This window comes from Hyphomicrobium sp. 802 (assembly GCF_000526135.1).
In the GTDB taxonomy this organism is placed as follows: Bacteria; Pseudomonadota; Alphaproteobacteria; order Rhizobiales; family Hyphomicrobiaceae; genus Hyphomicrobium_B.
In genome coordinates, this window is the sequence record NZ_JAFM01000001.1 from 3242979 (window position 1) to 3300649 (window position 57671).

Sequence of the window (57671 nt, forward strand, 5' to 3'; positions counted from 1 at the left end):
GTGTAGCCGCCCATCACCTGCGCGATCTGAATGACCTGCTCCTGGTAGATGATGACGCCGTAGGTCTCTTTTAGAATACCTTCGAGCATCGGATGCAGGTAGTCGACCGGCTCCTCGCCGTGCTTGCGGTTGATGTAGGTCGGGATGTTATCCATCGGGCCGGGGCGATAGAGCGCCACCATGGCGATGATGTCCTCGAAGCGGTCGGGCTTCAGCCGCTTCAAGCTTTCGCGCATGCCCGTACTTTCAAGCTGGAACACGCCGGCCGTATCGGCCTTGGCCAGCATTTCATAAGCGGGCTTGTCGTCGAGCGGCAAACTCGGCAAGTCGACGGTGATGCCGCGCACGCGCTTGATCAACTGCACGGCTTTTTCGAGCACGGTGAGCGTCTTGAGACCCAAGAAGTCGAACTTCACGAGACCCGCCGCTTCAACCATTTTCCAGTTGTATTGCGTGATGGGGAAGTTCGATTTCGGATCGCGGTAGAGCGGCACCAACTCTTCGAGCGGACGGTCGCCGATAACCATACCGGCGGCGTGCGTCGAGGCGTGGCGATAAAGGCCTTCGAGCTTTTCGGCGATTTCGAGTAAGCGCGCGACGATCGGTTCGCTGTCGCGCTCTTCCTGCAATTTCGGTTCGCCGTCGATGGCTTCGCGCAACGTGACGGGATTGGCTGGGTTGTTCGGCACGAGCTTGCAGAGCCGATCGACCTGGCCATACGGCATCTGTAGCACGCGGCCAACGTCGCGCAGCACGGCGCGCGCCTGCAGCTTACCGTGTGTGATGATCTGGGCGACGCGGTCGTCGCCGTATTTCTTCTGCACGTAGTCGATGACGCGGTCGCGCTTTTCCTGGCAGAAGTCGACGTCGAAGTCCGGCATCGAAATACGTTCGGGATTGAGAAAACGCTCGAACAGCAAGCCGAAGCGCAACGGATCCAGATCGGTGATCGTCAGCGCATAAGCGACGAGAGAACCCGCGCCCGAACCGCGGCCCGGTCCGACCGGCACGCCGTTGGCTTTCGACCATTTGATGAAGTCGGCCACGATGAGAAAGTAGCCGGGAAACTTCATCTGCGTGATGACGTCGACCTCGTAAGCGAGGCGCTTTTCGTAGTCTTCGACCGTGAAGCCTGGCGATGGCCCGTGCGCTTCGAGGCGACGTTTCAAGCCTTCGATGGCTTGCCGTTTCATTTCCGCGGCTTCGAGACGGAAATTCTCGATTTCGCTCTGGCTGTCGTCGCCCGCAACGAAACGCGGAAGGATCGGCTTTTTGCCCTCGGGCCGGAATGCGCAGCGGATGGCGATTTCAACTGTATTCGCCAACGCTTCGGGGAGATCTGCGAACAGAGACGCCATCTCTTCTTCGGTCTTGAGATAGTGCTCGGGGCTGGCGCGGCGTCGATCGTCTTCGACCACGTAGCGACCGTCGGCGATGCACAGCAGCGCGTCATGCGCTTCGTAATCGGCGCGGGCGGCGAAATAGCATTCGTTGGTCGCGACAATCGGCAAGCGCCGCGCATACGCGAGTTCGAGTAGTTGTGGCTCGACTTCGACTTCTTCGGCAAGACCGTGCCGCTGAATTTCGACGTAGAGGCGATCGCCGAATATCTTCTCAAGCGTCGCGAGCCTCTCGGCGGCGTGATCGGGCTGAGCGTTGCGCAAAGCGGTGTCGATCGGACCTTGCGGACCACCTGTCAGCGCGATCAATCCGGCGGACAATTCTTCGAGCCGCGCGATCTTCACATGCGCAGGCTCGTCCGGCGCCGCTTCAAAATTCAGTGCCTTCGACAGCTTCATGAGGTTCGCAAAGCCGTCGGCGTTCATGGCCAGCAGCGCGAGCTTGCCCGCAGGCTTCACGCGCGGCTCGTTGCTCATGGCTCGCAATGCCATCGGGCCGTTGTCGCGGTTATCGCCGAAATCAATATCGAGCGTCGTGCCGACGATGGGCTGCACACCGGCGCCCCAGATTTTCTCGGAGAACTCAAGCGCGCCGAAAAGATTGTTCGTATCGGTGAGGCCGATCGCGGGAAGGTTCATCGCCGTCGCGAGCTTGGCGAGCTTGGTAATCGGCAACGCGCCTTCGAGCAGCGAATAAGCCGAATGGACCTTCAGGTGAATGAATTTGGGCGCGTGCGGAGCGGGGCGAATCGGAGCGTTCATAAGCCTATTTTGCGCGCTTCAAACGCGGCTGTCTCGACGCAAAAATACTGGGCAAAAACAACCCGTTTGGCTCGCATCGAAGGCCATTTAGCGCCTTAACGCGTTTTGGACAGCGAAATTTCGATCAGCTGGCCTTCCTGGACTTGCAACACGCGGTCCATGCGCGCCGCCAGTTCCATATTGTGGGTCGCGATCAAGGCTGCAACGCCCTGGCGGCGGATGACGTCAACGAGTTGCACGAAAACGTGGTCGGAGGTGTGCGGATCGAGATTACCGGTCGGCTCGTCGGCCAGCAGAAGGCGGGGGCTATTCGCCAAGCCACGGCAGATGGCAGTGCGCTGCTGCTCACCGCCGGACAACTCGGCCGGACGATGCTCCGCACGCTGCGCAAGTCCGACGCCCGCAAGAAGTTCATTTGCATGGGCTTCGGCGGCCTTGCGGCTTTTGCCAAGAATGAGCTGCGGAATGACGACGTTTTCCAGCGCGCTGAACTCGGGAAGCAACTGGTGGAACTGATAGACGAAGCCGATTTCCTTGCGGCGCAGACGTGTGCGCTCGGCTTCTGTCATCGTGGCGCAGTCGCGTCCGTTGATGACGACCCGACCGCTCGACGGCGATTCAAGTAGGCCCGTGATGTGCAGCAGCGTCGACTTGCCCGCGCCGGAGGGCCCGACGAGCGCCACGGCCTGACCCGGCCAAAGCACGGCATCGACGCCGCGCAAGACGACGACTTCCTTCTCGCCTTGGCGGAAAGAACGCGTGACGCCCTCAAGCTGCAGAATTGGTGCGATCGGTTTGTTTTCCATGCGCCCTACTCATACCGCAAGGCTTCGACGGGATCGAGCTTCGATGCCTTCCACGACGGATAGAGCGTCGCGATGACCGAGAGTACGAGCGCCATCACGACGATACCGCCGGTTTCATGGAAATCGATCTCAGCTGGAAGCTTCGTCAGATAATAGACGCTCGGGTCGAATACGGTCGTGCCTGAAACCCACGAGACGAAGTTCTTGATGCTCTCGATATTCCAGCAGAAGAGCACACCGATGATGAGACCGGCGAGCGTGCCGACGATGCCGATCGATGCGCCGGTTATCAGGAATATGCGCATCACTGCGCCTTTGGTGGCGCCCATCGTTCTTAGAATGGCGATGTCACGGCCCTTGTCTTTCACGAGCATCATCAGGCCGGAGATGATGTTCAACGCCGCAACCAGCACGATCAGCGACAGGATAATGAACATGACGTTGCGCTCAACCGAGAGCACGTTGAAGAACGTCTCGTTGCGCTGACGCCAGTCATTTACAGCGATCGTCGGACCGCCCGCGTTCTTGATCAGATCGTCGTAGTGATCGACGTCCTCAGGATTGTCGACAACCACTTCGACGACGTCGGTCTCGCCCGTCTTTGAGAAATACTTCTGCGCTTCGGCCAGCGGCATGAAAATCATCATGCGGTCGTATTCCGACATGCCGAGTTCGAAGATCGAGGTGATTTGATAGGCTTTAGATCGCGGCGCGGTGCCGAAGGGAGTCGAGGCGCCACGCGGCGACACGAGCGTGACCATATCGCCCAGGCCAACGTGAAGCTGGTTGGCAAGGCGCACGCCCATTGCGATGCCGTGCTGGCTGTCGAAGCCATCGAGCGTTCCGGCGCGCATATTGCCGGAAACGAGCTTCAAGGATTTGAGGTCGCTTTCGCGCAGACCGCGCACGAGTCCGCCAAGCGCCTGGGTGCTGGAGGAAACCATGACCTGGCCTTCGATCACCGGCATTGCGATTTTGACGCCAGGCACTTTGCTGATCCGCTCAGCGACTGCGTCATAATCGGTGAAGCGCTCGCCGATCTTCTGCACGATGACGTGGCCGTTCAGGCCCATGATCTTGGAGAACAGGTCGTGTCGGAAGCCGTTCATCACCGCCATCACGATAATCAGCGTGGCGACGCCGAGCATGATGCCGAGAAAGGAGAACCCGGCGATGACCGAGATGAAGCCCTCCTTGCGGCGCGCGCGGAGGTAGCGGCCCGCGATCATCCACTCGAAAGCGGAAAACGGCGCCGTCCCGCTTATGGCCCCTTGGTCGGCGGGCACTCCAGCGGACACCCCACCGTGCGCTGAAACTGTCATCGTGCCCTCACTGTCGTTGCCCCATTGCGCGCCGCATCGCAGCTCCCTGTGTCGCAGTTAAGGCCATCTCACCGCATTGCGGCCGTTTTAGTATGCGCGGGCGATAAGCACATACTCTTTCGCCGGTTCTCCCGTGAAGAAACATTTACTTGCGGGCGCGTCTTGAACCAGAGGCGCATTGCGAATCGTAAGCTTCAGAGCCTTCAGGCGATCTGCAATTCCTTCCAGGATCTCGCCATCAGGGCGCGACCACGGGACACGGACCCAGCCTTTGAAGGCGCCCGCCTCGTCTTCGCCCTCGCCAGGCCCGAAATAGTCAGCCAGCTCGTCGAACGTCGTCATGTTGGTGATGATGTTGCCGTCGAGCCGCGCCTTGGCTTCGGCAAACAGAGTGCCTTGAATATCCTTGAGAAGTGCCGAGGCCCCGGCGACGAACTCGTCGCGCGACATGGTGGTCGAGATGACCTTGTCGCCATCGCGCAGGCGATCGCGGCGCATGAACGTGACGTTGCCGCCGCTGGCGTCACGGCCGCCGACCTCGACGATGACTGGGGCGCCGCGGCGGACCCAGTTCCAACGCTTCTCGGCCGACTTGATGGGCTTCAGATCGACAAGGGTGCGGATGCCGGCAGCCTTCAGGTCTTTCTCAATTGAAGCGCAATATTCGATGAGCGCGGCGTCTTCCGGCTTTTCGCGTAGCATCGGGACAATGATGATCTGGCGCGGCGCGATCATCGGCGGTAAGCGAAGGCCATCGTCGTCGCCGTGGGTCATGATCACACCACCGATGAGACGGGTCGACACGCCCCAGCTCGTCGTATGGCAATAGGTCAGTTGGCCTTGCGCATTCTGGAACTGGATGTTCTGCGCTTCGGCGAAGTGCGTACCGAGATAATGCGACGTACCGGCTTGCAGCGCCTTGCCGTCCTGCATCATGGCTTCGATGGAATAGGTGTTGTCGGCGCCGGGAAAACGCTCATTCGGCGGTTTTTCGCCAGCCACAACCGGCATCGCGAGAACGTCTTCGGCGAAGGTGCGATAGACCTCCAACATCTTCAGCGTTTCAGTAACGGCATCGTCGCGGTCGGCGTGAGCGGTATGACCTTCCTGCCAGAGGAATTCTGCCGTGCGTAGGAACAGACGCGTGCGCATTTCCCAGCGGACGACGTTGGCCCATTGATTGATCAGTAGCGGAAGATCGCGATAGCTTTTCACCCAGCGCTGAAACGCGTCGCCGATGATGGTTTCCGACGTCGGACGGACGATCAGCGGTTCTTCCAGCTTGGCGTCGGGATCGACGACGAGCTTGCCGTCTTCGTTCTTCAGGCGGTGATGGGTGACAACCGCCATTTCCTTGGCAAAGCCTTCGACGTGCTCGGCTTCCTTGGCGATGAAGCTCATCGGGATGAAGAGCGGGAAATAGCAGTTGTCGTGCCCCGTCTCTTTGATGCGAGCATCGAGATCGGCCTGGATACGCTCCCACACGCCCCAGCCCCATGGCTTGATGATCATGCAGCCGCGGACAGGGCTCGTCTCGGCCATGTCGCCGTCACGGACAACGGCTTGATACCACTCGGGGAAGTTCTCCTCGCGGGAAATGGGAAGCGCGCGCTTGCTCATCGTATCGACTTTATGCTTCTGGCGGACCCATAGCCGCGGGCCCCGCCTATTCTAGGGATCAGCGCGCATAGCCGCTTGGAATGCCGCTTGCAACACGTCGCGCAGGTGCAGGCCCCAAATTGGTGGAATTATGTGCGAAATTTGCGCTTGAGGGCCGCCGGACGGGTTCGCCGCCTAGTTGCCGACGCGAATGAGGCCTGTTGAGATCTGCAAAAGGTCGACCTTTGCAGCGACCACGTAAACGATCGCGAATACCACGCACGTCACGACCGTATTCACGAGGAAGACCCGTAACGGGTTGATTCTGTGGGGCGCGCTTTCGGGTGTGCCGGGCACGACGTCGCCCGCTTCACCCTGTGTTTTTGCGAAGAACGGCAGGACCGTAAAAAGCGTGATGAACCACAGGCAAAAGAACGTGGCGACGGCGATCGAGGTTCGCATAACGAGACCCTTCGAACTAGAGCCAGAGGCTCGGTTTACACCTGTTCCAGCTCGACGAGGGTGCCGCAGAAGTCCTTCGGATGCAGGAACAGCACGGGCTTGCCGTGCGCGCCGATCTTCGGAGTTCCGTCGCCGAGCACGCGCGCACCCTGGGCCTTCAACTGGTCACGCGCGGCAATGATGTCGTCCACTTCATAGCACACATGGTGGATACCGCCGTCAGGAGATTTTTCGAGAAATTTCGCGATAGGCGAAGCTTCACCGAGCGGCTCCAAAAGCTCAATCTTGGTGTTCGGAAGCTCGATAAACACGACTTTGACGCCGTGCTCAGGCTGCTCCATTGGCGCGCCGACTTTGGCTCCCAGAGCGTTCTTATAGACGCCCGAGGCCTTTTCGAGGTCCTTGACCGCGATGGCAACGTGGTTCAGGCGTCCGATCATGCTCCGTTCTCCGATGTGGGATTGAGATTTGGCGAAGTTTCGAGACTTCAGCCCCTGCCATCCACCACGGAGAGGAGCACTTTGACAACAGGCTTCTTGCCCCAGGCTTCGTTAATGGCCGAGCGCACAGCCCTTTGAACGGCTTCCTGGACCATGCCGTGGTCAGCCCGCCGCTTTGGCGGAATGGAGCGGAGCGTGCCATCGATGGCATCGAGCACGATCTCGCGCATCGAGTCACCGTCTCGGTCCGCGGCCGGAATGCCTTCGAGCACGACGCCGGGTTCACTCAGAATTTCGCCACGGCGGGACAACGCCATCGCAACGACGGCGATGCCAACGAACGATAGCTTGCGACGCGCCTTCACCGGCCCTTCGACGTCCGGCACGATGAGATTGCCGTCGCGATAGAGCCGGCCGACAGGCGCCTCGTCGATGACAGAAACCGGCTCCGGCCAAAGCTTCAGGATTTCGCCATCAACAATGGTAAACGTCTGCTCGGCGCCGCAAGCGCGCGCGAGCTTGGCGTGTTCCCTGAGATGCCGCGCTTCGCCGTGCATCGGGACGGCAATCTTCGGGCGAAGCCAGGAATACATATCTCTCAGTTCGTCGCGACGGGGATGGCCGGTGACGTGCACGAGCGCTTCGGCGTCGGTGACGATTTCGGTACCGAGTCGCGCCAAAGCATTCTGCACGCGCGAGACGGCGCGTTCGTTGCCCGGAATGGTGCGCGACGAGAAGATGACGAGATCGCCCTTATCCAGTGAAATGTCCGGATGCTCGTCCTCGGCGATACGCGCGATGGCGGCGCGCGGCTCACCCTGGCTGCCGGTACACAGCACGACGACTTTATTGCGCGACAGGTCCGAAAAGCGCTGCTGGTCCAGATACGTGAAGTTCGGCGGCAAGTAGCCGGTCTCAATCGCAACTTCGATGATCCGATGCAAAGCGCGCCCTGCGACAACCAGCGAGCGCCCGGCTGCTTGAGCCGCGGCCGCAATCGAAGCAACGCGGGCGACATTCGAGGCAAAGAGCGTGACGGCGACACAGCGCGGCGCATCGGCGATCAGCTTTTTCAGCGTTTTGGCGACGTCCTCTTCCGAGGCCGAGCGCCCTTCGCGCATAGCATTCGTGGAATCGCCGACAAGTGCGAGCACGCCTTCATCGCCCAGGGATTGCAGCTTAGCGGCATCGTGTGGACGGCCGACGACGGGCGTCGGATCGAGCTTCCAGTCGCCGGTATGGAATACGAGGCCCGCAGGCGTCCGGATCGCGAGCCCGTTGGGCTCAGGGATCGAATGCGTGAGGCTTACGAGTTCGATATCGAAAGCGCCCGCCTTGAACCTGCCGCCGAGCGGCACCTCTTTGATCGGAAGCGAAACGGAGCCGCCGAACTCGCCGGCTTTCGTCTTCAGCATTCCTGCCGTGAACGGTGTTGCGAAGATTGGGCATTCCAGCGAAGGCCACAGGTCGATGACGGCGCCGATGTGATCTTCGTGCGCGTGGGTCAGCACGAGACCGGCGATATTCTTCCGTTCAGGGACGATAAAGCGGAGATCAGGCAATATGACGTCGGCGCCGGGTTCGCCCTCGTGCGGGAACGTCACGCCGAGATCGACCATCAGCCACGAGCGCGCGCGCGGTGGACCGAAGCCGTACAGATAGACGTTCATGCCGATCTCACCGAGACCGCCAAGCGCCATGAATACGAGTTCGTCTGAATTAAACTTTCCGGAGGATGGGGATGACGTCGGACGTTCGCTCATGAATCCCCATCGCGCGCGACTTCGCCGACCAAGGCAACGTCACCGTAGTTGACTTCCCTGACGGCGCCGCCGACCTCGGCCAGCAGAGCACCGGTTTCCGCCAGTCCCTGATATGTCCCGGAGACGGGACCCTGGGTTGTATTGATCGTGATCAGCTCGCCGAGCGGACCGGCGCGTTCGATCCAGGCCTCCCGGATCGCAGCAAAATTCGATCCGGCGTTCCAGCGATCCAACCAATAGAAAACGCGTTCCGACAGGACGTCGAGCAAGGCACGCGGTTCAGGTGGTCGACCGAAATGGCCGAGTGCAGTAGCAGCGCGCCCAAGCGCGTCCGGAAAAGTCACAAGATTCAATCCAAAACCCAAAATAGCTAAAAAGCCGGAGCCTTCCCGTAACGACGTGCTCTCGACCAGAATTCCACCGGCTTTGGCAAACCCAATCAAAATGTCGTTCGGCCATTTGAGGCGAAGTTCGGCCTCCGAAGCAAGATCCATTGTCGCTCGAATGGCGTCTATGACTGAAATTCCTGCCAGAAGTGACAATTGGCCCGCTTTTTCCATCGGCGCAGTGCAACGAAAGGCCAAGCTGGCGTGAAGATTGCCCGTCTGGGAGACCCACTGTCGCCCGGAACGCCCCCTACCCCCAGTCTGGACGTCGGCGATGACCCAGAGGGGCAGCGGTTCACCCGCCAGCCCTAAGCGCGTAGCGTCGGCGTTCGTCGAGCCGGTCTCGGCGACGTGGACGATTCGCGGCGGTGGGACTTCATCCATCAGTCGTTAAAGCGGATGCGCCGACACCAGGACTGAGGCGGCGGCCGTGGCAGCGTCAACGATGGAACCACCGACGAACGGCAGCACGAACGCCGCCGCGAAAACAGCCGACAGCGCCATGACAGCGGAGGTTCGACCTTCGCGCGGTGAGAAGGCCTCGGCCGGTTCGTCGAAGAACATGACCTTCACGATGCGCAGGTAATAGTAGGCGCTGATAACGCTCGAAACCATGCCGATGACCGAGAGCGGATAGAGCCCTGCCTTGATGGCCGGAAGGAACACGTACCACTTCGCCCAGAAGCCCGCGAGCGGCGGAATGCCTGCGAACGAGAACATCAAAATCGCCAAGATCGTCGCGAACGTCAGATCAGAGCGCGCGAGACCGGCCAGATCTGAAATGCTTTCGACGTAGCGGTCGCCACGGCGCATCGACAGGACGCAGGCGAAGGCGCCGAGCGTCATGGCGACGTAGATCGCGAGATAGATCAGTACGCCGCTCGTTCCCTCGGGGCTGTTGGCGGCGAGGCCCACCAGCGAGAAGCCGACATGGCCGATCGACGAATAGGCGAGGAGCCGCTTGATGTTGGTCTGACCGATGGCTGCGAACGCGCCAAGCGCCATAGACGCTATCGACAGGAAGATGACGATCTGCTGCCATTGCGGCGCGGCTGCGGGCATTGCGGCTTGCGTGAAGCGCAGCAGGAGTGCCATTGCAGCGATTTTCGGCGCGCCGGCGAAGAAGGCGGTCACCGGCGTCGGGGAGCCCTGATAGACGTCGGGTGTCCACATATGGAAGGGCACGGCAGCGATTTTGAAAGCGATGCCGACAAGCACAAAAACGAGGCCGAACGTCAGGCCGACGTTCGTCGCCATTTCCGGCAAGCCAGCAGCGGATGCAATCGACGCGTAGCTCGTCGAGCCAGTGACGCCGTACAGGATCGAAGCGCCATAGAGCAGCATGCCTGACGACAGCGCGCCGAGCACGAAATACTTCAGACCCGCCTCGCTCGACCGGACATCGTCGCGGTTGAAGGCGGCCACGACGTAAAGCGCCAGCGATTGCAATTCGAGTCCAAGATAGAGCGCGATGAGGTCATTCGCCGAAACCATCATCAGCATGCCGAGCGTCGCCAGCAGCACCAGCACCGGATATTCAAACAACAGCAGCTTCGCGCGCGTGAAGTTGTCGAATGTCATCAGCAGCGTCAGCGCCGCGCCGACGAGAATGACGATCTTCAGGAAGCGCGTGAAGCTGTCGGAAACGAACGCTCCGTTGAATACCGTTGCGGAGCCGCCTTGCTCGAAGACAGCGATGGCGACGACGACCAGCAGGCCGATGGCCAGCCACGAGACGACGCGGCCAGCCGCTTCGCCGTTCTTCATGAAAACGCCGACCATCAGCAGCGCGATGGCGCCAAGCGCGAGGATGAGCTCGGGCAGGACGACTTGCAGGACCGTACTATCGATCATTGGTATCCTCGCGTCGTCAGCGATGCAGCCGCCGTTGCCTGGGCCGACTGATAATTCTCGACTAGGTTCTTCACCGACGTCGCCGTCACGTCCAGGACCGGCGACGGATACACGCCATAGAAAATGGTGAGCAGGATGAGCGGCGCCAGGATCGCAACCTCACGCGGCGACAAATCGAGGATGCTCTTGAGATTGGCCTTCTCCAGCGCTCCGAAGATCACGCGGCGATAGAGATAAAGCGCATAGGCCGCCGACAAGATCATGCCTGTCGCGCCGATGATCGCCACCCAAGTGTTGGCGCGGAAGGCGGCGAGCAGCGTCAGGAATTCACCAATGAAGCCGCTGGTGCCGGGCAGGCCGATATTCGCCATCGTGAAAACCATGAAGGCGAAGGCGTATTTCGGCATGCGCTCAACGAGGCCACCATAGGCTGCGATCTCGCGGGTGTGCATGCGGTCGTAGATGACGCCGACGCACAGGAAGAGAGCCGACGAGACGATGCCATGCGAGAGCATCTGGAAGATGGCGCCGTCAACGCCCTGCTGGGTCGCCGAGAAGATGCCCATCGTCACGTAGCCCATGTGCGCGACCGACGAATAGGCGATCAGCTTTTTCATATCTTCCTGAACGAGCGCGACGAGCGAGGTGTAGACAATCGCCACGATCGAGAGCGTGAAGACGAAGGGCGCGAGATCGGCAGATGCGTTCGGGAACATCGGCAGCGAGAAGCGCAGGAAGCCGTAGCCGCCCATCTTCAAAAGAATGCCAGCGAGAATGACGGAGCCTGCCGTTGGTGCTTCGACGTGAGCATCGGGAAGCCACGTGTGGACCGGCCACATCGGCATCTTGACGGCGAACGACGCAAAAAACGCGATCCACAGCCACCACTGCATTTCAGGCGGGAACTTCGTCTGCAGCAGCGTCGGGATGTCGGTCGTACCGGCGTGCCAGTACATCGCCATCATGGCGAGCAGCATCAGCACCGAGCCGAGCAGCGTATACAGAAAGAACTTGAAGCTCGCGTACACGCGGCGCTTACCGCCCCAGACGCCGATGATGACGAACATCGGGATGAGGCCGCCCTCGAAGAAGAGATAGAAGAGGACGAGATCGAGCGCGCAGAACACTCCGAGCATCATCGTTTCAAGGATGAGAAACGCGATCATGTATTCTTTGACGCGGACCTGAACCGATTGCCAGCTCGCCAGGATGCAGAGCGGCATCAGGAAGGTCGTCAGGATCACGAACAGCATCGAGATGCCGTCGACGCCCATCTTGTATTTCAGCGGGCCGAGCCAGTTGTATTCCTCAACGAATTGAAAGCCGGCCGACGAGCTGTCGAAGTTGATCCAAATGAGCAGCGACACGGCGAAGGTGACGAGCGTCGTCCAAAGCGCGATCCAGCGCGCATTTCCCTTCGCTTCAGCGTTTTGCGTCGCGATCAGCACCGCGCCGATGAGCGGTAGGAAAATCGTGACCGAGAGAATGTTGCTCATTTGAGCACCCCGCCGAAGAGCCCGTTGTACGTCAGCCATGTCAGGATGGCGGCGACACCGATCAGCATCGCGAAGGCGTAGTGATACATGTAGCCGGTCTGCAGTTTGACGACCCGGTCGGTGACGCGGACGACGCCTTCCGCCGTACCGTCGATCGCGCCGTCAATGATCGTTCCGTCGCCGCCTTTCCAGAGCAAGCGGCCGAGCGCGAAGGCCGGCTTCACGAAGATGAAGTTGTAGAGCTCGTCGAAGTACCACTTGTTCAACAGGAACAGGTAGAGCGGCTTGAACATGCGCGCCGACGCCGCCGGCAACCATGGGGCGCCGATGTAATAAACCCAGGCAACGACGAAGCCGAAGATCATCGCGATAAACGACGAGTAGCTGACCCATTCCGGCACGTCGTGCATCTCGTGCAGGATGTGGTTGTGCTCGCCGGTAAAGATCGCAGCGCCCCAGAACTCTTTCTGATCATGACCGATGAAATACGATGTGAAGACGATGCCGGCGAATGCCGCGCCGATCGACAGCACAGCGAGCGGGATCATCATCACGGGTGGGCTTTCGTGGGCGTGGTCATAGGTATGGTGATCGGCGCGGGTGTCGCCGTAGAAAGTCATGAAGACGAGCCGCCAAGAATAGAATGACGTGAACACCGCCGCGATGACGAGCGCCCAGAAGGCGTAGTTGTTCGGTGTCGCCGCAGCGTAGGACGCTTCGATGATAGCGTCTTTGGAATAGAAGCCTGCAAAGCCGGTGAGATGCGGAATGCCGACGCCCGTCAACGCAAAGGTGCCGATCAGCATGGCGGCAAATGTCCACGGGATCTTCTTGCGAAGACCACCCATCACGCGCATGTCCTGCTCGTGGTGCATGGCGTGGATGACGGAGCCTGCCCCGAGGAACAACAACGCCTTGAAGAAGGCGTGCGTGAAGAGATGGAAGATGCCGGCGCCATACGCGCCAATGCCGCACGCCACGAACATGTAGCCGAGCTGCGAACACGTCGAATAGGCGATGACGCGCTTGATGTCGTTCTGTACGAGGCCGACGGTCGCCGCGAAGAACGCCGTGATCGAACCGATAAGCGTAACGAATGCCAGGGCGTCGGGCGCGTGCTCGAAGACCGGCGACAGGCGCGCGACCATGAAGACGCCCGCGGTCACCATCGTCGCGGCGTGGATGAGAGCAGACACCGGCGTTGGGCCTTCCATGGCATCCGGCAGCCATGTGTGCAGCAGGAACTGCGCTGACTTGCCCATCGCGCCCATGAACAGCAGCAGCGAAATCGTCGTCAGGATGTCGACGTCGTGGCCCGCAAAGTTGAACGTCTTGCCGACCGCCGTCGGCACAGCGCTGAAGAGCGTATCGAAGTTGACCGTATGGAAGACGAAGAACAGGGCAAAGATGCCGAGCGAGAACCCGAAGTCGCCGACACGGTTGACGACGAAGGCTTTGATGGCCGCAGCACACGCCGACGGTTTCGTGTACCAGAAGCCAATGAGCAGATAAGACGCGAGGCCGACGCCTTCCCAGCCGAAGAACATCTGCACGAGGTTGTTGCTCGTCACCAGCATCAGCATCGCGAAGGTGAAGAGCGACAGATACGCGAAGAAGCGAGGGCGCGCGTCATCTTCGTGCATATAGCCGATCGAATAGAGATGCACGAGAGACGAGACGGTCGTCACGACGACGAGCATGACAGCCGTCAGCGTATCGATCTTCAAAGCCCACGAGATGTCGAGTTCGCCGGATGTGATCCAGCGCATCAGCGTGATCTCGCCCGTCTGATGGCCTAGCGCGATCTGGAAGAAGACAATCCACGAGAGCACGGCGGCGATCATCAGGAACGAGGTTGTGATGATCTCGCACGGCCGTGGGCCAATAGCGCGACCGAAAAAGCCCGCAATGAGCGCGCCTGCGAGCGGCAGGAATACGATGGCGGCGTAGATCATCCCGCCTCACCCCTTCATCATGTTGATGTCTTCGACCGCGATCGAACCGCGGTTGCGGAAGTAGACGACCATGATCGCAAGACCGATGGCAGATTCAGCGGCGGCGACCGTCAGCACGAAGAGCGCAAAGACCTGGCCGACGAGGTCGCCGTTGAAGTGAGAAAACGCCACAAGGTTGATGTTGACCGCCAGCAGCATCAACTCGATCGACAGCAAGATCACGATGACGTTCTTGCGGTTGAGGAAGATGCCGAAGATGCCGAGCGTAAACAAGCACGCGGCAACGACGAGGTAATGTCCAAGACCGATGGTCATTCGGCTGCCTCCGGATGCTTTGCAGCGGGCGGGATGACGGAGCCGCCGCTCGGAACCTTGATGACTTCAAGCCCTGTTTTGGGTCCGCGCGCGACCTGGGCGGCGATCGATTGGCGCTTCACGGCAACGCGATGCTTCAAGGTCAGCACGATGGCGCCGATCATTGCTACAAACAGGATCAAGCTCGCGCCCTCGAAGAAGTAGACGTACTTCGTGTAGAGGATCTCGCCGAGCGCCTGCGTGTTGGTGATGCCGGAATTTGCGGCGGGGACCGGCGAAGCGATGTTCAGAGACGATGCAGCCGTCAAACCGCGATAGCCGACGAGCGCCAGAATTTCAGCGAGAACGATGCCGCCGACGACCGCACCGACGCCGGCGTTCTTGATGAAGCCGGCTTTCAGTTCCGCAAAGTCGACGTCGAGCATCATCACAACGAAGAGGAACAGCACCGACACTGCGCCGACGTAGACGATGACGAGCAGCATCGCCAGAAACTCGGCATTCAGGAGAACAAAGAGCCCGGCGGCATTGAAGAAGGCGAGGATCAGGAACAACACGGCATGAACCGGGTTCTTTGTCAGGATGACCATCGCGCCCGATGCTACGGCGAGAACCGCGAAGATATAAAAGAAGAGAGCCGATGCCATTTCTCTTCCCTCACCGATATTTCGCGTCGAGCGCGATGTTCTTGGCGATCTCGCGTTCCCAGCGGTCGCCGTTCGAGAGCAGCCTTTCCTTGTCGTAGAAAAGCTCCTCACGCGTCTCTGTCGCGAACTCGAAGTTCGGGCCTTCGACGATAGCATCGACTGGGCAGGCTTCCTGGCAGAGGCCGCAGTAGATGCACTTGGTCATGTCGATGTCGTAGCGCGTCGTGCGGCGCGTGCCGTCGTTGCGGCGGGGGCCGGCTTCGATGGTGATTGCCTGCGCCGGGCAGATCGCTTCGCAGAGCTTGCAGGCAATGCAGCGTTCCTCGCCGTTCGGATAGCGGCGGAGCGCGTGCTCGCCGCGAAAGCGGGGCGACAGCGGGCCTTTCTCATAAGGGTAGTTCAGCGTCTTCTTCGGCGAGAAGAAGTAGCGCATCGTCAGGAAGAACGCCGAGACGAACTCGGTCAGGAACAGAGACTTTACGCCTTGCGCCATGTTCATGAGAGGAAGCCTCCGAATTGCAGCACGGCGGCCGTGAGGATGACCATGACGAGCGACAGCGGCAGGAACACTTTCCAGCCGAGGCGCATCAACTGGTCATAGCGGTACCGCGGCACCATTGCCTTCACCATGGCGAACATGAAGAAGACCAGCACGACTTTGATCAGAAACCAGAGGATACCGGGCACAGCATTAAGCGGCCAGATATCGAGCGGTGGCAGCCAACCACCGAGGAACAGGATCGTCGTCAGCGCACACATGGTGGTGATCGCGACGTACTCGCCGAGCATATAGAGAAGATAGGGCGTCGAGGAATATTCGACCATAAAGCCCGCGACGAGTTCCGATTCCGCTTCGACGAGGTCGAAAGGCGGCCGGTTCGTTTCAGCCAGCGCCGAGATGAAGAAGACGACGAACATCGGGAACAGCGGCAACCAGTGCCAGTCGAGGAACGAATTGGTCAGGCCAAGGCGCGTGCCGATACCGGCCTTCTGCGCATTGACGATATCGGTGACGTTGAGCGAGCCGACACAAAGGATCACGCAGACGATCACGAAGCCGATCGAAACTTCATACGAGACCATCTGCGCTGCCGAGCGCAAGCTGCCCATGAAGGGATACTTCGAGTTCGACGCCCAGCCGCCCATGATGATGCCGTAGACACCGAGCGACGAGATGGCCGTGAGGTAGAGAATTCCGACGTTCATGTCGGAAATTACCCACCTGCCGGAGGCAAGTCCGAAAAAGCTGCCCTCGTTCACGGGGATGACGGCCCAAGACGCGAGTGCGAACACAGCTGTCGCCAGCGGCGCGAGCAGGAACACGCCTTTGTCGGAACCGGCAGGAATGATCGGTTCTTTCAGGACGAATTTCAGAAGATCGGCGAACGACTGCAACAAGCCGAAGGGGCCGACGACGTTCGGCCCGCGCCGCATCTGCACGGCGGCCCAGACCTTGCGATCCATGAGCAACAGGAATGCGATGATGACCAGCAGGACCACGAGCATGAGCAGCGAGAAGCCGATCAGCGCCAGAATGTTCCAGCCGTAGTCCGTCATGAAGGTCTGCAGCGATTCGAGCATCCGTCCCTACTCCGCTGCCTTGAGTTGCTGCGTCTTCGAAGCTTTAAGCGCGCTCATTCCTGCCATCACGGCCGAGGCACGTGCGATCGGGTTCGTGAGATAGAAATCAGCTATCGCTGGAGCGAACGGCTCGGAAGATGCTTGGCCGGTCAGCTTGGCGAGCGTCTCCAAACCTGAGACGGCGCGCGTCTCGACCGTGTCGAGGGCGGCAAGTTGCGGGCTCGCGCGGTACATGGCGGCGCGCAGCTCCTTGATGTTGTCATAGGGAAGCGTGGCGCCGGCGCGCTGCGACAGGGCGCGGAGGATTGTCCAATCCTCCTTGGCGTTGCCCGGCGGGAAGACAGCTTTTGCCGTCTGCTGCACGCGGCCTTCGGTGTTGACGTAGGTCGCGTTCTTTTCCGTGTACGCCGCGCCCGGCAGAATGACGTCAGCGCGCTCTGCGCCTTTGTCCCCGTGTGTGCCCTGATAGACGACAAAGGCTTTCGGGCTGAGCTTGGAAAGATCGCACTCGTCGGCGCCGAGAAGATAGAGAAACTCGGTCTCCGATCCGAGAATGCCTGCGGTGTCCTTGCCGCCCTTGGCGGGCACGAAGCCCAAGTCGAGGCCGGCGACACGCGCCGCGGCGGTGTGCAGGACATTGAAGCCGTTCCAGCTCGCTTCTTTTCCGGCCGAAGCGGCAAGGAGAATGCGTGCTGCAAGCGACAGCACTGCAAGCCCCTCGGGCCGCGCGAATGCGCCTTCGCCAACGATGACCATCGGCTTGGTGGCGGCTTTCAAAACATCGGCGAACGGATGCTTGCCGCTGGCGATATCCGCCAAGGTATCCGGACCGGCGCCAAGATAGTCGTAGCCGTAGGCTAGATCGACCTTCGGGCCAACGACGCCAATTTTTGTCGGCGCGGACCGCCAGCGCTTGCGAATGCGGGCATTGAGCACCGTCGCTTCGATGCGCGGATTGGCGCCGATCAGCAGAATGGCATCGGTCTGCTCGATGCCTTCGATCGAAGAATTGAAGAGATAGCTGGCGCGGCCGAGCTTGGGATCGAGCTTGTCACCCGACTGGCGGCAATCGAGCGATTTTGCGCCGAAGCGGGCGAGAAGATCTTTGAGTGCGAACATTTCTTCGGCACCGGAAAGATCGCCAGCAATGGCGCCGATCTTGTCGGCAGGAGCGGCTTTCAATTTCTCTGCGACCAAGCTCAGCGCTTCATCCCAGCTCGCCGGCATGAAGCGACCGTTCTTCTTGATGTACGGCTGATCGAGACGCTGCGTTTTCAGGCCGTCCGAGACGTGCCGCGTCTTGTCGGAAATCCATTCCTCGTTCACGGCGTCGTTGTTGCGCGGAAGGATGCGCATGACCGCAGCACCGCGCACGTCCGCCGCGATGGCGGAGCCGACGGCATCCATGACGTCGATTGTCTCGACGGCTTCCATTTCCCAGGGCCGCGCGGCAAACGCCCACGGACGGTGGGTCAGCGCGCCGACAGGACAGAGATCGACGGCGTTCGCGCTCATCTCCGACATGATGCCGTGTTCGAGATAGGTCGTGATCTCGGCATCCTCGCCACGGCCGATGAGGCCAAGCTCTTCGACGCCCGCGACTTCCGTCATGTAGCGGACGCAGCGCGTGCAGTGGATGCAGCGCGTCATCATCGTCTTGATCAGCGGACCGATATGCTTTTCTTCGACTGCGCGCTTGTTTTCGTGGTAGCGCGAGCCACCCATGCCGAAGGCCATCGCCTGATCTTGCAGATCGCATTCGCCACCCTGGTCGCAGATGGGGCAATCAAGCGGATGGTTGATGAGAAGAAATTCCATCACCCCTTCCCGCGCTTTCTTGACCATTGGGGACGAAGTGTTGACGACTTTCGGCGAGCCGTCCTTGTTCGGCGGCAGATCGTTGACGAGCATCGCGCATGAAGCGACGGGCTTGGGAGAGCCTTGCACTTCGACGAGACACATGCGGCAGTTACCGGCAATCGACAAGCGTTCGTGATAGCAAAAGCGCGGAATGACAGAACCCGCCATTTCGCAGGCGTGCATCAAGGTCGTGCCGTCCTCGACCTCGATCGGTGTGCCGTCGACAATCAGTTGCTTTGGCATCTTGCTTTATCCGCCGCTTATTCCGCCGCCACACGGGCATGTTTGGCTTTATAGTCATCGATCCGCTGCTCGATCACGGGGCGGAAATTGTTGATGAGACCCTGGATAGGCCATGCCGCCGCGTCTCCCAGTGCGCAAATCGTATGCCCTTCGATCTGCTTGGAGACTTCAAACAGCAAATCGATTTCGCGCTTTTCTGCTTCGCCACGCTCCATGCGTTCCATGACGCGCCACATCCAGCCGGTGCCTTCGCGGCACGGCGTGCACTGGCCGCAGCTCTCATGCTTATAGAAGTAGGCGATGCGCCGGATGGCGGCGATGATGTCGGTCGACTTGTCCATTACGATCACGGCGGCGGTGCCGAGACCGGAGCCGAGCTTGCCGAGCGCGTCGAAGTCCATTGTCACGGCTTCGGCTTGCTCGGCAGTGATACAGCGTACCGACGAGCCGCCAGGAATAACTGCCAGCAGATTATCCCAGCCGCCGCGAATGCCGCCGCAGTGACGGTCGATGAGTTCCTTCAACGGAATGCCCATCTCCTCCTCGACGACGCACGGGCGTTCGACGTGGCCGGAGATCTGGAAGAGCTTGGTCCCGGTATTATTCGGCTTGCCGAGAGCCGCAAACCACGCCGATCCGCGGCGCAGGATTTCGCCGGTCACCGCGATGCTTTCGACGTTGTTGATCGTCGTCGGTGCGCCGTAGAGGCCGACGTTCGCCGGGAACGGCGGCTTCAGGCGCGGCTGGCCCTTCTTGCCTTCGAGGCTTTCCAGCATCGCCGTTTCTTCGCCGCAGATATAAGCGCCGGCGCCGTGATGGACGTAGAGATCGAAATCCCAGCCGTGAATGTTGTTCTTGCCGATGAACTTCGCCGCATAGGCTTCATCGATGGCGCGCTGGAGCGCCTCGCGCTCGCGGATGTATTCGCCGCGCACGTAGACGTAGCAAGCATGCGCGCGCATCGCGAAGGATGCGAGAAGAGCACCTTCGACAAGCAGATGCGCGTCATGGCGGAGGATCTCGCGGTCTTTGCAAGAGCCGGGCTCCGACTCGTCGGCGTTGATGACGAGATAGCTCGGGCGCGCATCCGCCTTCGGCATGAACGACCACTTGAGGCCGGTCGGGAAGCCTGCGCCGCCGCGTCCGCGCAGACCCGACTTCTTCACCTCGTCGATGATGTAGTCATGGCCTTTGTCGATGAAGAACTTGGTGCCATCCCACACGCCACGGCTCTGCGCGCCTTTAAGGCTCACATCGTGGAAGCCGTAGATGTTGCGGAAAATCCGGTCGCGATCATGCAGCATGCGCGCTACCCCTTCGGCTTTTCGCCGGCTTTGCTTTCGGGACGCCACCCGGAAGCAAGCTTCTGAGCCTGCTCAATCCACTTGTCACGGGTAACGCGGCCCTTGAACCCGTCAAGTTGACTTTCGAACCAAGCGACGTTCTCGGGCGTCCACTTGGCAATCTGGTCGAAGTGCCAAATTCCCATGGCGTGCAGCTTATCCGCCATTATATCGGCGACGCCCCAGATCAAGGACAAATCGTCGGGCGCGCTACCTTCGCGCGGCTCCTTGAGAAGCTCGGGCTGGACGCCAGTGGTTGCCGTAGCGGCCTGCGCAGCAGCAGCCGCGATCGCCCGGTCGCGGATCATGTCGGACTTAATCTTATCGAGCTCGCCGGCGCTCAATGCCTTGCCGCCGCCGCGCGCTTCAAGCTCCTTGACGAGACCGGCGTTCGCCATTGCGGTCAGGGCCGCGGGATGCAGCTGCGCGGTGCCCGATGGCGTGTTGGCGGGCGATGCCGGAGACGTTCCGGTCGCAACCTGTTCCTTGTGTGCCGGTGACGCCAGAGCTGATGGCGGCGTCGTTTCTTTCGGCTGGTCTTCGGCGCCGTCTGAGGTTTCCTCGAAACGCTTCTTCCAGGCGCCGATGGTCGAGCCGTCGTAGAGCGTCGCGTCGGTCAGCGAGGTCGGTCCCGACGAGGGGCAGGATGCGGTACGTCCGGTCTGAGAGCCGGGCTTCGGCTTATGATCGGCGAGGAAGGCATCCAGGAGCTTGTCCAGCTGCTCAGCCGTCAGATCCTCGTAGGTATCCTTGTGGACCTGGACGACAGGGGCGTTGGCGCACACGCCGATGCATTCGACCTCTTCCCACGACAGCGTTCCGTCGGCGTTCGTTTCGTGGGCGTGCTCGTTGATACGCTTCTTACAAACGGAGACGAGATCACCGGAGCCTCGCAGCATGCAGGGCGTGGTGCCGCAGACCTGGATGTGCGCCTTGCTGCCAACGGGCGACAGCTGGAACATCGTGTAGAAGGTCGCGATTTCCATACCGCGTATGTGGGCCATGCCCAGCATATCGCAAACGAGCCTGATTGCAGGTTCAGGGAGCCAACCGCCCGCCTGTTCCTGCGCCCGCCACATCAGCGGAATGATCGCGGAAGCCTGCTTGCCTTCGGGATACTTCGCGATTGTCTCGCGCGCCCATGCAAGATTCTCAGCCGTGAAAGCGAACTGGGCAGGTTGCTCAGGATTCAGTCGGCGAACGGCCATTCACGGCTCCCTCGAACGTCAATCCTAATGTCGCTGGAGCATAATGAGCGTACGTCGCGGGACGATTTGCCCGTTATGCTTCACGTCTAGTCACTCAGCGACATTAACTCTCACTTCGTTACGCGGTCCAGTACGAGGATCGCGGACTCAAAGCAAGCATTTGTCTATCTGTCACATGTGACAAGTGATGATCGTCATCAGTGTTCAGGTGCGACGATACGCGCGCAAGATTACGGTGTCGCAGATGGAGGCGGCGTTGCCGATTCCGACGGCAGAAGTCCGCGCCGTTGCAATGTCTCCGCCGGCTTCTCGGTCGCCCATCTGCGTTCGGAGAATCCGAGCGGCACGGCAAGCCAGCCGAGTAACAACAGGAACGTCGCGACTGGCGCCAGGAAGAGCGCGACTTGCGATCCCACGCGCAGGAAGCCCGTCCATATGGCCGCGAAGAGAAGCCCCAGCACGATGATCACCCACCCGCCGTCGTCAGCGCCGCGCGCGGTCGCGAACAGCAGTGCCGAGAAGAGCCCGACGAGACCGATCAGAACAGGGATGAACGGAAGATCGGCTTGCAGCGCGCCCATCGGCCAGCCACGCGAACGGGCAAAAAGCCGATAGGTCGCGAGGCTCAAGCCCCATCCAAGCGACGCGACGGCAAGCAAGAAGAGGTTGTCGACCATGGGTGCTGCACCGGGAAGCATACGCGGCTCCTTCTTTCCTGCTTTAAAAGCCGTCACCAATTTGGCAGGGCTTTGTGTCAGATGCCAGCCGTACCTTTGCGGCCTTGCAATTATCGATTTTCGACTTGGGCCTTTAGCTCTGCGTTCATGGCGCCGAACCCACGCTCGGTCGCGACAAGGATTCCGCCAACAAACGGCACCAATAGCCCGGAAAACGCCTCCGATTGCGTGAAGCGCGTGTTTGCTCCCTCCGCGCTAAGCACGAACCGGTGCTCACCCGTGAAGAGCCCCGGAATGGGAAGCGATCCCCGCCAGCAGAAGCGTCGTTCGGGAACGAATTCGGTAACGACCGGCCGAAACGTCTGCGGTTTTCCGCCCGGCAGCGCGATAACCACCTCGAGCTTGCCGCCGACACGCTTTTCGCCCGCGATGCTGCGAATAAAAGGGTTCCAGCTCGGGTAGGCGTCGAAGGCCATCAGGACGGACCAGACGCGCGACGGCACAGCCTGGATCAGCACGGCCGTTTCGATCATGCGTGCCATGGCGAATCAGCGGTCGATTTCGCCGAAGACGATATCGAGAGAGCCGAGGATCGCCGAGACGTCGGCGAGCATGTGGCCGCGATTGATGTGATCCATCGCCGCCAGATGCGGGAAGCCGGGCGCGCGGATCTTGCAGCGGTAGGGTTTGTTCGAACCATCGGCGACAAGGTAGACGCCGAATTCGCCCTTCGGCGCTTCGACGGCCGCGTAGACTTCACCGGGCGGCACGTGGATGCCTTCGGTGTAGAGCTTGAAGTGATGAATGAGCGCTTCCATCGAACGCTTCATCTCCGCGCGCTTGGGCGGCACGACCTTCTTGTTCTGCGCAACGTGCGGGCCTTGGCCGCTGGCCGACTTCAAAAGCTCGCAGCACTGCTTCATCAGCTTGGTGGACTCACGCATTTCCTGCATGCGGATGAGGTAGCGATCGTAGCAATCGCCGTTCTTGCCGATGGGGATATCGAAATCGAGTTCAGCATAGCATTCGTAGGGCTGCGCCTTGCGCAGGTCCCAGGCGGCGCCGGACCCGCGGACCATGACGCCAGAAAATCCCCACGCAAACGCTTCATCGAGCGGGACGACGCCGATATCGACATTGCGCTGCTTGAAAATCCGGTTCTCGGTCAGCAGACCATCGATGTCGTCCAGAACCTTCAGAAACGGATCGCAGAAAGCGTAGATATCGTCGATCAACTGATCGGGCAAATCCTGATGGACGCCACCGATGCGGAAGTACTTGGCGTGCATGCGCGAGCCTGATGCGCGCTCATAGAACACCATCAGCTTTTCGCGTTCTTCGAAACCCCAGAGCGGCGGGGTCAACGCGCCGACGTCCATCGCCTGGGTGGTGACGTTCAAGAGATGGGACAAGAGGCGCCCGATCTCGGAATAAAGCACGCGAATGAGCTGCGCGCGGCGCGGAACTTCCAACCCTAGAAGCTTTTCGGCTGCGAGGCAGAACGAATGTTCCTGGTTCATCGGCGCGACGTAATCGAGGCGATCGAAGTAGCCGATTGCCTGCATATACGTCTTGTGCTCGATCAGCTTTTCGGTGCCGCGATGGAGAAGCCCGATGTGCGGATCGACCCGCTCGACCACCTCGCCATCGAGTTCGAGCACCAAGCGCAGCACGCCATGTGCTGCCGGGTGCTGCGGCCCGAAGTTGATGTTGAAATTGCGGATCTCAGTCTCGGCCATGTTCAAACGGTCCCGCGCGTGATGGGTGCAAGCCTGGCGATCTTCGCCTTTTCGTTCACCCGCTGCTCGAACTTTTCCCAGTTGACGACCATACGCTGATGCTCGCCCTCGCCAATTAGGTCAATGCCGTCGTGGGCTTTGACATGAAAATATAGGCGGCGGCCAGCAACTTTCGTGCATTCGGCGTCGACCGTCACCGTTTGTCCGGGGACTGTGGCGGCGAGGTGCGAAACATTGATGTGGACGCCAAGCGAACCCTCTCCTTTATCGAGGTGGGGTGCAATGATGTGCAGGCACGTCCATTCCATCAGGCCGACCATGTAGCCTGTCGCGAACACCGTCGGCATGAGCTGGAACTCATGCGCCTCGGGGTAGAGATGCGGCACGGTCTTCGTCGCGGGAACACGATACGTGAATTGCGTCTTGGCACCGGGATGAAGCGTATCTTTCATTGCGCGCCGCTCACACCCGGTCTTTCAAATTGCGTATCGTGATGTAGAGGCTCGAAGCCGTCCCTGCGACTGCGAACAAGCCGACGAAGAACCCCCAAAAGTGGGGACCTGTCGTGCGTCCAAACCAGGGATAGAGCAGCTCAAAAAGCGCAGAAACAAATACCACGCCTAAGGGCACGACAATGGTGCCGTAGGGCAAAAAGCGGCATACGGCACCAAGAACCAAGCCTGCCACAGCGCGCGGCCAGTCGATGATAAAGGCCATGGTCATGAAGGCCGCCGCGATTGCGACGCTGACTTCCAGTTGCATTGCGATCCGGGTCCTGTGCATCACCGCCATTTCGCACCTCCGACAACCTCGTTGTTATCGGCGACCGCGAAAAGGCGCACCTCGCGCCGACCTCTGAATTCGAGAGCATGCCCCTGCTTCGGCGCCTCGGGCAACGCAGCTGAACAACTGGATGGCAAGACTAAACGAACGAACATTTAAAGCGGAACGCCAGATTGCGGGCTTTAAGATTTCGGACCGGCTTTCTCGTCGCCCGGCAGAACGTGACTGGGACCTTCCCACGGGCTCTCGAAATCGAAATCGCGGAACTCCTGGGTGAGCTTCACCGGCTCGTAGACGACGCGTTTCTTCTCGTCATCATAGCGAACTTCGACATAGCCAGTGAGCGGGAAGTCTTTCCGCAGCGGGTGGCCCTGGAAACCGTAGTCCGTCAGGATGCGGCGCAGATCGGGATGACCGATGAAGCGGATCCCGTAAAGATCGTAGGCCTCGCGCTCGTACCAGTTGGCAGCAGGAAACACGTCGTTGACGCTCGCGACGGGAGTTACCTCGTCGGTTGCGATCTTGACCCTGATGCGCTGGTTCAGGCGTGGCGACAGCAGATGATAGACGATATCGAAGCGTTCGGCCCGTTCAGGATAATCGACACCGCAGATGTCGATCAGAACTTCAAACAGGCACTTGGGATCGTCGCGGAGCTTGGTCAGCACGCCGACAATATCTTCACGAGCAACGGTGATCGTCAATTCGTCGTAAGCGATGGCCGACCGCTGCAAAGCAGCGCCCGCAATCGAATTTGCGGCATCCTGCAATACGGACAATTCGGTCATCGGCCGGCGATCTCCCAGCGCGGCCGACAGCATGAGCCGGCCATGGTGATTTTTTGCTTTTGCCTAACGTTCGATCGTGCCAGTGCGGCGTATCTTCCGTTGCAGCAAAAGAATTCCGTAGAGCAGTGCTTCCGCGGTCGGCGGGCAACCCGGCACGTAAACATCGACCGGAACGATGCGATCGCAGCCGCGGACGACGGCATAGGAATAATGATAGTAGCCGCCGCCGTTGGCGCAGCTCCCCATCGAAATGACGTACCGCGGCTCGGGCATCTGGTCATAGACCTTCCGCAGCGCGGGCGCCATTTTGTTGGTCAACGTACCGGCGACGATCATCACGTCGGACTGCCGGGGCGAAGCACGGGGCGCAAAGCCGAAGCGCTCGACGTCATAGCGCGGCATCGAGACCTGCATCATCTCGACGGCGCAGCAGGCAAGGCCGAACGTCATCCACATCAACGAGCCGGTTCGCGCCCAATTGATGAGATCGTCGACGGTCGTGACGACAAAACCCTTATCGGCCAACTCGTTCGAGACGTCGGTAAAAAACGGATCGGCAGCCGGAGCGCCGGTCACAGCCGCGCCTTCGCGGACGCGGTCAAAGGTGCGATCGAAGAGCAAGCCAGGCGCGCCGTCGTCCTTCATGATCATTCCCATTCCAGCGCGCCCTTCTTCCATTCGTAGATGAAGCCGATGGTCAACACGCCGAGGAACACCATCATGGACCAGAAGCCGAAGACGCCGATTTCCTTGAAGGCGACTGCCCAGGGAAAGAGGAATGCGATCTCAAGATCGAAAATGATGAAGAGGATCGACACGAGGTAGAAGCGCACGTCGAATTTCATGCGGGCGTCGTCGAAGGCATCGAAACCGCATTCGTAGGCCGAGACCTTCTCGGGATCAGGGTTGCGGACGGCGACGAGAAAGGGCGCGATCATCAGGGCGCCGCCAATCAGCAGAGCCACGCCGATAAAGATAGCTATCGGCAAATATTGCGTAGTCAGATCCATCATTGCAGTGCATCCGCTTGCACGAAGTGTCCGAGCGCCTTCTGTCCGGTGTTAACTCACGCCGTCCTGCGGCGCAACACCCTGCTTCTGACCATGCCCTGAGCTAGAAACGCAGGACAAAACAGTTGCATCGCCCCGCATTGCCCGGACCTTTTTTCGTTCGAACGCCGATTGGAGGGCGTTGCAGTCCGGGGTTATTGCAGACCCGATCACAATTATTAATGCAATATTACTTTCTGCTGATAGCTATTCGGCGAGCATTGTTCTTTACGCTTCGAGATCAGGCAAGATGACGAGCAATGTTCAGCAACCATTCAGAGCCAGAGGTGTTTTCTCCTGCAAGTTCTCCAGGGAGAGATCCTCATGAAAACCTTGATTTATGCGCTCTCGACAGTAGCCATTGTTGGCGTCACGCCGCTTTCGGCGCAGGCAGCCGACCTTGACGGATATAATGGCGGTTATGTCGAACGCGGTCCGGTGGTCGAAGGCCCTCCGGTACGGGAATATTATTATGATGGCCCCGCTGTGACCTACTACGACGGGCCCCGCTATTACCGACCCTATCCTTACTGGGCCGGCTATTATCCCTATCGTTATGGCTATTGGGGCGGCCGGCCGTATTATCGCGGCGGCTATTGGGGCCATCGCGGTGGTTGGCGCGGTGGACACTGGGGCGGTCATCGCGGCTGGCGATAACCCCCTGCTCTCTTTCAAATATTCCGTTCGAGTTCATCCTGCGCGCTGATCGGCAATCGGCGCGCAGATCGCTTTCTGCGTCGGGCGCCTCGCGACTGGATCGTTCGGCGGATTTGCGCGGAACCAATTTTGAGCTTTTGGGGGAGCGCGACCGCTGCGACGCGGGCGAATGAGCGCAATTTTACTGATAGCCTCGCTGTTGCCCCGACTCTTGGTTAGGGATGGCATATGATTTGGACTAACCATATTGCTCATCGGCGGGGCGCACGCGCGGGGCTGACCGGGGCACGCGTGGCGTTCAAAGCGGCTGCAGTCGTGCTCGCCGCGTGCCTGCCGTTCCTTGCGGCCGGTCATAGCCAAGCGCAGCAATCCCCGCCCGTCGCGACGCATCCCTCGGCGGCAGCAGCGGCTGCAGCCGGACAGATCGCGGACTTCTTCAGTGAGGTCGGGGATCAGATCTATGACGATTGCATCTTCGAACTCTCACAGGAGCAGATCGAGGTTCAGCAGGCGCTGATCGTGGCCTACATCAAGGCCGGCGCGAGCGCTGCCATGGCGCGAAAGCTCGCCGTGAAGCAAATTCATCCGCCGAAGTTGTCCGCAAAGTGCGAAGCCATCCGCCGTCTGCCGAAGGAACCAGGGCCGATCGCAAGCCTAGCGCCGACGGATGAGCCCGAAGCACCGTCGCCGCCTCCCGTCCTGCCGAAAGCGCCCGCGAAGGTCCCGACCGGCCCACCCATTTCCATCGCGAACAAGAGAACGCTTCCGCAGTGGGACTGCGCGCCTGGCGTCGATTTCGTCACCATTCAGCTCAACGGTTATCCGCGCAAGCTGACGGGCGGCGAAATCTGCAACCCGTTCGAGGATGTGATCCACGAGGTTCCGCCGACCGCCGGAACTTTCCGGCTCGGCTATACGATCCGAACCGGGCGGCTATTCGTAATCTCCAGCGATCCACGTTCAAACGGACAAACGATCGCGTGGGCGATTTCCGGCCGAGAGATGTGCCGGAACAATCCCGATCCTGATTGTCTTGCGACGCGCGCCGTCGGCCCGCTGCCGCCAGGCGAATACACCTTCGGCTCGAACGATCCAAGCAAGCGCGTGACATGGGGGCCGAAGACCAAGCGGAACGTCGTCGGCATCTATCTCCGGAAGCTTTGGGACAAGGAGAGGTTCACGCCGCGCCAGACGGCCGCCATTCTCGCGCGCGGGAACATCGCCATTCACGAGCGCCTCAAGGGCGAGATGTCGGAGGCCTGCCTCGGGCTGGAACCGAAGGGCTGGGCCTACGTCGCGTCATTGGTTAAGGCTGGCCGTGCGACGGGCGTCAACGCCTATATCGACGAGCCGTATCCTCAAGTCGCGGAAAATCCGCCGATCGTCGTCGCCTCGTCGTTCTCGCTCACGTCGCTGTTCAAATAGCGACGCGAGCACTTCAGCCCGTCACGATAATACGTAGCCAACGGGCTGAAGCTCGTCGGGCAGAGGCGACACGCCAAGAGAGCTGAGTATCTCGCGTTCCACGACGCGCACGAGCGATTTGACCGGAAGGCTGTTGTCGGCGGGCGCGAACGGCTCGGCGAGGTCGTCGCCGATCGCGTCGAGCCCGAAGAATGTGTAGCTGATGAAGGCCACGATGACGGGCGTTCCCCAGCCGAGTTGCGGCGCGAGCGCAAACGGCAGCAACACGCAAAACAGATAAACCGTTCGGTGAATGAGAAGCGTATAGGCGAATGGCAGCGGCGTCGCCTTGATGCGTTCACAGGCAGCCTGAACGTTCGAGAGGCCATTCATGCGGATGGCTGCAGACGAATAACGCCAATCCGATAGCGCTCCGGATTTATTCAGTGCAATCAGCTCAGCACCGACCTGCCTGAGAATGGCATCAGTCACGTTGGGGCCGGCGGATGCCGTCGCGTCCCATGGGCGGGCCGCGGCCAGTTCATCCTCATCGCGAAGGCGCGCCGAGAGCGCATTGGCGAACGCGATCAAGGGCATGAAGATACGGCGTTTGGCTTCCGTATCGAGGTCGGATAGCTCGCGCATCAAAGACCGGACCTGAACGAGAAGTTCTCCCCATTGCTTGCGCCCCTCCCACCAGCGGTCGTAAGCGGCGCTGTTCCGGAAGCTCATGAAGATTGAAATGGCTATGCCGATCAGGCCGAACGGCGCCGTGCCCAGATGAGACATCGGCTCCAGATGAAAATCGCCAGTAAAGACGACGACGCAGGCGAGCACCGTAATGAAAAGGCATCGCCATGCGACACGGCCCGCGATGGATCCGCGGACGGCAAAGAGGATGTCGAAGAAGGAGGCTTTTGGGCGGACGATCAAGGGCGGGACCTGCGCTCAGGTAGGGGTGCTGCTTGATTATCTTCTATGCGCCGAAGTGGAAGCTCGCAATTGGCTTGGACGTCGTATCCCGGGAAACGTATGCACCAGGCACTGAGCGGCGACTGAAGGTCTGCCGCCTATCGCAGATGCGTGAGATCATACAGGAGTTGCGGCACCGCAATCGGCGTCGGCAACACGTCGTCGTCGGGATCGAGATCGCGCCAGACCTGAGGATCATTCGACGACTGAATCATTTTGTAGCTGTACCCCGTCTGGTACCAAGGCTTCAGGTCGTCCGTGCGATTGTCGAGAATAAGGTCGCCGAATTTCGTTCTCGCAGTCAGAACCGCGTGCCCTTCTCCGTTCTCGATACGCACGACCGTCATCAACAGAGAGCTTGTCGGCCATCCCAGAGAAATTAAGATGTGGCGCTTGAGAAGAGCGTAATCCTCGCAGTCACCCTTTCCGTCTTTCGGGATGGTCCAATAATCCTCGATCCCGTAGTGCTCGATATCGGTCATCGGCGTGATCGCGCGGTTGATCCGGCGATTGACCTCGTCCAGCTGCTCAAGGCGCTTAGCCGATTCCGCGAAGCCATTTCCCGCTTTGCGGAGCACGCATTCGCTCGGAGACTCGGTGCAAAACCGGACGAAAGCGGCAGGAGGAGCGACGGCTCCGTATTCTTCCAGAAAGAGATTTTGGATCACATGCTGCAGATGCGGCTGCACCTCGCCTGCCCATGCGGCCGTCGCAGCCAGGGACGCAATCCATCCGGCGAAAACGATTTTGACAAAACGCATTGCGATAACACCGAGCCCGTTACACGCTCGAATGAAGATCAATATTGCACATTAATGGAGGGCTAAGATTATCGATCTTGCGCCAGAATCTCGGCCTAGCCAGTTGGCCTAGGAAACATGTGATGTCGGCGACCCACCGTTTTCGTTTTGCTTACGCTGTCGCAAAGTCCGCATTCGAATGCGAGACGCATCGCCCTTCGACTGACTGACGAAGACCTTCCGGATTGGCTGACGTTCGTGATGCGTCGCAGCACGGCCTCCGTACGATTACGGAATGGCCGATATGTCGTTTCGCTCGGGGAACAGATTATGAGGGATCGTGTTCAATGATCGTCGATTATAGTTGAATTTGTTTCAATCATTCCCGCGTCAGGGAAATGGAGCCAATCTCATGTTTCGCATAGTGCGTATAATTGCCGTCGTCGCGAGCGCATCGGTGTTGGCGACAGGTTCTCTGATGTTTTCCAGTCAAGTTGAAGCGCGTGGCGGACACTTCGGTGGTCATGGAGGCCACTTCGGAGGTGGACATTTCGGCGGTGGCCATTTCGGAGGCGGCCACTTTGGCGGCCGCCATTTCGGCGGCGGACATTTTGGAGGACGGCATTTCCGAGGCTTTGGCGGTCGACACTTCGGGAGCCGCCATTTTGGTGGCGGCCACTTCGGTGGCAGACACTTCGGCGGCAGACACTTCGGAGGCCGGCATTTTGGCGGCAGAGGTCACGGCTATGCGCGGGGCAATCAATTCCGCGGATCGCATTTCGCGCGTGGACATCGTGGCGTCGGAAACCGCGGCTTCGCGAACAGGCATTTTCGTGGCAACAGGCATTTTGCGAGCCACGGCCGCGCGCTTGCAGCAACCGGCCGTATGACACATGCCTTCGGTCGTCACGGCTACGGCCACCACTTCGCCCGCAATGGCTTCTGGCATAATCGCTATGCGTATGGCCGCTACGGGCGCTGGCATCGCGGCTGGGGCTACGGATGGTATGGCCCGGTATTCTGGCCGTACGCCTACGGGGACGCATTCGCTTTCGCGCTGTGGCCGTATGACTATTACGATCCGTTCTGGGATTATGGCTCAGACTGGATCCTGTCGAGCGTATTCTGGCCTGGTGGCGAACCGGGATATTACAATTACGGCGGCGGAGGCTACGGCTACGGCTACGGCGACATCTACGGCACAAACACGCCGCGCCGTGGTTCTACGAGTGTCGCGACGGCGTCCATTCCGGAGCCGCAGCGGCAGGACGCTTGCGGTAGCCTGGCTCCCGGCGTGGCTCAGTTGCCGGTTGCACGTATCCAGAAAGCCATCGCGCCGACAACGGAGGATCAGCGCGCCGCGCTGACCGACTTCAATACAGCGCTGACGAAAGGCGCGGATATCATGAAGCAGGCCTGTCCGGCTGAGGCGCCGCTCACGCCTCCGGCCAAGCTCGAGGCCGTCACGCAGCGGCTCACCGCCATGAAAACCGCAATCGGCGAAGTCCGCCCGTCGCTGGATAAGCTCTACAGCACTCTGAGCGATGACCAGCAGCGGCGCTTCGATAAGGTTCTTCTGGCGTCGCAACCGAAAGGCAAGTCGGCCAACAAGGCCGCGGGCCTCGACGTGGCGAAGCTATGCAACGACCGCGGACCGGCGTTCGCCGACTTGCCGGCAGAGCAGATCGAACGGGCGATCAACTTGGATGACACCCAGCGCGCCAAGCTTGATGCTCTGAAGACAGCATCGACGAAAGCTGCGGATATCTCCAAGGGCGGCTGTCTCTCGACGATGCCGACGACTGTCGGCGGGCGCCTCGACGCGGTTGAGAAACGGGTCGATGCGCTGTTGCAGGCGACGAATGAGCTTCAACCCGCTGTCGATGGCTTCTATGCGTCCCTCTCCGACGAGCAGAAAGCCCGCTTCAATTCCATCGGCGTAGCGACGGCACAGTCATCGCCGCGATCGCCGCCCGCGAGCAGCATGGGATCGAGCAGCGGCGAGACGGGCTCGCAATCACCCGCCTCGAAGTAAAGAAAAGGCAGCTTGCTGATTGGGTGCCGTCGTCCATCGTAATTGGGCGGCGGCACAAATCGTTTATGCGCCCATCGGCTGCGCTAAACGCGGTTTTCTAGGGCGCCGATTTCCTGAATGTCGAGATCGCGTTCGAGCGCATGTAATGCTTCGTCGTCGATGTCGCCGGCGCGATGCAGCCGCATCAGCTCGCGACGTCCGGCAGCGACGGCCGCCAAGATCACGTCGAAGTGCGCGTTAATCCGATCTGTGTGCGCACTCTCATTGCCCGTGTAAATCGCGGCTACCGCGGCGCGACGCGTATACCTTTCGAGTAGTTGCGGATGAACGAGATTGCCGTCGCCATCGTAGGCCAGCTTTTCGACGACGTTCTTCTGCGCCACGATCATCGCCTCTTCCGCTTGAGATGCCGATAGTCGTGCGTGAGGGACCTCATCTTCTTTGAGCCCCAGCATGCGGATGAGAGCGCCGAGCGTCGTCCCCTGTAAAAGCACCGTGACCAGAATGACCGCAAACGCGGTCACCAGCATGAAGTCGCGGCCGGGTACGGCGTCAGGCAACGTCAACGCAACTGCGAGCGTGACGACGCCACGCATTCCAGCCCATCCGAGCACGGTCGCGGCTGGCGCGCCGAGCGGCTGAGCACGCTTGCCCCCCAAGCTCCGGAGCAACGACAGCACGGCGTCGCTACCGAAGATCCACACGAACCTCGCAACTGTCATCGCGAGCACAATGATCAGGACCGGCACCGCCATTTGCGCCAAGACGACATCAATACCGCCGACGCGATCGAGAACGCCGCGGAGCGAAAGTCCGATCAGAATGAAAATGAAGGCTTCGAAGATGAAGACCATTACCTGCCAGAATGCACCGGCGCGCATGCGGATGCTGGCTGAAAATACCGTGTGCTGAAACCAGCCGAACAGAAGCCCCGCGGTGACCGTTGCGATGACGCCGGATACATGCACGGCTTCGGCAGAAATGTAGGCTGCCCAGCACAGCAGGATCGATGCGGCGATCGTCAGATAGTCGTGGCCGAGCCGCCGCAGCAGGAACATCCAAAGGCCGCCCATGACCGCGCCGACCGCGACGCCGCCCAGCGCCAGCACGAAGAACTGTCCGGCCGCCGCTCCCGCAGAGAACGTGCCGGTCAACACGGCCGCGACGGCGAAGCGGAAAAGCACGAGGCCGGTCGCGTCATTCAGAAGGCTTTCACCTTCGAGCAGCGTCGAGAGCCTGCGTGGCAGCTTCACGGTTTGCAAAACAGCCCGCGCCGAGACGGCATCGGGCGGCGACACGATGGCCCCAAGTGCGAAACAGGCGGCCCACGGCAAGTTCGGCATCAGCCAGTGCGTGACAACGCCAACGATGAGCGTCGTGAAGATCACCGCGCCGATGGCGAGAGACAGGACGCCGGCGATATGCCTGCGGAATTCGGCGTGCGCAGTGAAAAAGGCACCGTCCATCAGCAGCGGCGGAAGGAACAGCACGAGCACGAGTTCGGGATCGAGTTCGAAGACCGGCAGCCCCGGAATGAACGCCATTGCACCGCCGCCGATCAAAAGCGCCACAGCGGGAGGCAGTTTCAGACGAAGCGCGACCCAATGGAGCGCGAGAATGGCGAGCAGCATCGTGAAGATGAGTTCGAAGACTTGGACGGGATGCATGCGGCTCAAGTTCTCCAATCGTGCGTGCGCCTGCCAGGTGAGGTGAGGTGAGGTGACCCCTGTAGCTGATGGGCACGCATTTGTGTAGTTTCGACAGCTGAGACACATGGGTTGGGCCCGCGCCAGGGCGGGTGCCTACCGATACAAGGAACATCGACCATGGAAGAAAAGAAACTCGACGTCCTGCAGCCCGTCGACGACACAGCTATTCGGCTCGGTAAGACGCTCGTGCGGAGCGCCCGCTATGGCGCACTAGGAACGCTTGATCCACTCGACGGCTCGCCGTCAGTGAGCCGTGTCAGCCTTGCCACCGCTATGGATGGCGCGCCGATATTTCTTATTTCCCGGCTCTCGTCCCATTGCACCAACTTGATGGCGGACGGGAAATGCTCATTGCTCGTCGGCGAACCCGGCAAGGGCGATCCCCTCGCCCATCCACGCATGACGCTGATCGGCACGGCTAAACCAGTTCCCGCGGGCGCCGAACTTACACTTTATCGCAGCCGCTATCTCAGGCGGAATCCGAAGGCGGCGCTTTACGTCGACTTTCCGGATTTTTCGTTCTGGCGTTTCGAGACGGCGCGCGCATCTTTGAACGGCGGCTTCGGCAAGGCCTACGCGATGAAAGCTGCTGATCTTGCGACGTCACTCGATGGCGTCGAGGCGCTGGCGGACATGGAAGACGGTGCCGTCTCACATATGAATTCCGATCATCTCGCCGCGATCGAGCGTTATGCGGCGAAGATCGGTGAGGAACCGGGCGGCTGGAAGCTTTCGACGCTCGATCCCGAGGGGCTGGACCTCATCTGCGGCGAACGCGCCGCGCGGCTGTGGTTCGACCGTCCGTTGTCGTCGGCTGCGGAACTGAGGCCGGTGCTCGTGGCGCTGGCAAAAGAAACGCCCAGTTCTGCCTGAGACGCCATTCGGTCTGGCGGTATGCCGACCATCTTTGGTATTGCGAGTGGGAATTCGTGTTGCGGTGGCTGTAAATCGGCCACCGTCGAAGCCATCATCAGACAACCGTTTATCGGACTGATAAATGGCGCGAGAGACGGGACTTGAACCCGCGGCCTCCGCCGTGACAGGGCGGCGCTCTAACCAACTGAGCTACTCCCGCAATCCAGATGCGCAGAGCATCGATGCGAGCGGTCGAGATACGTGTTCGCGGCGTCCAAGTCAAGCGGCCGGTTGATAGAATTTGGATGCGCTCACAGCGCTTCCAACCGATTGAAACTCAGGCGCAAGTCGACAGAACAAAGGCCGCACGCTCGGCAACGGGCAGGCGCGGCAAGGTGACCAATTCATAGCCCAACCCAGTATAGACGTCGGCCATGGCATGGTAGGTGGCTTCCGCCTCCTCAATCGTCTGCTTGCGTTCGGAATCCTGGGTGAAAATTTCGGGCCAGGGCGGCGCTATGAAGACGCGATTATTATAACGAAACATTTCTGCAGCGCGCTGCACCTGCGGCGGTACCGGTAAGCCAGAAAGTTGCAGATAGCCAATGACGTCCGGGATACCGCGGTCGAAGAAGACAATTCCTATTTCGGCAGCCGCTTGAGCTTCGCGATAGGAGCGCAGATCCCAACTCAGCATAAGATCGGCAAATGCATTTTGATCCGCCCACGGGAGTGCCGCGCCGCCGATCGCTACCTGGTCGCGAATGATACCCCGTCCCGCTTCCGGCATGGTTCGAAAGCCGGCGTCAGCCAAGGCTGCCGCCAGCGAGCTTTTACCGGAGCCAGGTCCGCCCGTAACGATAACTAGACGTGATCCGATTTTCACCGGTTGCGCCATGTGCTCAGGTTCGGCCGACGAAATCGCGCTTACCGATCTCAATGCCGTTGTGGCGCAGAATGTCGTAGGCAGTGGTGCAGTGGAAATAGAAGTTCGGGAACGCGACGTGGAGCAGGTATTCGCGTCCCGTCATGGTCACGTCCTGGCCGCCGGTCTTGATCGTCAGTTCGCGCGTATCTGCGCCTTCGAACTGTCCGGGCTTATAGGCGGCGAGAAGCGCCTGAATCTTTGCGATGCGCGCCTTCAGCTCCGGCAGTGTCGTCTCGACGTCGGGAAAGCCCGGCACCTCTGTCCCGGTGAGCCGCGCCGGCGCAGCCTTGGCGAAATCGGTCGCGAGCTGAACCTGACGCGTCAGGTTGAACATATCGGGATACAGACGCGAGCCGAGATAAACTGCAAAGTCGATCTTCTTCGCGGCCGCCTGCTGTGCGGCCTTGTCGAGGAACGCTTCAAGCGCTGAGAGCTGCTTCTGAAAGGTCGGGATGGCGATGTCATACAATGATAGAGCCATTGTGTTTCCTCTTTCTAAAGTTCGGTAATACCGAACTAACGTATGATAGCTGGCCAGCGGCAGCAAGACATACGTCAGCTGCGCTACGTTTGCGCCAACGTCTACGCACGCTTATTTTCTTGGGGATTGGCGAGGTGGGATGCCGCCGGCTCACGGGCCTGTCGCCTGGAACGAAGCAACATGGTGGGCGGTGAGAGGGTCGAACTCCCGACATCCTCGGTGTAAACGAGGCGCTCTACCACTGAGCTAACCGCCCGACGCGCCTTTGCTAGTCTGTCTGCAAAAGGCTGTCAAAACAAACACGCGCGCCACTTCCGCGGCGCGCGTGGAAAAGTGTAACGCGGCTTAGTTGATGTTCAGCGCGTCTTTCAGGCCCTTGGCCGGCGTGAACTTCGGCACGCGTGAAGCCGGAATCTGGATCGTTTTGCCGGTCGCCGGATTGCGGCCTTCGCGCGCCTTACGGGCAGCGACCTTGAACGTGCCGAAATCCGGGATGCGCACTTCATGGCCGTCCTTCATCGCGGCACGAATGTGGGCGAGAACGGCATCAACAACGCCACTCGCCTTCTCCTTCGTCAGCTCGCAATCTCGGGCAACGGCATCAATCAAATCTTTCTTGCTCATCTCGTCTTTCCTCTAATGTGGGAGGTGGGGCTTCGGCGCGTGGGCTCGAAGCCCGAGGCGGCCATTTCGGGGAGTAGCGGGCCGCGCATGAAGGGCTAGAAGCGCTCAATCGCCCCGGTCGTCAAGCGGAAAAAGCCCGTATTTCCGGACAAAAGCGCATCCTAATGCTCATTCCGCCCAGAACAAAATGCCCCTGCGCGGCAACCGAGCAGGGGCATTTCTTAACGTAAATTTACGCTTACTCGACGAAAGTCAGTGTGCGGTAATTCGCGCACCGCCTTTGGCCGCTTCTTTGGCTTCCAGAGCCTCAGCTTCCGCAGCTTCGTCCCACGTGATGGGCTCCGGCACACGGACGAGTGCGACCTTCAGGACTTCATCGAGACGCGAGACCGGGATGATGTCCATCTTGGTCTGCACTTCCGACGGAATTTCCGCGAGATCCTTGCGGTTCTCCTCGGGAATGATGACCGTCTTGATGCCGCCGCGAAGAGCCGCGAGCAGTTTCTCTTTCAGTCCACCGATCGGCAGCACGCGACCGCGCAGCGTGATCTCGCCCGTCATCGCGACGTCCTTGCGGACGGGGATGCCGGTCAGAACCGAGATGATCGCCGTCGTCATGGCGATGCCTGCAGACGGTCCATCCTTCGGCGTTGCGCCTTCCGGCACGTGCACGTGGATGTCGCGCTTTTCGAAGAGCGACGGATGGATGCCGAAATCAACCGAGTGCGAGCGCACGTAGGCGTTCGCGGCCTGGATCGACTCCTTCATCACGTCACGCAGGTTGCCCGTGACGGTCATCCTGCCCTTGCCCGGCATCATAACGCCTTCGATCGTGAGCAGCTCGCCGCCGACTTCCGTCCAGGCCAAGCCGGTAACGATACCGACCTGATCCTCGAGCTCAGCTTCACCGAAGCGGTACTTCGGCACGCCGAGGAAGTCGTGAACGTTCTCCGCGGTGACGACGATCGAGGTCTTCGACGACGTCAGGATTTCCTTCACGGCCTTGCGGGCGAGCTTGGCGATTTCGCGTTCGAGCGAACGCACACCGGCTTCACGTGTGTAGCGGCGAATGACTTCCTTCAGTGCGTCGTCTTCGACCGTCCACTCGCCCTGTTCGAGGCCGTGAGCTGCATACTGCTCAGGGATCAAGTGGCGCTTGGCGATCTCAAGCTTCTCGTCTTCCGTGTAGCCAGCGAGCCGAATGATTTCCATACGGTCCATAAGGGCCGCGGGGATGTTCAGCGTATTGGCCGTCGTCACGAACATCACGTTCGAGAGATCGTAGTCGACCTCAAGATAGTGATCATTGAAGGACTGGTTCTGTTCCGGATCGAGCACTTCGAGCAGAGCCGCCGCAGGGTCGCCGCGGAAGTCCTGGCCCATCTTGTCGATCTCGTCCAAGAGGAAGAGCGGGTTCGTCCGCTTTGCCTTCTTCATGGACTGGATGACCTTGCCGGGCATCGAGCCGATGTAGGTGCGGCGATGGCCGCGGATTTCCGCTTCGTCACGGACGCCGCCCAGCGACATGCGCACGAACTCACGGCCGGTCGCGTTAGCGATCGACTTGCCCAGAGACGTCTTACCGACGCCAGGAGGACCGACGAGGCACAGGATCGGCCCCTTGAGCTTGTTCGTCCGCGCCTGCACGGCGAGGTACTCAAGGATGCGTTCCTTGACCTTCTCCAGGCCATAGTGCTCCTGGTCGAGAACCTGCTGGGCCTCGGCGATATCCTTCTTGACCTTGCCCTTGATCCCCCACGGGATCGACAGCAGCCAATCGAGATAGTTGCGCACGACCGTCGCTTCGGCCGACATCGGCGACATCTGCTTGAGCTTCTTCAGCTCAGCGAGCGCCTTGTCCTTGGCTTCCTTCGACAGCTTGGTGTTCTCGATCTTTTCCTCGAACTCGGCGATGTCGTCGCGCTCGTCGGAATCGCCCAGCTCCTTCTGAATGGCCTTCATCTGCTCATTCAGATAGTACTCGCGCTGCGTCTTCTCCATCTGGCGCTTAACGCGCGAACGGATCTTACGCTCGACCTGGAGAACCGAGATCTCGCTTTCCATCAGCGTGTAGACACGCTCAAGCCGCTCGGAGATGCTGGCGGTTTCGAGCACGTCCTGCTTGTCAGAAATTTTGACTGCGAGATGCGAGGCGATCGTGTCTGCGAGCTTCGCGTAATCCTCGATCTGGCCAACGTTGCTCAAGACCTCGGGCGAGACCTTCTTGTTGAGCTTCACGTAGCTTTCGAACTGGGTCACGACGGAACGCGCCAGCGCTTCGAGTTCGTCCTTGGCGCCGGGAACTTCAGCGACGCGCTCGACCTCAGCCTCGAAATAGTTGGCGTTCGACGTGTAGCGCGTGATCTTGGCGCGCGCATTGCCTTCGACGAGGACTTTCACTGTCCCGTCGGGAAGCTTCAAAAGTTGCAGAACCGATGCGAGCGTGCCGATCTCGTAGATGGCATCGGGCGCCGGATCGTCATCGCTGGCGTTCTTTTGCGCGGCGAGCAGAATTTGCTTGTCGGCGCGCATGACCTCTTCAAGGGCCGCGATCGACTTCTCGCGCCCGACAAAGAGGGGGACGACCATGTAGGGAAAAACGACGATGTCTCGGAGCGGCAGAACCGGGAACAGCTCTTTTCCGCTGGCTTTTTCCTTGGTCTTTTTGTCTTCGCTCATTTCACTACCTATTCGCCGTGCACCGAAGGTCTGTCATATCCTACCGGTACATTCCACACCCGTTCCACTTTAGGAGCCACGCGTCCCGCCCCTTTTTGTGGCGGCGGTTCTGCATGCTCGTGAGCGCGAGCGCGGGGTGAGACCCAAGCCCTAGACACCGGTTTTCGGAGAAATACGGCTGGCTGCTTGACGCCACTCCCTCCGAACAAATGGGGACCAGCGCCCCGCAAACAAGTCCCGGGGCAGTGCCCCGGGAAAGCGTTAATTGTCGCGACGGCTCAGGCTGTCGAGCCCTTCTCTTCCGCGCGTTCCGTGTAGATCCGCAGTGGCTTCGCCGAGCCCTCGACGATTTCCGGTCCGATCACGACCTCCTCGACGCCCTTAAGCGTCGGCAGGTCGTACATCGTGTCAAGCAGGATGCCCTCCATGATGGACCGCAGGCCACGTGCACCGGTCTTGCGCTCGATGGCCTTGCGCGAAATCGCCTTCAGAGCATCAAGCGTGATCGTCAGCTTGACGTCTTCCATCTCGAACAAGCGCTGGTACTGCTTGACGATGGCGTTCTTCGGCTCGGTCAGGATCTGAACGAGCGCCGACTCGTCGAGGTCTTCCAGCGTTGCGATGACCGGCAGACGGCCGATGAATTCCGGGATCAAGCCGAACTTCAGCAGATCTTCCGGCTCGACGTTGCGCAGGATCTCGCCCGTGCGACGTTCGTCCGGACCGCTGACGCGGGCCTGGAAGCCAATCGAGGAACCCTTGCCACGACGTGAGATGATCTTCTCCAAGCCGGCGAACGCGCCGCCGCAGATGAAGAGGATGTTCGTCGTGTCGACCTGCAGGAATTCCTGCTGAGGATGCTTGCGGCCGCCCTGCGGAGGAACCGACGCAACGGTTCCTTCCATGATCTTCAGAAGCGCCTGCTGCACGCCCTCGCCCGAGACATCCCGCGTGATCGATGGGTTGTCGGACTTGCGGCTGATCTTGTCGACCTCGTCGATATAGACGATGCCGCGCTGCGCCCGCTCGACGTTGTAGTCAGCAGCCTGCAGCAGCTTCAGGATGATGTTCTCGACGTCCTCGCCGACGTAACCGGCTTCGGTGAGCGTCGTGGCGTCTGCCATCGTGAACGGAACATCCAGGATACGCGCCAGCGTTTGTGCGAGCAGCGTCTTGCCCGAACCCGTCGGTCCGACGAGCAGGATGTTCGACTTCGCCAACTCCACGTCGTTGTTCTTCGAAGCGTGGTTCAGGCGCTTGTAATGGTTATGGACCGCGACAGAGAGAACGCGCTTGGCATGGTTCTGGCCAATGACGTAGCTGTCGAGCACGCCGCAAATCTCCTGCGGGGTCGGAACGCCGTCGCGGGATTTGACGAGGGTGTTCTTGTTCTCCTCGCGGATGATGTCCATGCAAAGTTCGACGCATTCATCGCAGATGAATACCGTCGGGCCAGCAATCAGTTTGCGGACCTCATGCTGGCTCTTGCCGCAGAAAGAGCAGTAGAGAGTGTTCTTCTCTTGAGCCATTTGTTCTCACCTTCCGTGCAAGACCCACCAACGCGATGTTCTTGCTTTGGCCCGCTTTTCACGCTCGGCGCTGAGCCGATTCTGCGGCGACGTGAACTCCATAGCCAATCTGAGCACGCTATCGTTCAGCAGATCAAGATTGGATTAATGGAGCCTACCCGGCCACAGCTCGCAAGCGGCGCTATTGCCACAGTTGATAAACGAGCTGGCAACACCGGCGATTCAATCCGAGCATTTACCTAAACTCACACGCTGATGTGCAGCGTTTGTTCTCCTGAGAGGGCGAATTGCCGCCCACTCTCGTGGTGTTCCGACCGCGAACGGCCGAGTTGCGCTGGCAATTTGCCTTATCAGTCGGCGATTTTGCCAGGTTCGAAGACAGTCCCTTCGACTTCGTCGCGGTTTTCGAGGACTTTGTCGATCAGGCCGAAATCGCGGGCCTGGTCGGCCGTCATGAAGTAGTCGCGGTCCAGCGTCTTATCAACCATCTCGTAGGTCTGACCCGTGTGCTTCACATAGGTCTCGTTCAGACGCCGCTTCATCTTGATGATGTCCTCGGCGTGGCGCTCAATGTCGGACGCTTGGCCAGAGAAACCGCCCGACGGCTGGTGCACCATGACGCGGGCGTTCGGGAGCGCGTAGCGCATGCCCTTCGCACCGGCACAAAGCAGCAACGAACCCATCGAGGCAGCCTGGCCGATGCATAGCGTGGCGACGGCCGGCTTCACGAACTGCATCGTGTCGTAGATCGCCATACCCGCCGTGACGACACCGCCCGGCGAGTTGATGTACATCGAGATCTCTTTCTTCGGGTTCTCGGACTCGAGGAACAGAAGCTGCATGCAGATCGACGCAGCCATGTGATCTTCGACCGGGCCGGTCACGAAGATGATGCGTTCCTTCAGAAGCCGCGAAGGAAGGTCGTAGCCGCGCTCGCCGCGCGTCGTCTGCTCGACGACCATAGGCCAGAAGGTGTTGGTCAAGGTATTGATCGGATCGCGCATCGCCTTCGTCTTTCCTCATTTCGGCGGGCAGACCGCTCGGCCTCGCCCGCCTGACTCGCACGCATTTCAGGAGCGTATTGAATTGCAGAAGCCGCTGACGCGGCTCACTGCTCTTCGGTCGCCTCTTGGACCGCCTTCAGAAGCTCGTCGCGCGTCACTTTCTTCTCGGTCGGCTTGGCTTCGTCGATGACGAAGTCGATGACCTTATCCTCGAAGATCGGTGCGCGCAGCTCAGCGAGCGCGCCGGGGGTCTTCTCGTAGTATTCGTATACCTGCTTCTCCTGACCCGGATAGCGGCGCGCCTGTTCGACCAGCGCCCTGCGCAACTCATCCTGGGAGACTTGCAGATTGTTCTTCTCGCCGATCTCGCCGATCACGAGACCAAGGCGCACCCGGCGTTCGGCGATCTTCCGATACTCGGCGCGCGCCTCGTCCTCGGTCTTGCCTTCGTCAGCGAACGTCTTGTTCGTGGCTTTGAGATTGTTCTCGAGTTGAGTCCATATATTGTCGAATTCGAAATCGACAAGAGACGCCGGAAGCTCGAACGTATGGGCAGCGTCGAGTGCATCGAGAAGCTCGCGCTTCAGCTTCTGGCGCGACGCCTGATCGTACTCGCGCTTGATCTGCTCAGAGATAAAGCCGCGCAGCTGCTCAAGGCTTTCGGCGCCGACGCCCTTAGCGAAATCTTCATCGACAGCCGGCGTGCGGGACTTCGAAACGCCCTTGACCTTGACGTCGAACTCAGCGGTTTTGCCCGCCAAAGCAGCCACTGGATATTCGGCCGGGAACGTTGCGCTGACGACCTTCTCGTCGCCGGCTTTCAGGCCCACCAAGCCTTCTTCGAAGCCCGGAATAAACTGCTTCTTGCCGATCACGAGGCTCTGGCCTTCGGCCGAACCGCCTTCAAAAGCCTCGCCGTCGATCTTGCCGACGAAATCGAGCGTCACGAGATCGCCTTCCGATGCGGCGCGCCCCTCTTCGATGTCATAAGCCGTATTGCGTTCGGCGAGGTTCGAGAGCGCTTTGTCGACGGCTTCGTCGTCAACGTCGGCGACGAGCTTTTCGAGTTTTAGCGCCGACAGATCGGCCAGCGGAATCGGCGGCAGAACCTCGAACGACATGCTGTATGCAAGATCGCCCTGGCCGTTCGCGATTTTCTCGAACGTCTCCTCGTTGAAGTCGACAAGCTCGACCTTCGGCTGCTGCGCCGGACGCTCGTTGCGATCCTTGATGGCCTGCGCGCTCGTTTCGTTGAGCGTCTGCTCCATCACTTCCTGCATCAGCGACTTGCCGTAGAGCTTCTTGATGTGCGCGACGGGAACCTTGCCGCGGCGAAACCCTTTGATCTCCACACGGCCCTTCAGTTCGTCGAGGCGGGTCGCGAAACGCTCGCTCAGCTCTGCCTGGCCGACGACCACTTGGAGCGTCCGCTTCAATCCTTCTCGTGCCGTTTCCGTGACTTGCATTGTCCGTGTCCTGAATTGGAGGTCAAAGCGCGGCACCCGACCTCGCCGACCGACTATTTAGGAAGCCGCCCGCGGGTCCACAAAGCGCCAAACACCGCCAGCTGCCGCAACACTCGTGCGGACAGAAGTGAGCCCCCAGAGATATTGCTTTGAATTTGCTACGTTTTTAAACCACCGCAAGCCACGAATCCTTGGCCATGCCCCATCGGGAATGCCAGCATCACGCGCCTGGAAGCCTATGCCGAGGCTTAAACAGCCTTTCAGGGAGATTGGCAATACGCTGTCGCATGGCCGTCAAAGACAGGCTTGGCGCCGAAATGATTGCAACGGACGGCCGTTCGAATGGTTGTCTATCAAAAACGCACGATTATTTCCGTGGAACTATAGCTAAGTTCTTGAAAAACTGCGGCCAATTCCCCGATCCATGTTCACGAGGGCTATACGACCGCCATCTAGAACTGTTAAAAGTTGCAGGCATGGAAGATGGAGCGCCCGGCATGGATCTCACTCGCAGAGGCTTCATAAAGCTCACAGGCGCGGCGCTTGCGACATCGAGCATGGGCGCGCTCGGGTTTGGTGGTTGCGGCGAGGCGGTCGCGGAAGACGTTCGACCCTTCAAGCTCACCCACGCCAAGGAGACGCGGAACACCTGCACCTACTGTTCCGTCGCTTGTGGCATCCTGATCTACACGCTCGGCGACGGCGCCAAGAACGCGCGCTCCGACATCATTCACATCGAAGGCGACCCGGACCATCCGGTGAACCGCGGCACGCTCTGCCCGAAGGGCTCGGCGCTCCTCGACATCGTCCACGCGCCGACCCGCCTCCAGGTGCCGAAGTACCGCAAACCGGGCGGCACCGAATTCGAGGAAGTCTCGTGGGATTGGGCGCTCGATCGCATCGCGCGCCTGATGAAGGACGACCGCGATAAGAATTTCATCGCCAAGAACGCCGAGGGCACCACCGTCAACCGCTGGATCTCTACCGGCATGCTGGCGGCTTCGGCTTCATCGACCGAAACATCGTACCTCACGTGGAAAGTCGCCCGCTCATTCGGGATGTTGGTCTTCGATAACCAAGCACGTGTCTGACACGGACCGACGGTGGCCAGTCTGGCTCCAACATTCGGTCGCGGTGCAATGACCAACACTTGGCAGGATATCAAGAATGCCGACTTGGTCATCGTTATGGGCGGAAACGCCGCTGAAGCGCATCCATGCGGCTTCAAGTGGGTCGTCGAAGCAAAAATAGAAAATGCGGCGAAGCTCGTCGTCGTTGATCCGCGCTTTACGCGGACGGCGTCGGTCGCCGACTATTATGCGCCGATCCGTCCGGGAACCGACATCGCCTTCCTATCGGGCGTGATCCGGTATCTGCTCGAAAAGGACAAGATCCTGCACGAGTACGTGCGTGCCTATACGAACGCCGGCCTGATCGTGAAAGAAGGCTACGGCTTCGAAGACGGTCTGTTCAGCGGGTACGACCGCGAGAAGGGTCAGTACGACACATCGAGCTGGGACTACGAACTCGACGATCAAGGCTTCGCCAAGGTTGACGATACGTGGCAGCATCCGCGCTGCGTCATGAACCTTCTGAAGACCCACGTCGCGCGCTACACGCCCGAGATGGTGTCGCGCATTTGCGGTACGCCTCAGGATAAATACCTGCACATCTGCGAGATGATCGCGGAGACGGCGGCGCCCGACAAAGCGATGACGAGCCTGTTCGCGCTTGGCTGGACACAGCACTCGATCGGCTCGCAGAACATCCGCACGATGGCGATGGTGCAGCTGCTGCTCGGCAACATCGGCATCGCCGGCGGTGGCATGAATGCGCTACGCGGCCACTCGAACATTCAAGGCCTGACCGACGTTGGTTTGTTGTCGAACCTCATGCCTGGCTACATGACGCTTGCGGCCGATCACGAGGTTACGTTCGACGACTATATGAAGACGCGACTTTATAAGCCGCTGCGCCCAGGCCAGACGAGCTATTGGTCGAACTATAAGAAGTTCTTCGTCAGTTTCCAGAAATCGATCTACGGCGACGCGGCGACAGCCGAAAACAACTGGGCTTACGATTGGCTGCCGAAGCTCGACATCCCGCTCTACGACATCATCAAGGCGTTCGAGATGATGAACCAGGGCGAGATGAATGGGTACATCTGCCAAGGCTTCAACCCGCAGCAGGCGTTCCCGGATCGCGGCAAGATCCGGCGCGGCTTGTCGAAGCTCAAGTTCCTCGTCACGATGGATCCACTCGATACGGAGACGTCGCGTTTCTGGGAGAACTTCGGGCCACAAAACCCGGCTGACTCCGCCGAGATCCAGACAGAAGTGTTCCAGCTGCCGACGACGTGCTTTGCCGAAGAAGACGGCTCGCTCGTCAACTCGGCGCGTTGGCTGCAATGGCATTGGAAAGCTGCGGAGCCGCCTGCTCAGGCGAAGCCCGACATCTGGATCATGTCCGGAATCTTCCACCGGATGCGCGAGCTTTATCGCAAGGAAGGTGGCGCGTTCCCCGATCCGATCCTGAACCTCACGTGGAATTACACCAATCCGGTCGAGCCCAACCCGGACGAGCTGGCGAAGGACATGAACGGCCGGGCGCGCGTCGATCTCAAAGACGCGTCGGGCGCCGTCATCAAGAAATCGGGCGAATTGCTCGATGGCTTCGCGCAACTGCGCGATGATGGCACAACGGAGTCGGGCTGCTGGATCTTCTCGGGCTGTTGGACCGAGAAGGGGAACCAGATGGCCCGGCGCGACGCATCCGATCCGCGCGAACAAGGCATCGCACCGAATTGGGCATGGGCGTGGCCCATGAACCGGCGCATTCTCTACAATCGCGCCAGCGCGGACCCCGCGGGCAAGCCATGGAATCCGGCGAAGCCGATCATCCAGTGGGATGGCTCGAAGTGGGTCGGCATCGACGTGCCGGACTACGGCCCAACGGTGAAGCCTTCCGACTCGGTCGGTCCCTTCATCATGAACGCGGAAGGCGTCGGACGACTGTTCGCGCGCCAGATGATGGTCGAAGGACCATTCCCGGAACACTACGAGCCGTTCGAGTCACCGGCGATCAACGTGCTGCATCCGAAGGTTCAGTCGAACCCGGCCGCGCGCGTGTTCCCCGACGACAGGGCCGATTTCGGATCGCCAGCCGAGTTTCCTTATGTGGCAACGACCTACCGCCTGACAGAACACTTCCACTTCTGGACCAAGCACGCCCGCATCAACTCGATCCTGCAGCCTCAGGAATTCATCGAGATCGGCGAAGCTCTCGCGAACGAAAAGGGCATCGCTCAGAACGGTTGGGTCCGCGTGGCTTCGAAGCGCGGCTTCATCGTGTGCAAGGCCTACGTCACGAAGCGGATCAAGCCGATGATGGTCGACGGCAAGCCGACGCATGTGATCGGCGTGCCGCTGCATTGGGGCTTCACCGGCCAAGCGAAGAAGGGCTACGGCGCCAACACGCTGACGCCGTCCGTCGGTGACGCCAATACGCAGACGCCGGAGTTCAAGGCGTTCCTGGTCAATATCGAAAGTGTCAACGGACCTCTGGTCTGACGGAGAAGCCGATGTCTGATCTGCAATCGCAAGACTACATCCGCCGCTCCGCGACGACGATGACACCGCCCGACGCGCGCAGCTGGGAAGACCAGGTGTCGAAGCTCATCGACGTTACGCGTTGCATCGGCTGCAAGGCATGCCAGGCAGCGTGCATGGAGTGGAACAACCTACGCGACGAAGTCGGCGAGTTCCACGGAACCTACGACAACCCGCTCGATCTCGATCCGCACACGTGGACCGTGATGAAGTTCACGGAATACGAAAATCCCGACGGCAACCTCGAATGGCTGATCCGCAAGGACGGCTGCATGCATTGCGAGGATCCGGGCTGTCTCAAGGCCTGCCCTGCTCCTGGCGCGATCGTTCAGTACGCGAACGGCATCGTCGATTTCATCAGCGAGAATTGCATCGGCTGCGGCTATTGCGTGAAAGGCTGTCCGTTCGACATTCCGCGTGTCAGCCCGGTCGATCACAAATCGTATAAGTGCACGCTCTGTTCCGATCGCGTGGCGGTGGGGCTCGAGCCTGCCTGCGTGAAAGCCTGTCCGACCGGCGCCATCATGTTCGGCTCGAAAAAGGACATGACAGACTGGGCGGGGGAGCGCATCGTCGACCTCAAATCGCGCGGATTTGAAAACGCCGGTCTCTATGATCCGCCGGGTGTCCAAGGCACGCATGTGATGTACGTGCTGCATCACGCCGACAAGCCCGGGCTCTATGCCGGACTGCCTGAAAATCCGAAGATCAGTTCGATGGTCGAATTCTGGAAGGGGCTCATCAAGCCGGTTGCGCTGGTCGGAATCGCGGCCGCAGCGGTTTCAGGTTTCCTGCACTGGGTCATCGCCGGACCTAACGAAGTGCAGCCGGAAGACGAAGATGAAGCCAAGCACGTTCTTGAGGCCAACGGCTTCCCGGAAGTCCGAGGCCGTTCGCAGCGAACGGAGCATCCGACATGAGCCGCCCGTATGGAACGCTGACACGTAACAGCACGATCACTCGCCTCAACCATTGGCTGACCGCCGCCTGCTTCATTCTTTTGATGCTGTCGGGTCTGTCGATGTTCGATCCGCTACTGTACTGGCTGTCGAACCTGTTCGGCGGCGGGCAATGGACGCGCGCGGCGCATCCGTGGATCGGTTGTGTGCTGTTGATTAGCTATACCGGCCTCATCGTTCAGTTCTGGCGCGACAATCTTTGGACCCGCGACGATGTCGCGTGGATGAAGGCCATCGACAAGGTTCTGGAGAACAAGGAGGAAGGCGTTCCGGAAGTTGCGCGCTTCAATGCCGGACAGAAATTCGTATTCTGGTCGATGACGCTTCTCGTTCCGGTGCTGTTCTTTACTGGCCTCGTCATCTGGGAATATTATTTCGGCAGCTATACGTCGATCCCGACGCAGCGCGCGGCTCTGCTCATTCATTCGTTGGCTGCCATTGCCGCGATCATTATCTGGATCGTTCACGTCTATGCTGCGATCTGGGTGCGCGGTTCTATGCGGGCCATGACGCAAGGCTGGGTGACGCCGGGCTGGGCGTGGCGGCACCATCGGAAATGGTTCCGATCGCTCGCGACGACGGGATCGACCGGTCCGCGGCCGAACGTGGACGGTCCTCTCCACAAGTAAGGAGTTTTGCGTGAAGCAAGGCGGCACGCCACCGACCGGCAAATGGGTCGGCAGTCCGCTTGGCGGCGTCAGTACGCCCGAGCCGATGCTTCTGCCCGATCTGACAACACGCTTCTCTGCGACGGCCGCCCGTCTCCGAGCGCTTGCAACCGGTCACCCTATGGCGAAGTGGCTTGGCTTCATGGCGCTTCTTTCGGACGCGCAGGACAAAGCTGCGACGACGTTACCGCCAATGCCCGGTATCGATCCTTCACTCATCGAGCAATCGGTCGCTGCGCGCATGCCGCCCCTCGCGGCAGATGGCCATCACCGGCATGCAGCATGGCGCGACGGACTGGCAGTGCTGTTCGAAGAGCTCGACGGCAAAGATATTCCCGAACCTGCCGCGGCGCTCATCGCCAACATGCGCGGTTTGCCGGTGAATGACATCGAAGATTTAGCGGACGGTTTTCTGCGCGGTGCTCTGAGCATAGGAGATGTCGGCGCGGCGCTTTATGTTGCAGCCGCCTTGCAGGTCTACTTCACGCGCCTTGCCGCGAGCCTCGATGCGTCGACGCTTCGCCTGCTGCCGCAGCGCGGACTTTGCCCCTGCTGTGGCTCGACGCCGGTTTCAGGATTGATCACCGCGTCGGGGCCGACGCCCGGCACGCGGTATCTCTATTGCTCACTATGCTCGACGGCGTGGAACCACGTGCGGGCGGTCTGCATCACATGTGAAAGCTCCGGCGCCTTGCTGCTCAAAGGTATTCAAGGCGGCTCGGCGGCCGTCCAAGCGGAAACTTGCGACGACTGCCACACATACGCGAAGATGCTTTACCAAGTGAAAGATACGAAGGTCGATCCTTACGCCGACGATCTGGCTTCTCTCGGGCTTGATATCATGGTGTCAGAAGCCGGCTGGGCGCGGCATGCGCCCAATCCGCTGCTTCTCGTCGGCTGACACGCGAAAGTAGCGTCCGTCTTTTTACGAAACCATGCATTCCGAAAAATCGCCGTGGCGATAGCTGGCGCGCCTGCCTATATCGAGGGCTCAATCCGTCTCGACCATTGGCAGGAAACATGTCTGGCCCCACACAACGCTTGACCGACCTTGCGCATGGCGGCGGCTGCGGTTGCAAACTCGCGCCGTCCGTCCTGCAGGACCTTCTCGCCAAACAGCCCGCAGCGGGGCCCTTCGCGCAACTGCTCGTCGGCAACGAAACCGGCGATGATGCCGCCGTCTGGCAGATCGACGACGATCAATGCATCGTGGCGACGACCGATTTCTTCATGCCGATGGTCGATGATCCCCGCGACTTCGGGCGGATCGCGGCGGCCAATGCGATTTCGGACGTGTATGCGATGGGCGGCCGGCCGATCATGGCGCTGGCGATCCTCGGCATGCCGCTCGGCAAACTCTCCGTTGAGGACGTGCGGGAGATCCTGGCCGGCGGCGCGTCCGTTTGCGCGGAGGCGGGCATTCCCGTGGCAGGCGGGCATTCGATCGACGCACCGGAGCCGATCTATGGGCTTGCCGTCATCGGGCTTGCAAAGCCGCAGAACGTCCGCCGCAATGCCGGCGCGAGGCCAGATGACGTGCTGATCCTAACCAAAGGCATCGGCGTCGGCATTTACTCGGCCGCCTTCAAGAAGCGCGCGTTGCCGGACGACGCGTACGCAGAGTTTATGGCGTCCACCACACTGCTCAATCGGATCGGTCAGACGCTCGGCGAGAACGCAGATGTCCACGCTATTACCGATGTGACCGGCTTCGGCATTCTCGGTCACGCGCTCGAAATCGCGCGTGGCAGCGGCGTCAGCATTGAGATCGCATTTGATAAGCTGCCATTGCTTTCATGCGCCGAAGCGCTGGCCAAAAGCGGCTTCATCACAGGCGCCTCTGGACGCAACTGGGCGAGCTATGGCCATGAGGTCGTTTTGCCGGGTGATTACCCGCAATGGCAGCAAGCGCTGCTGACCGATCCGCAAACCTCCGGCGGCCTTCTCGTCGCCTGTGCGGCAGATCAAGCCGAGAACATTCGCAGCGAGATCGAACGCGCCGGATATCCGATGGCGCGCATCATTGGTTCAGTTGCGAGCGGCACGCCACAAGTTCGCATCCGCTGAATCCTGCCGCCGTCAGGATGGACGCTCGACAGGCAACTGATGTCGGGCAACAAGTCCTTCCAGAAAAAGAAGCGCACCCTGTTCAAATCAGCCGACCGCGCAGTTCGAATCGGCAAAGGAATTCAGGAAATACGCCGACCGGACGCCCGAGAACTTCATCCGAAGTGGAACCGCAAACATCCGATTTCGAGCCAGATCATTCCGGCGAACCTTGGCCCTCTTTTAACGATCTGGCGTTTCGCCGGAGCCTCCGCCTCGTTTCGCGATAGGAGTTGTAAATAGGAACTGTTTGCAGCCACGATTTAAAATAGCCTACTTGTTTAATCGTCTTGGAATTATCGTTTTTTATCGCGTTAGAACTGTCGTTCTCTTGAGGGCTCTCTTGAAGGTGGCGCGAGGACAGCGCGTTAACGATCTCCGCTGACGACCTCTGAGCGTGAAACAGCTCGGAAAAAGTCGCCGTCCCGGCATAGGTCAATTCCTGCAAGCGAAGTCTTATTCTTTCGTCGCATGCGATCCGCGCGCTAGTTTTATCCAAAAATACGCTATTATCTTCACTGACCGTGCGCCAATTCCATACCGCTGTCGCTCTATTGCACAATGCAAATCGCGTCTTTGAAGCTATCAAATTGTAAAGATAAACGTCCTCGGCGAATTCAAGTCGTGGATCTTGAAGAAGTGTCCAATCAAGGACTTCCTTCCTAGCTATCCAAGCATTTGAATGAATATAATTGTCGCCCGTTATCAATCGCGTGAGATTGAATTCATCGAGAAACTTGAGTTCACGTGTTTCCTCGATCCGTTTCCCGCCCGGTCCTCTGAAATTGCGAGCCACCACGAAGCAGCCTTCGTCCTCTTCCGTACGGATTACGCCACCATAAATAAAGCCGGCTTCAGGATGCCTGATGGAGGCAAATAGCAGGTGCGAAAAGTGATCGGGTTCAATCTGATCCGCATCGTCCAGAACGGCGAAGAAAGGAGCGGTTACTGCTTGGAGCCCCCTCCACAACGCGGCACTACGAAGACCGTTATCTTCACATTCGAGGTAGCAAATTTTCAAGTTACTGTATGAGCGATGCTCAATAGCTCGTATGTCGTCTCTCTTTTTGCAATCAACCAACAGAATACGAAATGTTCCGACGAGTTGCCTCTCAACACTCTGAACCGCGCGCTCCACATATGAAAGAGAGCGTCCTCCCACGCGAATAATAATATCTATGAGCGGCTCGGATATCGGTCTCGAGGCCGATGCCCCCGTCTCTTGAATCGAATAAAAACGCTTAACTTCCTCTATGTTGTGGCGCTGTATAGATGCAACTTCGGTGGCAAAATCAACGGTTTTGAAAATCAGATCTTCGAGGTTGTATTCTTGGTTCAGGGCAGTATGGGCTCGTCTCGCCAACTCATCGGCCTGACCTGGATTCTGATTGATCCATTCCAGATACTTCCTGATATCGCCAACGACTCTGTCTGCAGACTGTCGGAGATCGACGTAAAGGGCGGCGTCCGCAAGCATCCGTTTAGCAAACGGAATTTCATCGGCGATGATCACGCAACCTGCGGCGGCTGCTTCGAACAGGCGCATAGACGGAGTGTCGGCTTCTCTGTGTTCTGCCTTATGAAGGCATAACGCAATGCCGTGAGATGAGAGGATGTCATGGACAGCCGTTCCACTAAAAGGAACAGGACCGCGATAGCCTGACTGAAGATGGGTCCAGTTCGATTCCGGTCCATAGACGGCGAGAGACCCGTCATCGGCAAGATTTGTCAGCACGTCCGCGTGTCGGGCGCCGTCCCAATGTACGCCGATGTACGCAAGTGATCGAACCTTGCTGGGAATGGAAGGGGTCAACTTTTGACGAGGGGATACCGGCAGGAACCAAAAATCAGATTTTGGCTTCTGCACCCGAGAAGGGAATTCCAGATCGTCAAGGTATTGTTTGACGGCAGGAGAGCCTACCAGATACGCGTCATAGCTTCTTATTGAACGAATACGGTAGGCATCGTGCCTGTAGAACGCCGGAGGGCTCCACATAACTCCAAACGTAGGATAGTCGGTCAATTTAGGAGTGAATTCGTGAAGGCAAAGTACCACGTCGGGCTGGCACGTCATGATATCATTCGACGTGACAACCTCTATTGCCTCGTGGCCAACATTCTTCGCCGCAACCGCAAATCGTCGAATGAATTCTCGCTCGGCCGTGCAAGGACGATTGGGCAAACTATCGGTAATTGCTATGCGCATGAAGCGCGAGAAAAGTTCAATGTTGAACGATGACGAACGTCTCTTCTCTCCATGAACGATATCCCTCTTTCAGGAAGAAGCGCGCTGAAAAGGCTCCACCTTGACGGCAATTCCGACAATCGACGCCGATGGCATAGTCAGACTAATTCCCCCGACTATCCTTCAATGTGGATCGACACGACACTTGCCCGCGCACAATTGCGAACAACCGCTTCCGCCGGACGGATCAACGCTTGCATTACACAACAGCGAGCGAGCAAAGCTTATCGGAGATCCTGACGTCTGATCAACCCGTTGTCCACTGGTTTCCGCCGCTCTGCTGAAGACTTAGAACAATGGGCCTGTTTAAAGTACGTAGACCATAAGTACGGATGGCATAATGATCTCTCACGAATATCGGTGTATTTTCGTGCATATCCCTCGCTGCGCGGGGACAAGCATTGAGACGTGGTTGTGCAATCAGGATTGGTGGGAATTCGAACCTCACACCAAGCATCTTTTAGCCAGCCAGGCCAAAGAGCTTTATGCCAACTGGTGGGATGATTATTTCAAATTTGCCGTGGTTCGGAATCCGATAGATCGGATGCGATCATGCTTGCACTATTCGGATTATTTTGGCTTGCGGCAAACGCCAAATGGTATTTCTTTCGAGGAATACCATTCACATTTTGGTCGCGACATAGTTCTGGAGCACGATTATCGCTTTTCGAATCGCAGCGAGCTATTAAATGACCGACATCAACCCAACGCGGTTTACTGCAATATCCTCAACGAGCCATTAGATTTTATAGCGCGATACGAGCAACTCGACGAAGATATGAAGTTCATCGAGGCGAAGCTAGGAGTTTCACGGCCATTTAATCACTGGGTAGAAAAATCCAGAGACAATCACAAATTAAACGAACGTGATATCGAGGCGATTACGAAAATGTATCGCCTTGACTTCGAGAGATTTGGTTATGCAATTGGCGGGTTTGAATATCGACGTGATATCAATGGGTAAAAACTAGCAGCATCCCGCTCCGACATCCATTCGCCCCTTATTCAGCACAACATGCGTTATTGCCCGCATCGGCCGCATTGATCACGATGTGCTAGGTTTGCGGGTTCTGGCGCTTGGCGGAGGAGAATGGGAGTCGAACCCACCAAGGGCAGGCTCGCTGCCCCACTCGGATTTGAAGTCCGAACGCCCCACCGGGGACGATTCTCCTCCATCGGCCATTGTGGACGCATGCACGATGCCTCCGAACAAGTCCAGCCGGTGTTGGTTCATGCGGCGCAGATCACCCTTGCGGAGCGTCACGCCGTTGCGGTCAAAAAATTCGAGAATTTGGATCGCAACCTTACGGCCGTTGTCGAGACGATCACGGAATTCGGCGGCGTTGAACCAGCCGGTCTCAGCTTTGGCTTGCACATCAGCAGCGATCGCGACCATCTCGCGGACTGCCGCGCGCAGGAAAAAATGATCGTGCGCGATTTCATCGGCGCGGCCGAGACGGCTTGCGAGCTTCAGCAATCTGCGGACGTCGCGCTCGGGACTTCTCGTTGAATTGGCGATGTCGCGAACGCGGGGCGGCCGAAAGCGCTCGTTACCGCCAAGCTGGCACGCGATGATTTTCCACATCTCCTCATCACTCGGCGCCAAGCGCACTTGATGCGTGGTGAGACGGACGAACGCGCCATCGAGTGCGATCTCGCCTTTTTCGGAAATTTTGTAGAGCGCCACCGCGAACACGGACTTGCTCAGACGCGGCTCGAGCAGGAGGCGCAACTGCTCACGACCGATGCCTTGGAGATCAGGATTGTCGGTGTGGAATTGCGTGATGCGTTCGATCATATCCGCGACGAACGATTGCCAGCGGGCAGGCAAGATGGACGCTCGCGTATCGCCAGCGTCGAAGACGATGAGGTCGAGTTCGGAAGCGATGCGACCGGCCTGCACGGAAGAGAGTGCGCGATCTCGCGCGAAGGCAGCAAGATCGGCAGTGAACGGCGGCGTATCGAGCAGCGCCGCGAATGCCGCTCTAGGATTGTCGATGGCGAGCGCTGCTCGCTGTGTCCGTCTCTCCGGCGTTCGCCGTTTGCGCGCAGGCGCCCTTAAATCGATGAACTTGCCGCCGCCGATGGTTCTCTGAGCCGACACGTCGCGAATGACGAAACGGTCGGGCACGGCGGCTGCAATCGGTGCATCGAGCACGAGTTGCGCGTCGGCCGTTGCGCCGGGGGGCACGGCCTTGTCATCGAGAAGAACGATACGCGCACCAACCTCGGCGGAGGCATGATGCAATCGCACCGGAAACCATTGTCCGATGGCCTTTTCTTCCGACGGCAGAACATTAAGGACCGCATCGATGCGATCGGTGGGGGCATGGAGCGCCGGACTGAGCACGACATCGCCGCGACTGATCGCATCCTTGGCAATGCCCGGTCCAGAGAGATTAAGCGCACAGCGATCACCGGCCCAGCCGATTTCCGCGGGCGTGTTCTGGGCGTGGATCGAACGCACGCGCGCTGACAAACCCAACGGGCTGATCTGCACGTGTGCGCCCACGCCGACGAAGCCTGAAAGCACGGTGCCCGTCACAACGACGCCGATGCCGGGCAGCGTGAAAACGCGATCAATCGCGAGTCGAAATGCGCCTTCCGACGAACGCGCGGGCGTCTCACTTGCTGCAGCGATCAGTCGGCTGCGCAATTCGTCGATGCCTTTGCCGGTCACGGCCGACACCGGTAAGATATCCGCGCCTTCGAGCACCGTTCCGGCGACGACAGCTTTGATTTCCGCCGTAACGTCGCCCAAGCGTTCCGAGCTCGCCAGATCGGCTTTGGTCATGACAATCAGCCCCTTCTCGATCCCGAGGAGATCAAGAATGGCCAAGTGCTCGATCGTTTGCGGCTTGATGCCGTCATCGGCTGCGACGACGAGAAGCGCGAGATCGATGCCGCTCGCGCCGGCAAACATCGTATGCACGAAGCGTTCGTGACCCGGCACATCGATAAAGCCGACAATGCGGCCATCCTCCGCCGGCATGTAGGCGAACCCCAGGTCGATGGTGATGCCGCGCGCCTTCTCTTCCTTCAGGCGATCGCCATCAACGCCGGTCAGTGCTTTGACCAGTGCAGTCTTGCCATGGTCGATATGTCCGGCGGTGCCGATGATCATGCGGTTATCTGTCGGCTTCGGTTTGTCCGGCCTACATTAAGCCAGATGATGAGGATCAAGATTTCCAAGGACAGATAGAAACGCCGTTTCGTCGGTCAAGCATCTGAGATCGAGAATGAGCGCGCCGTCGTCGATGCGGCCGATCACAGGCCGCGACAGAGCGCGCAGCGCCGAGGCAAGACGTTCGAGGGCCGCGCCGCCGCTTTTGGAGCGAATGGCGAGCCCGGCGCTTTCGACGGTATCGAGGGGCAATGCCCCCGAGCCGATCTGGCTCTTGCAGTCGTGTGTCTCGACCGCGAACGCCATGCCGACGGCAGACTGAACATGCGGCAGCAACCGCGACGCCTGGGCTTCAATTTCCACACGCGGCCGCGCAAGAAGGCGCAACGTTGGTAATCGCTCGAACAGACGGTCGGGATCGCGATAGAGTTTCAGCGTGGCCTCGATGGCGGCAAGGCGGATCTTGTCGACGCGGAGCGCGCGCTTCATCGGGTTGCAATTAATCGCCTGGATCAGGTCGCGCTTACCGACGATGAAGCCCGCCTGCGGTCCGCCGAGAAGCTTATCCCCGGAGAACGTAACGATGCCAGCGCCTTCGGTGACGGCTTCGCGTACGGTCGGTTCGGACTGCATGCCGAATATCGAAAGGTCGATCAGCGAACCCGAACCGAGGTCGTTCATCAGCGGAACGTCTGCCGCGGAGGCAATTTCGGCAAGCTCGGGGGCGGCGACTTCTTTGGTGAAGCCGAGGATGCGATAGTTCGAACTGTGGACTTTCAGAATGACGCCGGTCGCGTCCGTGAGGGCGGCGCGATAATCTTTCGCGTGCGTGCGGTTCGTTGTTCCGACCTCGACCAGTTTCGCGCCCGCGCGAGACATGATATCCGGCATGCGAAAGGCGCCGCCGATCTCGATCAACTCGCCGCGCGAAACGATGGCTTCGCGACCACCGGCAAGCGTGTTGAGCGCGAGCAGCACGGCGGCGGCGTTGTTATTGACGACGGTCGCGTCCTCCGCGCCGGTCAGTTCGCAAAGCAGCTCCCTGATATGGTCGTCGCGTTCGCCGCGCTTACCGGTCGCGAGATCAAATTCCAGCGCCACGGGATCGCGCATCGCTTCGACGGCGGCTTCGATGGCGGCTTCGGCGATGAGCGCGCGGCCCAGGTTGGTGTGCAGCACCGTGCCCGTTAGATTGAACAGCGGACGCATTGTCGAGCGATCGCCTTCAGCAAGGCGGGCAAACGCGATGGCAACCAGGCTCTCGGTCGTCGGTAGCATCGTGCTTCCGGATTTGAGCGTGGCACGCGTTTCTGCCAGGACGCTGCGGATGGCGTCAGTCGCCGCGGCGCGGCCAAAGCGTTCCAGAAGATCGGCGGCAACTCCGCTTTTCAGAACGGAAT

At 59.7% G+C, this 57671-nt stretch carries 49 protein-coding genes, 3 tRNA genes and 1 pseudogene (2 of these 53 cut by a window edge); 10 read left to right on the forward strand and 43 right to left on the reverse strand.

What is annotated here, in order from left to right; translation table 11 throughout:
- From dnaE to HYP802_RS0116600, 26 genes are all read right to left on the reverse strand, one after another.
- On the reverse strand, positions 1 to 2162 hold the 5' portion of the coding sequence (gene dnaE, locus HYP802_RS0116475) for a DNA polymerase III subunit alpha (RefSeq protein ID WP_013948493.1). 1384 nt of this gene lie to the left of the window's left edge; the window shows 2162 of its 3546 coding nt (coding positions 1-2162); its start codon is at positions 2160 to 2162; its stop codon lies beyond the left edge, outside the window.
- A gap of 95 nt (positions 2163 to 2257) precedes the next feature.
- Entirely contained in the window at positions 2258 to 2968 is a 711-nt protein-coding gene (locus HYP802_RS0116480) for an ABC transporter ATP-binding protein (RefSeq protein ID WP_013948494.1), read from the reverse strand.
- 5 nt (positions 2969 to 2973) lie between these two features.
- Positions 2974 to 4197, reverse strand: coding sequence for a lipoprotein-releasing ABC transporter permease subunit (locus HYP802_RS0116485; protein WP_050976792.1), 1224 nt, complete (start codon positions 4195 to 4197; stop codon positions 2974 to 2976).
- Between the two features lie 180 nt (positions 4198 to 4377).
- A complete protein-coding gene (gene proS, locus HYP802_RS0116490; RefSeq protein ID WP_013948496.1) occupies positions 4378 to 5910 on the reverse strand; it encodes a proline--tRNA ligase in 1533 nt (510 codons plus the stop codon).
- 174 nt (positions 5911 to 6084) lie between these two features.
- The gene (locus HYP802_RS0116495) at positions 6085 to 6351 is read right to left on the reverse strand and encodes a DUF1467 family protein (protein WP_013948497.1); all 267 of its coding nucleotides are present in this window, start codon (positions 6349 to 6351) and stop codon (positions 6085 to 6087) included.
- A 35-nt stretch (positions 6352 to 6386) separates the two neighbouring features.
- Entirely contained in the window at positions 6387 to 6791 is a 405-nt protein-coding gene (gene mce, locus HYP802_RS0116500) for a methylmalonyl-CoA epimerase (protein WP_013948498.1), read from the reverse strand.
- Positions 6792 to 6838: 47 nt separating this feature from the next.
- Positions 6839 to 8554 (reverse strand): ribonuclease J, encoded by a 1716-nt coding sequence (locus HYP802_RS0116505; protein ID WP_013948499.1) that lies wholly within the window; start codon positions 8552 to 8554, stop codon positions 6839 to 6841.
- Complete coding sequence (locus HYP802_RS0116510; protein WP_013948500.1) at positions 8551 to 9324, reverse strand: biotin--[acetyl-CoA-carboxylase] ligase; 774 nt, start codon at positions 9322 to 9324, stop codon at positions 8551 to 8553. The genes HYP802_RS0116505 and HYP802_RS0116510 overlap by 4 nt, the downstream gene beginning before the upstream one ends.
- Positions 9325 to 9330: 6 nt before the next feature.
- On the reverse strand, positions 9331 to 10794 hold the full coding sequence (gene nuoN / locus HYP802_RS0116515) for an NADH-quinone oxidoreductase subunit NuoN (RefSeq protein ID WP_013948501.1): 1464 nt from the start codon (positions 10792 to 10794) through the stop codon (positions 9331 to 9333).
- On the reverse strand, positions 10791 to 12290 hold the full coding sequence (locus HYP802_RS0116520) for an NADH-quinone oxidoreductase subunit M (protein WP_013948502.1): 1500 nt from the start codon (positions 12288 to 12290) through the stop codon (positions 10791 to 10793). The genes nuoN and HYP802_RS0116520 overlap by 4 nt, the downstream gene beginning before the upstream one ends.
- Positions 12287 to 14245, reverse strand: a complete 1959-nt coding sequence (nuoL, locus tag HYP802_RS0116525; RefSeq protein WP_013948503.1) for an NADH-quinone oxidoreductase subunit L — start codon at positions 14243 to 14245, stop codon at positions 12287 to 12289. Before nuoL ends, HYP802_RS0116520 begins: the two co-directional genes overlap by 4 nt.
- Before the next feature lie 6 nt (positions 14246 to 14251).
- Entirely contained in the window at positions 14252 to 14560 is a 309-nt protein-coding gene (nuoK, locus tag HYP802_RS0116530) for an NADH-quinone oxidoreductase subunit NuoK (protein WP_013948504.1), read from the reverse strand.
- Positions 14557 to 15207 carry an NADH-quinone oxidoreductase subunit J gene (locus HYP802_RS0116535; protein ID WP_013948505.1) on the reverse strand — a complete coding sequence of 217 codons (651 nt, stop codon included), beginning with the start codon at positions 15205 to 15207 and terminating at the stop codon, positions 14557 to 14559. Before HYP802_RS0116535 ends, nuoK begins: the two co-directional genes overlap by 4 nt.
- Before the next feature lie 10 nt (positions 15208 to 15217).
- Positions 15218 to 15706 (reverse strand): NADH-quinone oxidoreductase subunit NuoI, encoded by a 489-nt coding sequence (gene nuoI / locus HYP802_RS0116540; RefSeq protein ID WP_024276161.1) that lies wholly within the window; start codon positions 15704 to 15706, stop codon positions 15218 to 15220.
- A complete protein-coding gene (gene nuoH, locus HYP802_RS0116545) occupies positions 15703 to 16788 on the reverse strand; it encodes an NADH-quinone oxidoreductase subunit NuoH (RefSeq protein ID WP_155831254.1) in 1086 nt (361 codons plus the stop codon). Before nuoH ends, nuoI begins: the two co-directional genes overlap by 4 nt.
- Positions 16789 to 16794: 6 nt before the next feature.
- Positions 16795 to 18891 (reverse strand): NADH-quinone oxidoreductase subunit NuoG, encoded by a 2097-nt coding sequence (gene nuoG, locus HYP802_RS0116550; protein ID WP_024276163.1) that lies wholly within the window; start codon positions 18889 to 18891, stop codon positions 16795 to 16797.
- A 17-nt stretch (positions 18892 to 18908) separates the two neighbouring features.
- Complete coding sequence (gene nuoF, locus HYP802_RS0116555; protein WP_013948509.1) at positions 18909 to 20195, reverse strand: NADH-quinone oxidoreductase subunit NuoF; 1287 nt, start codon at positions 20193 to 20195, stop codon at positions 18909 to 18911.
- Positions 20196 to 20200: 5 nt separating this feature from the next.
- Positions 20201 to 21442 (reverse strand): NADH-quinone oxidoreductase subunit NuoE, encoded by a 1242-nt coding sequence (gene nuoE / locus HYP802_RS0116560; protein WP_013948510.1) that lies wholly within the window; start codon positions 21440 to 21442, stop codon positions 20201 to 20203.
- A 230-nt stretch (positions 21443 to 21672) separates the two neighbouring features.
- The gene (locus HYP802_RS0116565; protein WP_013948511.1) at positions 21673 to 22140 is read right to left on the reverse strand and encodes a hypothetical protein; all 468 of its coding nucleotides are present in this window, start codon (positions 22138 to 22140) and stop codon (positions 21673 to 21675) included.
- Positions 22141 to 22229: 89 nt separating this feature from the next.
- The gene (locus tag HYP802_RS0116570; protein ID WP_013948512.1) at positions 22230 to 22661 is read right to left on the reverse strand and encodes an SRPBCC domain-containing protein; all 432 of its coding nucleotides are present in this window, start codon (positions 22659 to 22661) and stop codon (positions 22230 to 22232) included.
- A 6-nt stretch (positions 22662 to 22667) separates the two neighbouring features.
- A complete protein-coding gene (locus HYP802_RS0116575) occupies positions 22668 to 23858 on the reverse strand; it encodes an NADH-quinone oxidoreductase subunit D (protein WP_013948513.1) in 1191 nt (396 codons plus the stop codon).
- 2 nt (positions 23859 to 23860) lie between these two features.
- Positions 23861 to 24310 (reverse strand): thioesterase family protein, encoded by a 450-nt coding sequence (locus tag HYP802_RS0116580; RefSeq protein WP_013948514.1) that lies wholly within the window; start codon positions 24308 to 24310, stop codon positions 23861 to 23863.
- A 10-nt stretch (positions 24311 to 24320) separates the two neighbouring features.
- Entirely contained in the window at positions 24321 to 24650 is a 330-nt protein-coding gene (locus tag HYP802_RS0116585) for a hypothetical protein (protein ID WP_013948515.1), read from the reverse strand.
- A 173-nt stretch (positions 24651 to 24823) separates the two neighbouring features.
- Entirely contained in the window at positions 24824 to 25429 is a 606-nt protein-coding gene (locus HYP802_RS0116590; RefSeq protein ID WP_024276165.1) for an NADH-quinone oxidoreductase subunit C, read from the reverse strand.
- A 63-nt stretch (positions 25430 to 25492) separates the two neighbouring features.
- Entirely contained in the window at positions 25493 to 26086 is a 594-nt protein-coding gene (locus tag HYP802_RS0116595; RefSeq protein ID WP_013948517.1) for an NADH-quinone oxidoreductase subunit B, read from the reverse strand.
- Positions 26077 to 26442, reverse strand: a complete 366-nt coding sequence (locus HYP802_RS0116600; RefSeq protein ID WP_013948518.1) for an NADH-quinone oxidoreductase subunit A — start codon at positions 26440 to 26442, stop codon at positions 26077 to 26079. The genes HYP802_RS0116595 and HYP802_RS0116600 overlap by 10 nt, the downstream gene beginning before the upstream one ends.
- A 360-nt stretch (positions 26443 to 26802) precedes the next feature.
- Here HYP802_RS0116600 and HYP802_RS0116605 point away from each other — a divergent pair, with 360 nt between their 5' ends.
- Positions 26803 to 27135: a hypothetical protein gene (locus HYP802_RS0116605; RefSeq protein WP_013948520.1), complete on the forward strand. Its 333-nt coding sequence runs from the start codon at positions 26803 to 26805 to the stop codon at positions 27133 to 27135.
- Between the two features lie 228 nt (positions 27136 to 27363).
- Positions 27364 to 28560, forward strand: a complete 1197-nt coding sequence (locus HYP802_RS0116610; RefSeq protein ID WP_024276167.1) for a DUF2778 domain-containing protein — start codon at positions 27364 to 27366, stop codon at positions 28558 to 28560.
- A 21-nt stretch (positions 28561 to 28581) separates the two neighbouring features.
- On the opposite strand, the gene HYP802_RS0116615 is transcribed toward HYP802_RS0116610, so the two are convergent.
- The 3 genes from HYP802_RS0116615 to HYP802_RS23705 all read right to left on the reverse strand — a co-directional run bounded on the left by HYP802_RS0116615 (position 28582) and on the right by HYP802_RS23705 (position 31161).
- Positions 28582 to 29472: a bestrophin family protein gene (locus tag HYP802_RS0116615; RefSeq protein WP_024276168.1), complete on the reverse strand. Its 891-nt coding sequence runs from the start codon at positions 29470 to 29472 to the stop codon at positions 28582 to 28584.
- Positions 29473 to 29609: 137 nt separating this feature from the next.
- Complete coding sequence (locus HYP802_RS0116620) at positions 29610 to 30272, reverse strand: transglutaminase-like cysteine peptidase (protein WP_013948523.1); 663 nt, start codon at positions 30270 to 30272, stop codon at positions 29610 to 29612.
- Positions 30273 to 30630: 358 nt separating this feature from the next.
- Entirely contained in the window at positions 30631 to 31161 is a 531-nt protein-coding gene (locus tag HYP802_RS23705) for a hypothetical protein (protein ID WP_155831255.1), read from the reverse strand.
- Here HYP802_RS23705 and HYP802_RS0116630 point away from each other — a divergent pair.
- Positions 31138 to 32286, forward strand: coding sequence for a Spy/CpxP family protein refolding chaperone (locus HYP802_RS0116630; protein WP_024276170.1), 1149 nt, complete (start codon positions 31138 to 31140; stop codon positions 32284 to 32286). The two genes, HYP802_RS23705 and HYP802_RS0116630, sit on opposite strands and share 24 nt — an antisense overlap.
- Positions 32287 to 32369: 83 nt before the next feature.
- Here the strand turns inward: HYP802_RS0116630 and HYP802_RS0116635 are convergent, their stop codons facing one another.
- The gene (locus HYP802_RS0116635) at positions 32370 to 33953 is read right to left on the reverse strand and encodes a Na+/H+ antiporter (RefSeq protein ID WP_013948527.1); all 1584 of its coding nucleotides are present in this window, start codon (positions 33951 to 33953) and stop codon (positions 32370 to 32372) included.
- Positions 33954 to 34112: 159 nt separating this feature from the next.
- Between HYP802_RS0116635 and HYP802_RS0116640 the strand changes: the two genes are divergently transcribed.
- Positions 34113 to 34868, forward strand: coding sequence for a DUF2470 domain-containing protein (locus HYP802_RS0116640; protein WP_013948528.1), 756 nt, complete (start codon positions 34113 to 34115; stop codon positions 34866 to 34868).
- Between the two features lie 125 nt (positions 34869 to 34993).
- Here HYP802_RS0116640 and HYP802_RS0116645 read toward each other — a convergent pair.
- From HYP802_RS0116645 to tig, 9 genes are all read right to left on the reverse strand, one after another.
- A tRNA-Asp gene (locus HYP802_RS0116645) sits at positions 34994 to 35070 on the reverse strand.
- Between the two features lie 117 nt (positions 35071 to 35187).
- On the reverse strand, positions 35188 to 35748 hold the full coding sequence (locus HYP802_RS0116650; RefSeq protein WP_013948529.1) for an AAA family ATPase: 561 nt from the start codon (positions 35746 to 35748) through the stop codon (positions 35188 to 35190).
- 4 nt (positions 35749 to 35752) lie between these two features.
- Positions 35753 to 36259, reverse strand: a complete 507-nt coding sequence (locus HYP802_RS0116655; protein ID WP_013948530.1) for a DUF1993 domain-containing protein — start codon at positions 36257 to 36259, stop codon at positions 35753 to 35755.
- A gap of 181 nt (positions 36260 to 36440) precedes the next feature.
- Positions 36441 to 36515, reverse strand: a tRNA-Val gene (locus tag HYP802_RS0116660).
- Positions 36516 to 36604: 89 nt separating this feature from the next.
- Entirely contained in the window at positions 36605 to 36883 is a 279-nt protein-coding gene (locus HYP802_RS0116665; RefSeq protein ID WP_013948531.1) for an HU family DNA-binding protein, read from the reverse strand.
- Between the two features lie 252 nt (positions 36884 to 37135).
- Positions 37136 to 39562: an endopeptidase La gene (gene lon / locus HYP802_RS0116670; RefSeq protein ID WP_013948533.1), complete on the reverse strand. Its 2427-nt coding sequence runs from the start codon at positions 39560 to 39562 to the stop codon at positions 37136 to 37138.
- A 278-nt stretch (positions 39563 to 39840) separates the two neighbouring features.
- Entirely contained in the window at positions 39841 to 41091 is a 1251-nt protein-coding gene (gene clpX, locus HYP802_RS0116675) for an ATP-dependent Clp protease ATP-binding subunit ClpX (protein WP_013948534.1), read from the reverse strand.
- A 350-nt stretch (positions 41092 to 41441) separates the two neighbouring features.
- On the reverse strand, positions 41442 to 42095 hold the full coding sequence (locus tag HYP802_RS0116680; RefSeq protein ID WP_013948535.1) for an ATP-dependent Clp protease proteolytic subunit: 654 nt from the start codon (positions 42093 to 42095) through the stop codon (positions 41442 to 41444).
- Positions 42096 to 42199: 104 nt separating this feature from the next.
- Positions 42200 to 43561, reverse strand: a complete 1362-nt coding sequence (tig, locus tag HYP802_RS0116685; protein WP_024276172.1) for a trigger factor — start codon at positions 43559 to 43561, stop codon at positions 42200 to 42202.
- 497 nt (positions 43562 to 44058) lie between these two features.
- Here tig and fdnG point away from each other — a divergent pair, with 497 nt between their 5' ends.
- The 5 genes from fdnG to selD all read left to right on the forward strand — a co-directional run bounded on the left by fdnG (position 44059) and on the right by selD (position 50863).
- Positions 44059 to 47130, forward strand: a complete 3072-nt coding sequence (fdnG, locus tag HYP802_RS0116695; protein WP_155831256.1) for a formate dehydrogenase-N subunit alpha — start codon at positions 44059 to 44061, stop codon at positions 47128 to 47130.
- An 11-nt stretch (positions 47131 to 47141) separates the two neighbouring features.
- Positions 47142 to 48089, forward strand: a complete 948-nt coding sequence (gene fdxH / locus HYP802_RS0116700; RefSeq protein WP_013948539.1) for a formate dehydrogenase subunit beta — start codon at positions 47142 to 47144, stop codon at positions 48087 to 48089.
- Positions 48086 to 48757, forward strand: coding sequence for a formate dehydrogenase subunit gamma (locus tag HYP802_RS0116705; protein WP_013948540.1), 672 nt, complete (start codon positions 48086 to 48088; stop codon positions 48755 to 48757). The genes fdxH and HYP802_RS0116705 overlap by 4 nt, the downstream gene beginning before the upstream one ends.
- Before the next feature lie 10 nt (positions 48758 to 48767).
- Entirely contained in the window at positions 48768 to 49697 is a 930-nt protein-coding gene (gene fdhE, locus HYP802_RS0116710) for a formate dehydrogenase accessory protein FdhE (RefSeq protein WP_013948541.1), read from the forward strand.
- A gap of 119 nt (positions 49698 to 49816) precedes the next feature.
- Complete coding sequence (gene selD / locus HYP802_RS0116715) at positions 49817 to 50863, forward strand: selenide, water dikinase SelD (RefSeq protein ID WP_013948542.1); 1047 nt, start codon at positions 49817 to 49819, stop codon at positions 50861 to 50863.
- A gap of 196 nt (positions 50864 to 51059) precedes the next feature.
- Here selD and HYP802_RS0116725 read toward each other — a convergent pair whose 3' ends face one another.
- Complete coding sequence (locus HYP802_RS0116725; protein ID WP_197022732.1) at positions 51060 to 52925, reverse strand: glycosyltransferase; 1866 nt, start codon at positions 52923 to 52925, stop codon at positions 51060 to 51062.
- A gap of 562 nt (positions 52926 to 53487) precedes the next feature.
- Between HYP802_RS0116725 and HYP802_RS0116735 the strand changes: the two genes are divergently transcribed.
- Complete coding sequence (locus HYP802_RS0116735; protein WP_013948544.1) at positions 53488 to 54111, forward strand: sulfotransferase family 2 domain-containing protein; 624 nt, start codon at positions 53488 to 53490, stop codon at positions 54109 to 54111.
- Positions 54112 to 54225: 114 nt separating this feature from the next.
- Here HYP802_RS0116735 and HYP802_RS0116740 read toward each other — a convergent pair.
- From HYP802_RS0116740 to selA, 3 genes and pseudogenes are all read right to left on the reverse strand, one after another.
- Positions 54226 to 54321, reverse strand: a tRNA-Sec gene (locus HYP802_RS0116740).
- A gap of 117 nt (positions 54322 to 54438) precedes the next feature.
- Positions 54439 to 56271 (reverse strand): annotated as a pseudogene (gene selB, locus HYP802_RS23290) (selenocysteine-specific translation elongation factor); the annotation flags it as partial.
- A gap of 36 nt (positions 56272 to 56307) precedes the next feature.
- On the reverse strand, positions 56308 to 57671 hold the 3' portion of the coding sequence (gene selA / locus HYP802_RS0116770) for an L-seryl-tRNA(Sec) selenium transferase (RefSeq protein ID WP_013948546.1). 46 nt of this gene lie beyond the right edge of the window; the window shows 1364 of its 1410 coding nt (coding positions 47-1410); its start codon lies off the right edge, out of view; its stop codon occupies positions 56308 to 56310.

Bases quoted from the DNA above. Each gene is read 5' to 3' on its own strand.
- HYP802_RS0116480 (WP_013948494.1), bottom strand. From the start codon at position 2,968: ATGGAAAACAAACCGATCGCACCAATTCTGCAGCTTGAGGGCGTCACG.
- HYP802_RS0116485 (WP_050976792.1), bottom strand. From the start codon at position 4,197: ATGATCGCGGGCCGCTACCTCCGCGCGCGCCGCAAGGAGGGCTTCATC.
- proS (WP_013948496.1), bottom strand. From the start codon at position 5,910: ATGAGCAAGCGCGCGCTTCCCATTTCCCGCGAGGAGAACTTCCCCGAG.
- HYP802_RS0116495 (WP_013948497.1), bottom strand. From the start codon at position 6,351: ATGCGAACCTCGATCGCCGTCGCCACGTTCTTTTGCCTGTGGTTCATC.
- mce (WP_013948498.1), bottom strand. From the start codon at position 6,791: ATGATCGGACGCCTGAACCACGTTGCCATCGCGGTCAAGGACCTCGAA.
- HYP802_RS0116505 (WP_013948499.1), bottom strand. From the start codon at position 8,554: ATGAGCGAACGTCCGACGTCATCCCCATCCTCCGGAAAGTTTAATTCA.
- HYP802_RS0116510 (WP_013948500.1), bottom strand. From the start codon at position 9,324: ATGGATGAAGTCCCACCGCCGCGAATCGTCCACGTCGCCGAGACCGGC.
- nuoN (WP_013948501.1), bottom strand. From the start codon at position 10,794: ATGATCGATAGTACGGTCCTGCAAGTCGTCCTGCCCGAGCTCATCCTC.
- HYP802_RS0116520 (WP_013948502.1), bottom strand. From the start codon at position 12,290: ATGAGCAACATTCTCTCGGTCACGATTTTCCTACCGCTCATCGGCGCG.
- nuoL (WP_013948503.1), bottom strand. From the start codon at position 14,245: ATGATCTACGCCGCCATCGTATTCCTGCCGCTCGCAGGCGCGCTCATT.
- nuoK (WP_013948504.1), bottom strand. From the start codon at position 14,560: ATGACCATCGGTCTTGGACATTACCTCGTCGTTGCCGCGTGCTTGTTT.
- HYP802_RS0116535 (WP_013948505.1), bottom strand. From the start codon at position 15,207: ATGGCATCGGCTCTCTTCTTTTATATCTTCGCGGTTCTCGCCGTAGCA.
- nuoI (WP_024276161.1), bottom strand. From the start codon at position 15,706: ATGAACATGGCGCAAGGCGTAAAGTCTCTGTTCCTGACCGAGTTCGTC.
- nuoH (WP_155831254.1), bottom strand. From the start codon at position 16,788: ATGCTCGAATCGCTGCAGACCTTCATGACGGACTACGGCTGGAACATT.
- nuoG (WP_024276163.1), bottom strand. From the start codon at position 18,891: ATGCCAAAGCAACTGATTGTCGACGGCACACCGATCGAGGTCGAGGAC.
- nuoF (WP_013948509.1), bottom strand. From the start codon at position 20,195: ATGCTGCATGATCGCGACCGGATTTTCCGCAACATCTACGGCTTCCAC.
- nuoE (WP_013948510.1), bottom strand. From the start codon at position 21,442: ATGGCCGTTCGCCGACTGAATCCTGAGCAACCTGCCCAGTTCGCTTTC.
- HYP802_RS0116565 (WP_013948511.1), bottom strand. From the start codon at position 22,140: ATGCTTCCCGGTGCAGCACCCATGGTCGACAACCTCTTCTTGCTTGCC.
- HYP802_RS0116570 (WP_013948512.1), bottom strand. From the start codon at position 22,661: ATGGCACGCATGATCGAAACGGCCGTGCTGATCCAGGCTGTGCCGTCG.
- HYP802_RS0116575 (WP_013948513.1), bottom strand. From the start codon at position 23,858: ATGGCCGAGACTGAGATCCGCAATTTCAACATCAACTTCGGGCCGCAG.
- HYP802_RS0116580 (WP_013948514.1), bottom strand. From the start codon at position 24,310: ATGAAAGATACGCTTCATCCCGGTGCCAAGACGCAATTCACGTATCGT.
- HYP802_RS0116585 (WP_013948515.1), bottom strand. From the start codon at position 24,650: ATGGCGGTGATGCACAGGACCCGGATCGCAATGCAACTGGAAGTCAGC.
- HYP802_RS0116590 (WP_024276165.1), bottom strand. From the start codon at position 25,429: ATGACCGAATTGTCCGTATTGCAGGATGCCGCAAATTCGATTGCGGGC.
- HYP802_RS0116595 (WP_013948517.1), bottom strand. From the start codon at position 26,086: ATGGGAATGATCATGAAGGACGACGGCGCGCCTGGCTTGCTCTTCGAT.
- HYP802_RS0116600 (WP_013948518.1), bottom strand. From the start codon at position 26,442: ATGATGGATCTGACTACGCAATATTTGCCGATAGCTATCTTTATCGGC.
- HYP802_RS0116605 (WP_013948520.1), top strand. From the start codon at position 26,803: ATGAAAACCTTGATTTATGCGCTCTCGACAGTAGCCATTGTTGGCGTC.
- HYP802_RS0116610 (WP_024276167.1), top strand. From the start codon at position 27,364: ATGATTTGGACTAACCATATTGCTCATCGGCGGGGCGCACGCGCGGGG.
- HYP802_RS0116620 (WP_013948523.1), bottom strand. From the start codon at position 30,272: ATGCGTTTTGTCAAAATCGTTTTCGCCGGATGGATTGCGTCCCTGGCT.
- HYP802_RS0116630 (WP_024276170.1), top strand. From the start codon at position 31,138: ATGACACATGCCTTCGGTCGTCACGGCTACGGCCACCACTTCGCCCGC.
- HYP802_RS0116635 (WP_013948527.1), bottom strand. From the start codon at position 33,953: ATGCATCCCGTCCAAGTCTTCGAACTCATCTTCACGATGCTGCTCGCC.
- HYP802_RS0116640 (WP_013948528.1), top strand. From the start codon at position 34,113: ATGGAAGAAAAGAAACTCGACGTCCTGCAGCCCGTCGACGACACAGCT.
- HYP802_RS0116650 (WP_013948529.1), bottom strand. From the start codon at position 35,748: ATGGCGCAACCGGTGAAAATCGGATCACGTCTAGTTATCGTTACGGGC.
- HYP802_RS0116655 (WP_013948530.1), bottom strand. From the start codon at position 36,259: ATGGCTCTATCATTGTATGACATCGCCATCCCGACCTTTCAGAAGCAG.
- HYP802_RS0116665 (WP_013948531.1), bottom strand. From the start codon at position 36,883: ATGAGCAAGAAAGATTTGATTGATGCCGTTGCCCGAGATTGCGAGCTG.
- lon (WP_013948533.1), bottom strand. From the start codon at position 39,562: ATGAGCGAAGACAAAAAGACCAAGGAAAAAGCCAGCGGAAAAGAGCTG.
- clpX (WP_013948534.1), bottom strand. From the start codon at position 41,091: ATGGCTCAAGAGAAGAACACTCTCTACTGCTCTTTCTGCGGCAAGAGC.
- HYP802_RS0116680 (WP_013948535.1), bottom strand. From the start codon at position 42,095: ATGCGCGATCCGATCAATACCTTGACCAACACCTTCTGGCCTATGGTC.
- tig (WP_024276172.1), bottom strand. From the start codon at position 43,561: ATGCAAGTCACGGAAACGGCACGAGAAGGATTGAAGCGGACGCTCCAA.
- fdxH (WP_013948539.1), top strand. From the start codon at position 47,142: ATGTCTGATCTGCAATCGCAAGACTACATCCGCCGCTCCGCGACGACG.
- HYP802_RS0116705 (WP_013948540.1), top strand. From the start codon at position 48,086: ATGAGCCGCCCGTATGGAACGCTGACACGTAACAGCACGATCACTCGC.
- selD (WP_013948542.1), top strand. From the start codon at position 49,817: ATGTCTGGCCCCACACAACGCTTGACCGACCTTGCGCATGGCGGCGGC.
- HYP802_RS0116735 (WP_013948544.1), top strand. From the start codon at position 53,488: ATGATCTCTCACGAATATCGGTGTATTTTCGTGCATATCCCTCGCTGC.